The sequence below is a fragment of the Arthrobacter sp. GW460-12-1-14-TSB2 genome (genome assembly GCF_059423525.1).
The window spans coordinates 12,408-55,378 of the sequence record NZ_JBWKYC010000022.1 but is presented as its reverse complement, the minus strand read 5'-3'; the positions used below and the strand labels follow the sequence as shown (position 1 = coordinate 55,378).

General features: G+C 66.9%; 39 protein-coding genes and 1 pseudogene. 19 read left to right on the top strand and 21 right to left on the bottom strand.

Features of this window, described 5'->3' with window-relative positions; genetic code table 11:
• From AC07YR_RS20215 to AC07YR_RS20205, 3 genes are all read right to left on the bottom strand, one after another.
• The coding region (locus AC07YR_RS20215) for a lyase family protein (RefSeq protein ID WP_494735043.1) at positions 1 to 662 on the bottom strand (662 nt) is incomplete at its 3' end.
• Between the two features lie 46 nt (positions 663 to 708).
• Positions 709 to 1,752, bottom strand: coding sequence for an asparaginase (locus tag AC07YR_RS20210; RefSeq protein WP_494735042.1), 1,044 nt, complete (start codon positions 1,750 to 1,752; stop codon positions 709 to 711).
• Positions 1,753 to 1,806: 54 nt separating this feature from the next.
• Entirely contained in the window at positions 1,807 to 2,502 is a 696-nt protein-coding gene (locus tag AC07YR_RS20205; RefSeq protein ID WP_055800432.1) for a FadR/GntR family transcriptional regulator, read from the bottom strand.
• 167 nt (positions 2,503 to 2,669) lie between these two features.
• On the opposite strand from AC07YR_RS20205, the gene AC07YR_RS20200 reads away from it, so the two are divergent.
• The gene (locus AC07YR_RS20200; RefSeq protein ID WP_055800437.1) at positions 2,670 to 2,930 is read left to right on the top strand and encodes a type II toxin-antitoxin system Y4mF family antitoxin; all 261 of its coding nucleotides are present in this window, start codon (positions 2,670 to 2,672) and stop codon (positions 2,928 to 2,930) included.
• Positions 2,927 to 4,156 (top strand): type II toxin-antitoxin system HipA family toxin, encoded by a 1,230-nt coding sequence (locus AC07YR_RS20195; RefSeq protein ID WP_436059095.1) that lies wholly within the window; start codon positions 2,927 to 2,929, stop codon positions 4,154 to 4,156. Before AC07YR_RS20200 ends, AC07YR_RS20195 begins: the two co-directional genes overlap by 4 nt.
• Positions 4,157 to 4,164: 8 nt before the next feature.
• Here the strand turns inward: AC07YR_RS20195 and AC07YR_RS20190 are convergent, their stop codons facing one another.
• Both AC07YR_RS20190 and AC07YR_RS20185 read right to left on the bottom strand, forming a co-directional pair.
• On the bottom strand, positions 4,165 to 4,782 hold the full coding sequence (locus AC07YR_RS20190) for a uracil-DNA glycosylase family protein (protein ID WP_028272415.1): 618 nt from the start codon (positions 4,780 to 4,782) through the stop codon (positions 4,165 to 4,167).
• Positions 4,783 to 5,219: 437 nt separating this feature from the next.
• Positions 5,220 to 6,125 (bottom strand): SRPBCC family protein, encoded by a 906-nt coding sequence (locus AC07YR_RS20185; protein ID WP_494735041.1) that lies wholly within the window; start codon positions 6,123 to 6,125, stop codon positions 5,220 to 5,222.
• A gap of 162 nt (positions 6,126 to 6,287) precedes the next feature.
• Here AC07YR_RS20185 and AC07YR_RS20180 point away from each other — a divergent pair, with 162 nt between their 5' ends.
• Positions 6,288 to 6,794 carry a hypothetical protein gene (locus tag AC07YR_RS20180; protein ID WP_494735040.1) on the top strand — a complete coding sequence of 169 codons (507 nt, stop codon included), beginning with the start codon at positions 6,288 to 6,290 and terminating at the stop codon, positions 6,792 to 6,794.
• A gap of 164 nt (positions 6,795 to 6,958) precedes the next feature.
• Here the strand turns inward: AC07YR_RS20180 and AC07YR_RS20175 are convergent, their stop codons facing one another.
• Both AC07YR_RS20175 and AC07YR_RS20170 read right to left on the bottom strand, forming a co-directional pair.
• Positions 6,959 to 8,521 (bottom strand): amidohydrolase, encoded by a 1,563-nt coding sequence (locus tag AC07YR_RS20175; RefSeq protein WP_494735039.1) that lies wholly within the window; start codon positions 8,519 to 8,521, stop codon positions 6,959 to 6,961.
• Between the two features lie 12 nt (positions 8,522 to 8,533).
• Positions 8,534 to 9,172: an SRPBCC family protein gene (locus AC07YR_RS20170; protein WP_494735038.1), complete on the bottom strand. Its 639-nt coding sequence runs from the start codon at positions 9,170 to 9,172 to the stop codon at positions 8,534 to 8,536.
• Positions 9,173 to 9,477: 305 nt separating this feature from the next.
• Here AC07YR_RS20170 and AC07YR_RS20165 point away from each other — a divergent pair, with 305 nt between their 5' ends.
• From AC07YR_RS20165 to AC07YR_RS20145, 5 genes are all read left to right on the top strand, one after another.
• On the top strand, positions 9,478 to 9,879 hold the full coding sequence (locus AC07YR_RS20165) for a hypothetical protein (protein WP_156037192.1): 402 nt from the start codon (positions 9,478 to 9,480) through the stop codon (positions 9,877 to 9,879).
• Positions 9,876 to 10,931 carry a zinc-dependent alcohol dehydrogenase family protein gene (locus AC07YR_RS20160; protein ID WP_436059089.1) on the top strand — a complete coding sequence of 352 codons (1,056 nt, stop codon included), beginning with the start codon at positions 9,876 to 9,878 and terminating at the stop codon, positions 10,929 to 10,931. Before AC07YR_RS20165 ends, AC07YR_RS20160 begins: the two co-directional genes overlap by 4 nt.
• Positions 10,928 to 11,371 carry a flavodoxin family protein gene (locus AC07YR_RS20155; protein WP_436059088.1) on the top strand — a complete coding sequence of 148 codons (444 nt, stop codon included), beginning with the start codon at positions 10,928 to 10,930 and terminating at the stop codon, positions 11,369 to 11,371. Before AC07YR_RS20160 ends, AC07YR_RS20155 begins: the two co-directional genes overlap by 4 nt.
• Positions 11,372 to 11,415: 44 nt before the next feature.
• Positions 11,416 to 13,098 (top strand): DUF4389 domain-containing protein, encoded by a 1,683-nt coding sequence (locus AC07YR_RS20150; protein ID WP_494735037.1) that lies wholly within the window; start codon positions 11,416 to 11,418, stop codon positions 13,096 to 13,098.
• Positions 13,099 to 13,283: 185 nt separating this feature from the next.
• A complete protein-coding gene (locus AC07YR_RS20145) occupies positions 13,284 to 14,066 on the top strand; it encodes an SDR family NAD(P)-dependent oxidoreductase (protein ID WP_494735036.1) in 783 nt (260 codons plus the stop codon).
• A gap of 119 nt (positions 14,067 to 14,185) precedes the next feature.
• On the opposite strand, the gene AC07YR_RS20140 is transcribed toward AC07YR_RS20145, so the two are convergent.
• The 4 genes from AC07YR_RS20140 to AC07YR_RS20125 all read right to left on the bottom strand — a co-directional run bounded on the left by AC07YR_RS20140 (position 14,186) and on the right by AC07YR_RS20125 (position 18,238).
• The gene (locus AC07YR_RS20140) at positions 14,186 to 14,845 is read right to left on the bottom strand and encodes a GntR family transcriptional regulator (protein WP_028272403.1); all 660 of its coding nucleotides are present in this window, start codon (positions 14,843 to 14,845) and stop codon (positions 14,186 to 14,188) included.
• Positions 14,846 to 14,991: 146 nt separating this feature from the next.
• Entirely contained in the window at positions 14,992 to 15,999 is a 1,008-nt protein-coding gene (locus AC07YR_RS20135) for a transketolase family protein (protein ID WP_494735035.1), read from the bottom strand.
• Complete coding sequence (locus tag AC07YR_RS20130) at positions 15,996 to 16,877, bottom strand: transketolase (protein WP_494735034.1); 882 nt, start codon at positions 16,875 to 16,877, stop codon at positions 15,996 to 15,998. The genes AC07YR_RS20135 and AC07YR_RS20130 overlap by 4 nt, the downstream gene beginning before the upstream one ends.
• 23 nt (positions 16,878 to 16,900) lie before the next feature.
• Positions 16,901 to 18,238 carry an MFS transporter gene (locus tag AC07YR_RS20125; RefSeq protein ID WP_055800494.1) on the bottom strand — a complete coding sequence of 446 codons (1,338 nt, stop codon included), beginning with the start codon at positions 18,236 to 18,238 and terminating at the stop codon, positions 16,901 to 16,903.
• Positions 18,239 to 18,424: 186 nt separating this feature from the next.
• Between AC07YR_RS20125 and AC07YR_RS20120 the strand changes: the two genes are divergently transcribed.
• From AC07YR_RS20120 to AC07YR_RS20105, 4 genes are all read left to right on the top strand, one after another.
• The gene (locus AC07YR_RS20120) at positions 18,425 to 19,249 is read left to right on the top strand and encodes a sugar phosphate isomerase/epimerase family protein (protein WP_494735033.1); all 825 of its coding nucleotides are present in this window, start codon (positions 18,425 to 18,427) and stop codon (positions 19,247 to 19,249) included.
• A 100-nt stretch (positions 19,250 to 19,349) separates the two neighbouring features.
• Positions 19,350 to 20,126 carry an SDR family NAD(P)-dependent oxidoreductase gene (locus AC07YR_RS20115; protein WP_494735032.1) on the top strand — a complete coding sequence of 259 codons (777 nt, stop codon included), beginning with the start codon at positions 19,350 to 19,352 and terminating at the stop codon, positions 20,124 to 20,126.
• Between the two features lie 31 nt (positions 20,127 to 20,157).
• Entirely contained in the window at positions 20,158 to 21,954 is a 1,797-nt protein-coding gene (locus AC07YR_RS20110; protein WP_494735031.1) for a dihydroxyacetone kinase family protein, read from the top strand.
• Entirely contained in the window at positions 21,951 to 22,457 is a 507-nt protein-coding gene (locus AC07YR_RS20105; RefSeq protein ID WP_494735030.1) for a ribose-5-phosphate isomerase, read from the top strand. The genes AC07YR_RS20110 and AC07YR_RS20105 overlap by 4 nt, the downstream gene beginning before the upstream one ends.
• A gap of 30 nt (positions 22,458 to 22,487) precedes the next feature.
• Here the strand turns inward: AC07YR_RS20105 and AC07YR_RS20100 are convergent, their stop codons facing one another.
• The 5 genes from AC07YR_RS20100 to AC07YR_RS20080 all read right to left on the bottom strand — a co-directional run bounded on the left by AC07YR_RS20100 (position 22,488) and on the right by AC07YR_RS20080 (position 27,547).
• Positions 22,488 to 23,597, bottom strand: a complete 1,110-nt coding sequence (locus AC07YR_RS20100; RefSeq protein WP_494735029.1) for a sulfite oxidase — start codon at positions 23,595 to 23,597, stop codon at positions 22,488 to 22,490.
• A 115-nt stretch (positions 23,598 to 23,712) separates the two neighbouring features.
• A complete protein-coding gene (locus AC07YR_RS20095) occupies positions 23,713 to 24,615 on the bottom strand; it encodes an SDR family oxidoreductase (RefSeq protein WP_494735028.1) in 903 nt (300 codons plus the stop codon).
• A 2-nt stretch (positions 24,616 to 24,617) separates the two neighbouring features.
• Entirely contained in the window at positions 24,618 to 25,622 is a 1,005-nt protein-coding gene (locus AC07YR_RS20090) for an aldo/keto reductase family protein (RefSeq protein WP_494735027.1), read from the bottom strand.
• Positions 25,623 to 25,683: 61 nt separating this feature from the next.
• Positions 25,684 to 26,757, bottom strand: coding sequence for an aldo/keto reductase (locus AC07YR_RS20085; RefSeq protein ID WP_494735026.1), 1,074 nt, complete (start codon positions 26,755 to 26,757; stop codon positions 25,684 to 25,686).
• Positions 26,758 to 26,908: 151 nt separating this feature from the next.
• The gene (locus tag AC07YR_RS20080; protein ID WP_494735025.1) at positions 26,909 to 27,547 is read right to left on the bottom strand and encodes a hypothetical protein; all 639 of its coding nucleotides are present in this window, start codon (positions 27,545 to 27,547) and stop codon (positions 26,909 to 26,911) included.
• A gap of 228 nt (positions 27,548 to 27,775) precedes the next feature.
• Here AC07YR_RS20080 and AC07YR_RS20075 point away from each other — a divergent pair, with 228 nt between their 5' ends.
• A complete protein-coding gene (locus tag AC07YR_RS20075; RefSeq protein ID WP_494735024.1) occupies positions 27,776 to 28,177 on the top strand; it encodes a YchJ family protein in 402 nt (133 codons plus the stop codon).
• On the opposite strand, the gene AC07YR_RS20070 is transcribed toward AC07YR_RS20075, so the two are convergent.
• From AC07YR_RS20070 to AC07YR_RS20060, 3 genes are all read right to left on the bottom strand, one after another.
• Positions 28,174 to 29,040 (bottom strand): TIGR04086 family membrane protein, encoded by an 867-nt coding sequence (locus tag AC07YR_RS20070; RefSeq protein ID WP_494735023.1) that lies wholly within the window; start codon positions 29,038 to 29,040, stop codon positions 28,174 to 28,176. The two genes, AC07YR_RS20075 and AC07YR_RS20070, sit on opposite strands and share 4 nt — an antisense overlap.
• Positions 29,041 to 29,197: 157 nt before the next feature.
• A complete protein-coding gene (locus tag AC07YR_RS20065; RefSeq protein ID WP_494735022.1) occupies positions 29,198 to 31,183 on the bottom strand; it encodes an acyl-CoA dehydrogenase family protein in 1,986 nt (661 codons plus the stop codon).
• 64 nt (positions 31,184 to 31,247) lie between these two features.
• A complete protein-coding gene (locus tag AC07YR_RS20060; protein WP_055800530.1) occupies positions 31,248 to 31,550 on the bottom strand; it encodes a hypothetical protein in 303 nt (100 codons plus the stop codon).
• A gap of 346 nt (positions 31,551 to 31,896) precedes the next feature.
• Between AC07YR_RS20060 and AC07YR_RS20055 the strand changes: the two genes are divergently transcribed.
• Genes AC07YR_RS20055 through AC07YR_RS20045 form a run of 3 tightly spaced genes read left to right on the top strand, consistent with a single transcriptional unit; the run spans position 31,897 to position 37,642 of the window.
• The gene (locus tag AC07YR_RS20055; RefSeq protein WP_436059070.1) at positions 31,897 to 33,345 is read left to right on the top strand and encodes a DUF3375 family protein; all 1,449 of its coding nucleotides are present in this window, start codon (positions 31,897 to 31,899) and stop codon (positions 33,343 to 33,345) included.
• 2 nt (positions 33,346 to 33,347) lie between these two features.
• Positions 33,348 to 34,172 (top strand): DUF4194 domain-containing protein, encoded by an 825-nt coding sequence (locus AC07YR_RS20050; RefSeq protein ID WP_494735021.1) that lies wholly within the window; start codon positions 33,348 to 33,350, stop codon positions 34,170 to 34,172.
• Positions 34,169 to 37,642 carry an ATP-binding protein gene (locus tag AC07YR_RS20045; protein WP_494735020.1) on the top strand — a complete coding sequence of 1,158 codons (3,474 nt, stop codon included), beginning with the start codon at positions 34,169 to 34,171 and terminating at the stop codon, positions 37,640 to 37,642. Before AC07YR_RS20050 ends, AC07YR_RS20045 begins: the two co-directional genes overlap by 4 nt.
• 75 nt (positions 37,643 to 37,717) lie before the next feature.
• Here the strand turns inward: AC07YR_RS20045 and AC07YR_RS20040 are convergent, their stop codons facing one another.
• Both AC07YR_RS20040 and AC07YR_RS20035 read right to left on the bottom strand, forming a co-directional pair.
• Entirely contained in the window at positions 37,718 to 38,263 is a 546-nt protein-coding gene (locus tag AC07YR_RS20040; RefSeq protein WP_494735019.1) for a TetR/AcrR family transcriptional regulator, read from the bottom strand.
• On the bottom strand, positions 38,260 to 40,212 hold the full coding sequence (locus tag AC07YR_RS20035; protein WP_494735018.1) for an MFS transporter: 1,953 nt from the start codon (positions 40,210 to 40,212) through the stop codon (positions 38,260 to 38,262). Before AC07YR_RS20035 ends, AC07YR_RS20040 begins: the two co-directional genes overlap by 4 nt.
• A gap of 253 nt (positions 40,213 to 40,465) precedes the next feature.
• Here AC07YR_RS20035 and AC07YR_RS20030 point away from each other — a divergent pair, with 253 nt between their 5' ends.
• The 3 genes and pseudogenes from AC07YR_RS20030 to AC07YR_RS20020 form a co-directional block, all read left to right on the top strand.
• Entirely contained in the window at positions 40,466 to 41,587 is a 1,122-nt protein-coding gene (locus AC07YR_RS20030) for an iron-siderophore ABC transporter substrate-binding protein (protein ID WP_494735017.1), read from the top strand.
• A 9-nt stretch (positions 41,588 to 41,596) separates the two neighbouring features.
• On the top strand, positions 41,597 to 42,733 hold the full coding sequence (locus AC07YR_RS20025) for a FecCD family ABC transporter permease (protein ID WP_494735016.1): 1,137 nt from the start codon (positions 41,597 to 41,599) through the stop codon (positions 42,731 to 42,733).
• Positions 42,730 to 42,971 (top strand): annotated as a pseudogene (locus AC07YR_RS20020) (hypothetical protein); the annotation flags it as partial. The gene AC07YR_RS20025 and the pseudogene AC07YR_RS20020, both read left to right, overlap by 4 nt.

The following is a 42,971-nucleotide window of genomic DNA, read 5'->3' as shown; positions in this document are numbered from 1 at the left end:
CGCAGCCGGTCTTCGCCGATGGTGACGGCGTAGGTGCCGAATTCCTGGCCGAGGGTCATGGGCACGGCGTCCTGGAGCTGGGTGCGTCCCATTTTCACCACGGTGCGGAACTCGGCGGCCTTGGCGGCGAACGCGTCTTCGAGTTCGGCCAGGGCGGCGAGGAGTTCGCGGGCGGCGAAGATGGTGCCCAGCTTCACGGCCGTGGGGTAGACGTCGTTGGTGGACTGGCTGAGGTTGACGTGGTCGTTCGGGTGCAGCCGGGCGTAGTCGCCCTTGGGGTGTCCGAGGATTTCCAGGGCCCGGTTGGCGATGACCTCGTTGGCGTTCATGTTCGAGGACGTCCCGGCGCCGCCCTGGATGACGTCCACCACGAACTGGTCGCTGAGTTTGCCGTTCATGACGTCGGTGCAGGCCGCCTCGATGGCGGTGGCGCGTCCGCCGTCGAGCAGGCCCAGTTCGCGGTTGGTCCGGGCGGCGGCCAGCTTGACGGCGGCCAGGCCCCGGACCAGGTACATGTTGGAGGAGAGCGGCTGGCCCGTGATGGGGAAGTTCTCCACGGCCCGGAGCGTGTGGACACCCCAGTACGCGGCGGCGGGGACATCACGGTCACCCAGGAGGTCGTGTTCGGAACGGAAATCGGCGGGGGATGCGGTGTCGGTCATGGATATCCTCGGGACGTAGCTGGGGAGACGGGTTGGTGGGGGGCGGCTAGGTTGCCGGGACGAAGTCGGTGGCCGTCAGCTGCCCGACGGGGCGGCCGCCGCCCAGGACCACACCGGTGGCGATGCCCGCGAGCGGTGAGGTGTCGACGTCGAGCGCTTCCAGTGCGCGGACGGTGACCGGCATGCGGGCGCGGTCCCCGCCGTCGGAAATCTTGACTGCCACGGCGCGGCCGTCCGGCAGTCCCACGAGCTGCACGCCTTCGAAGCCGTCCTTCGCCACCGCTCCCGGGAGCAGGCGCATCAGTTCGGTGACGTCGCGGCCCTCGCCGGCCACCATTTCGGGGTGCTGCATCATGGCGCGGCCGACGGCGGCTTCCGGACTTCCGGGGTCAGTCACCACAGCTGCGGCAAGGCGGCCGAACGCGCGGGCCATGCCGCGGAGGGTCAGGGCGAACAACGGCGTGCCGCAGCCGTCGGTGCTGGTGCGCTCAGGCTCTTCGCCGGTGAGGTCCCGGACGGTAGCGGCCACCAGTAGCTGCAGGGGATGCTCAGGATCGAGGTAGCCGCTGACCGGCCAGCCGTTGATGATGCAGGTTGCGGCCATGGCGGCGTGTTTGCCGGAGCAGTTCTGCGTGATTTGCGTGGCTGTCCCGCCGCGGCGCAGCCATTCTTCGCGTTCGTCCGGGCCGTAGGGAAGGTCGGTGCTGTTTTCCAGGGCGTCGGCCGTCAGTCCGTGCATTTTGAGGATGCGGAGGGCTCCGTCGCGGTGCATTGCCGCCCCGGAATGGCTGGCGGCGGTGAGGGCAAGGAGATCCGCGGGGAGGTCAAGGCCGGCGGAGACCATGGCCACGGCCTGCAGCGGCTTGAGCGATGACCGCGGGTAGAACGGAGCCAGGGGGTCGCCCGCGGAGAACAGCGTGCGGAGGCCGCCGTCGTCGGATTCGTCCGGGGCGGTGGAGATCACTGAGCCGTAGTGGACGCTTTCCACGAGCCCGTCGCGGGTCTGCACGGCCAGCGGGGCGTGCCGCGGCAGGGCTGTTACGTCCGGGTTCGGAGCTTGGGCATGGACGGGCAAGGCAGGGGAAAGCATGGAGTCCTTGGGTTACGTGTGGGGCGTCGGTTGTTGGTTGCGAGTGGCTTGCGGCTATTGGCCGAGGATGGAGTCGAGGGCGGCGCCTACGGCCTGCAGGTGCTCCTGCATAGCGGCGCTGGCTTCGGCGGAATTACCGGATTCGATGGCGGCCAGGATCCGCTGGTGCTCCTGGTCGGAGGCGTGCTGGCGGTCGGCCACCATATTGAGGGTTTCGGACTGGTGCGCCAGGGCGCCGCGGATGTCGGCGACCACGTTTTCGAACACCTGGTTGTGGCTGGCGCGGGCAATGGCTGCGTGGAAGCCGGAGTCGAGGGCCACCCAGGCTTCGGGGTCGTCCTCCGCAACCATAGCGGCCACGATCTCCCGCAGCCCTTCCAGTTCCTCGGCGGTCCGGCGTTGGGCGGCCAGGCCGGCCGCCGGAACCTCGATGTGCGGGCGCGCCTCGGTGAGGTCCAGCGCGGAGTACTGGCCGAGCACCAGGTCTTTGGCAACCCGGCTGGCCACAACAAAGGTGCCGCGGCCGGTTTTGGTGGTAGTGAGGCCGAGGGCGTTGCAGGAACGCAACGCCTCGCGGACTACGGAGCGGCTCACCCCGTACTGCTGGGCGAGCGTGGCTTCGGAGCTGAGCTTGGCGCCGACCTCGAGTTTGCCGGACTCGATGTCCGTGCGGAGGACGTTGAAGACGGCCTCTGCCGCGCTGAGGCGGGCGAGAGGCTGTCCTGCTGTCCGGCTGTCTGACAGGTTCACGCTTTAAATATGGCACGGGTCACATGGGGTGTCAATACTGACTCCATGTCGGCTCCATGCCCTCGGTACGTTCGTTCCGATTTTCCCTTTACGTTGGCGCGTTGGCGCTCTTAGACTGGTAATCCAGCTAGAAACGGTACGTTCGTGCCTGTCGAGAGGGGTCCGGGATGGCCGAGGCGTTCACCGACAGGCTCGCAGCCGAGGTCCGGGCACGACGGACAACCCTGCGGCTGACCCAGCACGACCTTGCCCAGCTAGCAGGGGTGTCGGAGCGGTTTGTCCGTTTCGTTGAACAGGGAAAGCGCAGCGTGCAGCTGGATTCACTCCTGGCGCTGCTTGAGACGCTCGGGCTGGAGCTGCAGCTGAGCACCCGGACGCGGGCGGCGGCGCGCGCCATCGACGGGCAGCTGCCGGAGGCCCGGCCGTGAGGCACCGTGTGGCGGATGTCTACAAGGCCGGAGTGCTGGCAGCCCGGCTGGAACGGCACGACGGCGGCACCAGGTTCAGCTACCTGCCGGCCTACCTCGCGGCGGGGGGTCCCGCCGTCGCCAGTTCCCTGCCGCTGAGCACTGAACCGGTGCTGTCCGCGGCGGGGGCTGCGCCGCCGTACTTCACGGGTCTCCTGCCGGAGGGCAGGCGGCTGAATGCCCTGCGGCGATCGGTGAAAACGAGCGTTGACGACGAACTGTCCCTCCTCATCGCGGCCGGCGCCAACCCGGTTGGGGATGTGCAGATTGTCGGCCACGGCGAGCCGCTGGACCCGGATGAGCACGCCGTCGAGCTGAACCCGAAGGCGCCGGTCGATTTCGACGCGTTGCTGGGCGATTCCGGCCTGATCGACCCCGTGGCACTTGCCGGCGTGCAGGACAAGCTGTCGGCGGGGATGATCTCCATGCCCGTTGCCAGCGCGGGCCGGCGTTACATCCTCAAGCTCAATGCACCCGAGTTCCCGCATGTGGTGGAAAACGAGCTGGTGATGTTCCGCTACGCGGCCAAGCTGCGGATTCCGCTGAGCAGGGTGCGGCTGATACGGGACGTCGAGGCCCGGCCGGGGCTCCTGGTGGAGCGGTTTGACCGGATCCCGTTGGCTGGCGGCGCGCATGGCGCGGTGCAGCGGCTCGCCGTCGAGGATGGTGCGCAGGTGCTGGGGCTGTACCCGGCGGACAAGTACAACGTGGCGTACGGGCGGGTGTGCCACGCCCTGGCCGAATACTGCGCAGCGCCCCTGCCTGCGTTGCGGAATCTGGCCATCCAGGCTGCCTTTGCGTGGTTGAGCGGGAATGGCGACCTGCATGCGAAGAACGTGTCGATGGTGCAGCAGCCGTCGGGGGAGTGGTCCATCGCCCCGGTCTACGACATCCCCTCCACAGTGGTTTACGGGGACAAAACGCTCGCCCTCACGCTGGACGGCAAGCGGACAGGGATATCGCGGAAGCATTTTCTCGGCTGGGCCACCGGCCTGGGGCTGGCCGAGCGCGCCGCTGTCCAGGTGCTGGAGCTGGGGTTGAAGGCGTCGGGTCCGTTGGTGGCGGACCTGGAGCGCGGCGCTGCTTTTGCCGGAACGAACGACGACGGCGGCTCGCCGTTCTCGGCGATCGTCACCAGGTCATGGCTTAAGGAGCTCAAGCACCGGCGGAGGCTGCTCGAAGGGTAGGGGAGCGGCTAGAGGTGCTGGATCCCCGCGCGCTGCATCGCGTCCTTGTAGATCTCCACGCTCTTGCTCAGCAGCTCTTCCTGCTTGTTCGCCGAGACCGCGAAGGCCCGGCCCCCGAGAGCGCTGGCCTTGTAGATCTTGATGCCGGAGTTCTTCAGGGACTGGTGGTAGGTCTTTTCGAAGAGGGTGAGGAAGGTCTGGGCATCCGTGCCGTGGGCGATGATGGCCGAGACACGCTTGTTGATCTTCAGGAACTGGCGGAAGGGTCGCAGGCCGTCCGTCTTTTCCTGGACGTTGAGGGCGGACGGCAAATCGGGGTCGCGCACCCACGGGTAGGCGTTCCACGGCATGACGTAGCGGGGATCGAGTTCCACGATTTCGTAGATTGACGTGGCCCGCCGGGCTGCTTCGTCGTCGTTGAAATGCGACACGAAGCCCGATTCGGTGCCCTTGCCGGGGCTGACATGGAGACTGACGATCCTGCATTCGTCCTCGTCATGGACGGGGTCGATGTACGGGACTATTGAGCCCGGCTTCTTTTCCATCAGTTCGTCGCAAAGCTGGGTTACAGCAGCGATGTTCGGTTCCTGCAGCAGGGCCTTTTTTTCGTCCCAGTCAATCGTCACGATTTCTCCCTCAGCACACGGCGTCCAGAATCAGGCGTCTGGTTCCACTCTACGCTTTTGGCCGGGGTTGATGTTCTGCGGATTTCCAAAATCACAAGTTACGGCGCCTCATCCAGGCTCCGTGGCAAGAGGCTCCCGGCCTATTTTCAGGCGGACCGCGCGGGCGTACGCTTAAAGCGCCTGCAGGTAACCGTTCAGATAACGCGGGCCGTTCGGGACATGTGAATGTCCGGGCCGTCTCTTAGCGAGATCGCGAAGGTACCTGCAGGTCATTCGTGTTTAAGGCGTGGTGTGGGTCCGGGCGCCTTGCTTCTTCAGCACGCTCCTGAGTGCTTCAGAATGGCGCCGCGACCTCAGCGGGGCGCAGGCAAGGGGCGTCGCCTCCCGTGCTTGACGGGGGGGCGACGCCCCTGGTGCTCGCCCCCAGCGAGGCGGCCCTAGTGCTGGCCGAGGCTCCCCGCCGCGGGAGGGAGGCCGCCGTCGCGGTTTTCCTCGTCCCGCCGCTCGGCGGCGCTTCTCGTGTCGCTGTCGGCGGTTTCGTCCGAATCGCCTTCGAAGTCCACCAGCCCGTTGGTCTGGTCGAACGGCTTGGCGATCCGCTCGTCACTCAACGCGGAGCCGGAATCGCCGGACACCGTGCCGCCCTCATCCAGCGGCTGCACGTATCCGGAAGCATCGGTGGCCGGAACGGCCGACACCGGGGTCTCGGAAACGGGAGCCGTGGTACGTGTGGACTCCGTGTCCTTGTCGCGCATGCTCGCGGCCACGCCTGCTGCCGCTGCCGCTGCAACGCCCACTCCCGCCGCGACCTTTCCGGACACACCGGCCCTGCCGGAATCGCCGCGTGAAGCCGCGGCAGCCTCGACTCCGGGCGTTCCGGGAGAGGCGCCCTCGTTGACGGTCCCGCGCCAGGCGCCGCTTGCATAGCCTTCGTCCTCGATGAAGTCCTTGAACCTCTTCAGGTCCGCTTCCACCTGACGGTCGACGACATGAAGTTTGTCGCCGATGGTCTCCACGATGCCTTCCGGTTCGTATTCGAGCGAAAGCTGCACCGAAGTCTGGCCGCCACCCACGTCTTCGAAGGTTACTGTTCCCGCATTGGTTGCGCCTTCGGTCGCGGCCCAGGCAACCTTGCGGTCGGGGACCTGCTCCAGGATTTTCGCCTCCCACTTCCGGCGGATACCTGCGATTTCGGCCACCCATTCAAGACGATCGTCGCTGAGTTGGGCCACGCTCTTCACGCCACCCATGAAGTGCGGAAATTCCTCGAACTGGGTCCACTGGTTGTACGCCGTGCTTGTCGGGACGTTGACCAGAATGCGCTTCTCGACCTTCGTGCTCATGGTGTCTCCTTTGACTAGAAAGGGTTGAAGAATGCCTGACGAGGGGCGATGATTTCGCCAACTAATCAGCATGCTTACTATAACTTTGATGCTGGCATCCGGCTAGAGTTTCTTTGGCGGGCCCCGCCGTTCCACGAGTTCACGAGCCAAGGACCCCCACTCATGCAGGTCAACAAGAGGGCGCTCCGGGAAGACGGTTTCGCCGGCTTCAGGACCTTCGCGGACGTCGACATCAACCGCATCCCGCAGGCGCCCGGGATCTTCGCCGTCCTCCAGCCTGACGGATTCCAGGCTCAGTTCCTTGCCAAGAGCACCGCCGGGGTGTTCAAGAAAAAGGACCCCTCGCTCTCCGCCGAAAAGCTCGCTGCCGAATGGGTGGACGGCGCGGAGGTCCTCTACGTCGGAAAGGCCGGGCCCGGAAGCAAGGGCAACCGCGGCCTGCGCCGGCAGATCCAGGAATTCCTGGACTTTGGCATTGGTAAGCCTCCCGGACACTGGGACGGACGGCTCATCTGGCAACTCGCAAACACCAAGTCCCTGCTCATAGCCTGGAAAGAGTTGCCCGCCGGTGGGCTGAACCAGGCGGAGGCCGCGTATCACGCCGCCTTCCGTGAGGAATTCGGCCGCCTGCCGTTCGCCAATCTGGTCCAGGCCCGGGTGAAGGGATAAGCGTCAGGCCCCCGTAAGGGCCGTAAGTGTCCGTTCGCGCTCTTGGCGCACGACGGCGGGCGGTGAGTAAGGGCCGTAAGTGTCCGTTCGCGCTCTTGTCAGGATCCGGACGCAACCATCCCGCCGTCGTCGCCCGTCCGGTCGTCATGTGTCAAGCCGCCGTCCTACGTCAAGCCGCCGTCGTGTGTCAAGCCGCCGCCGTGCGTGAACCGGCCGGCAACGAGCGTTGCCGCTACCGGCATCGAGGAGAACACTTCGTCCGGGACGCCGAGCGGGTCGTCGTCCAGCACCGCGATGTCCGCAGGGTCGCCCACCCTGATCCGGTTGCGGCCGCGGGCAGACGCCGCCAGGGATTCCTCCCGCGTGATTGCCTGTTCCGGGTGCCACGGTGCCCGTCCGTCCCGGCTGGACCGGGTGGTCGCGGCCGACATCGCAACCCACGGATCCAGCGGCGCCACCGGAGCGTCCGAACCCAGCGCCAGGGTGGCCCCGGCGGCCAGCAGCGACCGCAGCGGAAAGGCCCGGTCGGTGCGGTCGCCCCAGTTGGCGTCGGCGGCATCGCGATCATCGAGGGCATGCGCCGGCTGGACGCTCGCGGTCAGGCCCAGCCGGCCAAAACGCGCGAAGTCATCCTGCCGCACAAACTGGGCATGTTCAATGCGTCCCCGGATTCCGGCAGCCTCGAAGGCGTTCAGCGCCACTTGGTTCGCGGCGTCACCGATCGCGTGGACCGCTGGAACGAAGCCGGCCTCCCTGGCCCGGACCAGCAGCCCCAGGAGTTCCGGTTCGCTGACGGTCAGCAGGCCCCGTCCGCCGTGCGGGTAGGGATCCACGCAGTAGGCGGTCCGCGTATTGAGGGAGCCGTCGATGAGGACCTTGAGCGGGCCCACGCGGAGCAGGCCGTTCCCGCCGGGAATGTCCTGCCCTGTCCGCATGGCCTCGAGCCGCGCGCGGTCCAGATGCTCGGGATAGACGCCAGCCTCCACCCGAAGGGACCCGAAGCCGCCATTGATACGCCGGAGCCACACGTCGCGGTTCCAGGTCATCTCGAAGTCCACGATCCCCACCACTCCGCGGGCGGCGGCCTTCCGGGCAGCATCGGCCACCCACGCGTCAACCACCGCATCCGGCAGCCGGCCCAGTTCACGGGTCAGGGCAAAGGCCGCGTCCTCCCGCAGCAGGCCGCCGGCGTCTACCTCCACGCCGTAGCGCCGTGCGGCGGCACTGTTCAGCCAGACGCAGTGGAGGTCATGGCTGATCAGCGCTGCAGGCACTCCCTGAGTCACGGCATCGAGCATCGCCAGGCTGGGAACGTCCGCCCAGACGGCGTCGCGGAAGCCGACGCCCACCAGCGTGGGTCCGGTGCCGCCGTCGTTCTCATCCTTGCGGCGATTGCCGCCCAGGCGGTCTTCCAAACTTGAACGGACGACGTCGACGGCGTTCCGCGCCGACGCGGCGTGCGACAGGTCGATCCGGTTGGCGGCCATGGCCCACTGGGTCATGTGCACATGCTCGTCCCACAGGCCCGGGATGACGCTCCGGCCACCGCAGTCAACGATCCGGGTACCAGTCATGCCGGCACCAGCGGGGCTCGCGTCGTCCGGCCGCTGCTCTGCGGCCGTAATCCGGGTAACAACCCCTTGGCTGATGTGAATGTCCGTACTTTCGGTCTCTCCGGGTTGCCGGACGGAGGCTAGGACGAGTTCAGGTGCGGCGGAGACAGGCATGCGGACAGGGTACTAGGAGTTCGCCTCAGCACGGCTCCTGATCCCGTGCAGCATCCGCCGGGACATGATGAAACTGACTACCTCCACCGCTTCGACCAGGCACCGGGCCCACCACTGCCGGTAGGCGTACCGCTCCCGCACAAGCAGTCGGGTGGTGCCGTCGGGCTGCGGCTGCAGGATAAATGCCCAGCTGAAATCGAACGGGCCGGTGGGTGAACCGGGCGGAACTCGCAGCACGAGCGATTTGCCGGGGTCCACCAGCCCTACTTCCAGGTCCGCGGAAGCTGCTGGTGCGAGGTGAAAGCGATCGCCGACTTTGATGTCCTGCCACTCCGGGTGGATGCGGTCAGCGCTGTGGATGTCCAGGCCGGCGAGGTTTTCCAGGAAGTCGTAGCTGTAGAATCCCCCGCGTCCCTGACCCATCTGCGCCAGCCAGGGCCACACGTCGTTGGCTGGAGCCTTGAAGGTGATCGCGCGCGTTGACTGCAGATCGGCGCCGGACAGGAAATCGTCGCCCGGCAGCCCGCCGTCGGCTTCGGCGGCGGTGGCACCCCACCGCAAGTGGAAGCGCCGGAACAGGAAGCCCGATGCCACCAGCCAGGCGAGCACTGCGGGCCTGGAAATACGCTTCACGTTTTGCGGCTTGGTCATCCGGTCATTCTCCAGTCGGCCGGTTCACCTGTCACGGGCCATAAGCCCCGTCTGGGTCATTACGCCCCGTTTACTCCGGGCGGCTCACGCCGGCCTGCCCCCGCGCCGTCCTTATAAGGGACTTTCGTCCCTTACCGTTGCTGGGCGGAGCGTCCATCCTTGATGTGGAGCGTCTCACGTCTGCGTTACTCGCGCACGCACCTTGGGGAGGGGAAATGCTTCGCCGATCAGCAACCGGTCTCGCTAAAAAATTGGGGAAGGGATGGCGCAGCGCGCCTCCCGGACATAGCAGGAGACCCGGCTTCATGAATCAGCACGCACGAACTGTCCTGGGTACCCGGCCCGCCGTCCACTCCCGTCATGGAGCCCCATCCACCACGCATTACGAACATTCAGAGCACCGGCTGAAGATTGTGGTCCGCATTGAAGCGGACCTGGAGGCGGCCAGTCTTGAAGTCCGCGGCGTGGTGACAGGGGCCAGTCTTCGTGCGCTGTATGTGGTGGCGCGGCGAACAACGTCGCTGCTGCATGGCAAGGAGCTCACCATCGATCTTTCCCGTGCACGGGTTACCGACACGGTCCTCGAACAACTCCATGAATGTGCACGCCTGTCCCGGCTGGCCACGGGAGTGGACAGCTCGGTAGTGCCGTGCCGCGTGAAAATCGTGGATCCCGGCTTCATCCACAGAGTGAAGGAGTACGCATGAAAGCGCTCGTATACGGAGGCCCCGGTGAAAAGTCGTGGACCGACGTTCCGGATCCCACGATCCAGAACCCCAGCGACGTCATCGTCAAGGTGGACACCACCACCATCTGTGGAACGGACCTGCACATTCTCAAAGGGGACGTGCCGGCGGTGCAGAAAGGCCGGATCCTGGGCCACGAAGGCGTGGGAACCATCACCGAGGTGGGTCCTTCGGTCACGAGCCTGAAGGTGGGGGACCGGGTCATCATCTCCTGCATCAAGTCCTGCGGCCACTGTGCCAACTGCAAGACCGGCCTCTACTCGCACTGCATGGGCGAGGAAGGGGCGGCCGGTATCGGCTGGGTCTTCGGACACCTGATCGACGGTACGCAGGCCGAATACGTGCGCGTGCCGTACGCGGAGAACTCGCTGCACCTCCTCCCTGAAGGGGTCAGCGACGACCAGGCTGTGATGCTCTCCGACATCCTTCCCACAGGCTTTGAAATCGGCGTGCAGTACGGGCGGGTCAAGCCGGGGGACACCGTGGCTGTTGTGGGCGCGGGTCCGGTCGGGTTGGCAGCTATCGCCACCGCCGGGCTGTACGGCGCGGCAACCATCATCGCAATCGACCTTGACGCCAACCGGCTGGAAAAGTCCCGCGAGTTCGGCGCCACCAACGTCGTCCTCTCCGGCGACGCCGACTGGAAGGAACAGGTGTTGGCGTTCACGGACGGGCAGGGCGTGGACGTGGCCATTGAAGCGGTGGGCATCCCGGCGACCTTCACCATGTGCACGGACATCGTCCGTCCCGGCGGCAACGTGGCCAACGTGGGCGTTCACGGCAAGTCCGTGGAACTGCATGTGGAGAACCTCTGGATCCAGAACATCAACATCAGCATGGGCCTGGTCAACGCCAACACCACGCCGATGCTCCTGAAGCTGGTGGCCCAGAAGAAGGTGCCGGCGGAGAAATTCGCCACCCACCACTTCACGTTCGACCAGTTCATGGACGCCTACGACACTTTCGCCCGCGCCGCGGAAACCAAGGCACTCAAAGTGGTGATCACGGCGTGAAAGCCCTGGTGGTCTACGACTCCGCCTACGGAAACACCAGGCAGGTGGCCGAAGCCATCGTGGCCGCCCTCGGGCCTCTGCAGGCCCAGGCTGTTTCCGTGACGGACTTCCAGGCCACCGCGCTCGCAGAAGGCGACCTGTTCGTCGTCGGAAGTCCCATCAACGGCTGGCGGCCGACGCCGAAGATCACCGAGTTGCTGTCCGGCCTCGGCGACGGCCGGCTCGCGGGCGTCAAAGCGGCAGCCTTCGACACCCGTGTCCGGCTGTTTATCCACGGCGATGCGGCCAAGAAGATGACCGAATCGCTCAAAGCCGGTGGCGCGGAGATCATCTCCAAGCCGATGCCCTTTTACGTCAAAGGCAGCGAGGGCCCGCTCCGCAGCGGGGAACTCGACAAAGCGGCCGCATGGGCCGCGGACCTGCTCAAAAGAGTGGGTTGATAGCCGCCGGGGGGCCAGGCAAGAGGCAAGAAAGGACTGCGGCCATGAAACCAGGCCGGATAGTCATGCTGGTGCTCGGGACCCTCGCCGCCCTGATGGGGCTTGGGCTGCTGACCGGTGCCGGCTTCGTCGGATGGGTCAACTTCCAGCAGCGCGACAACGGATATTTGACCACGCCCACCGAGCGCTACGATGTGGCCACGCGGGCCATCACCTCGCCCGGCCTGGTCGTCCTGGTGGACGAGGAACTGCCGGACGTCCTGCCGGTGGACAGCGCCGGCCGCCTGCTGTTGCGGGGAACGGCGGCATCCGGCAAACAGATCTTTATCGGCATCGGACCCCAGGAAGACGTGGCCCGGTACCTCGACAACGTCCGGCATTCCGAGATCACCAAATTGGATTCCTACCCGTTCCGCGTCGAGTACCGTGAGGTCCCCGGCAACGCCGAACCCGCAGCCCCCGGGGCGCAGCCATTCTGGTCCACCTCGGCCCAGGGAACCGGGACCCAGCAGGTTGAGTGGGACCTCCGCAGCGGCCGCTGGTCAGTGGTGGTCATGAACGCCGACGGCGCCGCTCCTGTTTCCGTTGACCTGCAGGCCGGCGTTCGGTCCGATCTGTTGTGGCCGGTCTTCATCGGGCTGCTGATCGGCGGCATTGCGCTGCTGGCCGTGGGCGTGCCGCTCATTGTTGCCGGCGCCGCAGGACTCGGCAGGCACGGGCCGCCGCCGCATTACCCGGCCGCCGATCACATGGAACCGGCGGGCGTGCCCGGAGGCCCGGAATCCCGAGCTCCGGGGGCCGCAACGCCGTACCCAACAGGCCCATCCGCCGCAGCACCGTACCCCGCTGCGCCGTATCCCACGGCGGCTGCAGCGATCCCGCCCGCAGGAGGCCGCACCCCGCTGCCCACCGACCCGCAGCCCTCGGATACCTCCAGATACCCCGTGCGGCTGAACGGGTACCTCGACCCTGGGCTCTCCCGCGGAATGTGGCTGATCAAGTGGTTCCTGGCGATCCCGCACTACATCGTGCTGTTCTTCCTGTGGTTCGCATTCTTCGTGACCACCATCGTGGCCGGCTTCGCCATCCTGTTCACAGGCCGCTACCCGCGCTCGCTGTTCAACTTCAACGTGGGCGTCCTGCGGTGGAACTGGCGGGTGGCCTTCTACGCCTACGCAGCCATAGGAACGGACCGCTACCCGCCCTTCACGCTGGCGCGGACCGACTACCCGGCGGATTTCGACGTCGAGTACCCCGAGCATCTGTCCCGGGGCCTGGTGCTGATCAAATGGTGGCTGTTGGCCCTTCCGCAGCTCCTGATTGTCTCCGCATTCTCCGGCGCCGCAAGCACCTGGGGCAGCCGGCGCACGTGGGTGGATGGCCGATGGGTGGACGGCACCTGGGTTGATGGAACCTGGGTGGGATACCAGGGCGGCGGCGGGATCTCGCTGATCGGGCTGCTGGTGATCGTGGCAGGCTTTAGCCTGCTGTTCACGGGCCGCTTCGGCCGGAGGCTCTTTGACTTGCTGATCGGCCTGAACCGCTGGACGCACCGCGTTATTGCCTACGTGGCGTTGATGCGTGACGAATACCCGCCGTTCCGCCTCGACATGGGCCCGATGGATCCGGCCGAAGCTCCGCCGGCCGGCTATCTGCCGCCGCCGGTCCCCGCCTCGCCAACGGAGCCTCCGCCTACCGAGCCTCCGGGCGCACCCCGCCAACCCTAGGAGTGCGCCAGCCCTAGGGGCCGGTGGCCACCGCCACCAGGTTTCCGTCCGGGTCCTGCACCATGGTCCGAATCTGCTCCCGGGCAGCCGGGCTGTCAAGGCACCGGGAACGCGATGCCCTTGCCACCTGCGGCCCACAGGCAGATAGTGGGATGAATCGTCCACTTCCGGGCAGGAGGCCCGCAATGCCGCTGGAAAACGCTACCGGGCCAACCGGTCTCCTGCGGGGCCGGACCGCCCTCGTCTACGGCGCCGGCGGTCCCATCGGAGGCGCTGTCGCCCGGGCCTTCGCGGCGGAAGGTGCGGACGTCTTCCTGGCCGGCCGGACCGAATCCCGTCTCCTCAAAGTAGCCCGGGACATCCGTGAGGCGGGCGGCAGCGCGGACGTCGCCGTCGTCGACGCCCTGGACGAAAGCCAAGTGAACGCCTTCGTGGACCAGGCCGCAAAGAAGACCAGGCGCATCGACATTTCCTTCAACCTGATTTCCTACGGGGACGTCCAGCAGCCGCTGATGGAGATCTCCGCGGACGACTTCAGCCAGCCCATCACTGCAGCTACCCGGACGCACTTCCTCACCACCCGGGCCGCGGCGCGGCACATGGTCAGGCAGCGTTCCGGCGTCGTGTTGATGTTCGGCGGCTCCGGCCCGCAGACCCTGCACGGGCTGGGCGGGTTCAAGATCGCGCTGGACGCCATGGAGGGGCAGCGCCGGCAGTGGGCGCTGGAACTCGGCAAGAACGGCATCCGCGTGGTCACGATGGTGACGGGCGGGATCGTGGAAACCATTCCCTGGCAAGCGGAGGGCCGTGAAGAGATCGTGGAGGAAATCACCCGGACCGCGCACCTGAACCGGACGGCGACGCTGGAGGACGTGGGCAACGTGGCGGTGTTTATCGCCTCGGACCGGGCGGGTGCCATCACCGATGCCACCGTGAACATTTCCTGCGGCGCGATCGTGGACTACTGAGGCTTTGCCCCGCCGGCCCGTTCGCGGTCCGCCATCATGGACGCCAGGAAGATTCCCACGAACGGCCGGCTGCCCATCCGTTGCGCAGGACGTCAGCTGCCCGGGCGCAGCAACGGCGCCTAGGCCACCAGGTTGTCCGCGGCGGTGTCCATGTGTTCGCGGATGGTCTTGCGGGCCAGGGAGGCATCCCCGGTTTCAATGGCTGCCACGATGTCGTGATGCCGGTCCACGCTCATGTTCGAAACGCCCTTTTCCAGCCCGGCGAACATGATGGACATCCTGATGGAGCCTTCGAGTGATTCCCAGGAGTGGAGCAGTGTCTCGTTGCCGGTGAGACGGCACAGAGTGCGGTGAAATTCCAGGTCCGATTCGATCCGCTCCTCGAGAGTGCCCTTGGTGGCTGCATCCATCGCGCCGATGGCCGCGCGCAGCGAGCCGATGACGTGCTGGCGGTCCGGAAGTTCACACAGGGTGCGGGCAGCCAGTGATTCCAGCGCGGCACGCACGGAGTAGATGTCCCGGATCTCCTTGGCATCGAGGTGCCGGACGGACAGCCGTCCCCGCGGGCCTGCTGACAGCAGCCCCTCCTGTTCCAGCTGCCGCAGCGCTTCCCGGAGCGTGCCGCGGCTGATCTGGAGCATGTCCGAGAGTTCGGTTTCCACCAGGTGACGTCCGGGTTCCAGTTCACCGCTGGTGATGGCGGTGCGCAGGGCGGAAAGGGCCTGCTCGCGGAGGCTCCGCTTTTGCAGTCCCAGCAGGGGTGCTGTTGCTCCGGCCATCGTGGTCCGTCCTCAATGTCAGTGGTCGACTGTTTACAGTCCGTGTGTTAACTGTTGATGTTACGGCAGAAGCGCGGAACCGTCTCGTGTCCGGTCCGCGCTTCTGCCGTTCACGGGTTCTGCCGCTCGTGCGCCGGGTTGGGTCGCTAGCCCAGTTCGGCGAGGACCTTGGCCACGATCCGCTGGACGGACAGGCCGTAGCGTTCGTGCAGGGTGGGCAGGGCGCCCGCGTCGAGGAACTCGTCCGGCAATGCCACGGGAACCACGCGCTTGCCGAGTCCCGCGGTGACGACGGCGGACGCAACCGTTTCAAACAGGCCTCCGATCACGCTGTGGTTTTCCAGCGTCACTGCGAGGCGGTCGGTATTGATTTCGGCGAGGACGGTCGCGGCGTCGAACGGCTTGATGGTGGGGGTATGGACGACGGCGACGTCCACGTTGTGTTCGGCCAGTGCCTTGGCGGCCTGCAGCGCCCGCATGGTCATGAGCCCGCTGGAGATGAAGACGACGTCGTTCCCGCCGCGCAGGACCTTCGCCTTGCCGAGTTCGAAGGTGTAGCCGTATTCGTCCAGCACCGTGGGCACGTTGCCGCGCAGCAGCCGCAGGTAGGTGGGGCCCTCGCTGGCGGCGAGCTGGGGGACGGCCTGTTCGATGTCGATCGAGTCGCAGGGGTCCACGATGGTCAGGTTGGGCATGCCGCGGAAGATCGCCATGTCCTCGGTAGCCTGGTGGCTGGGACCGTACCCGGTGGTGAGGCCGGGCAGCCCGCCGACGATGTTCACGTTCAGGTTCGGTTCGGCGCTGTCCAGGCAGAGGAAGTCGTAGGCCCGTCGTGCAGCAAAGACGGAGTAGGTGGACGCGAACGGCACCAGGCCGGTCTCGGCCAGGCCTGCGGCCGCACCGAAGAGCAGCTGCTCGGCCATGCCCATCTGGAAGAAGCGCTCCGGGAAGGCCTGCGCGAAGATGTGCATGTCCGTGTATTTGCCCAGGTCCGCGGTGAGGCCCACGATCCTGTCGTTCTCCTGCGCGGCCTTCACCAGGGCGTGCCCGAACGGTGCGGAGGCTGTCTTCTGGCCGGGATCGGCGAAGGACGCGATCATGGCTGAGGTCTTCAGCTTGGGGGCGGTGCCTTTTGTTGCTGTGGAGGTGCTCATGCTGAAGCGGTCCCTTCGTATCCTGCGGTGAGTTGTTCGCGGCATTGCTGCCATTCGTGTTCCTCGATGCGCATGAAGTGTGCCTTCTCGCGCTCTTCCAGCAGCGGCACTCCGCGGCCCACTTTCGTGTCGCACAGGATCACGGAAGGACGTCCGACGGCGGCGGCCTGGACGGCTGCGTTGTCGAAGGCTTTCAGGAGTTCGGCCATGTTGTTGCCGTCCACCCGCTGGGTGTACCAGCCGAAGGATTCCCACTTTTCGGTCACCGGTTCGGTGCGGAGCACGGTGTCCGTTTTGCCGTCAGCCTGCAGGGCGTTGATGTCCACCATGGCGGTGAGGTTGCCCAGCTGGTGGTGGTGCGCGCCCATGGCGGCCTCCCAGGTGGAGCCCTCGTCCAGTTCGCCGTCGGAGAGGAAGTTGTACACCCTCGCCGTGGAGCCCTGGTACCTCAGTCCCAGTGCCATGCCGACGGCGATGGTGAGGCCGTGGCCCAGGGAACCGCCGGAGATTTCCATGCCCGGGGTGTAGGTGGACATTCCGGACATCGGCAGCCGGGAGTCGTCGGAGCCGTACGTCTCGAGTTCTTCCACCGGAACAATCCCGGCCTCGGCCAGGGCGGCGTAGTGGCCGATCGCGTAGTGCCCGGTGGAGAGCAGGAACCTGTCGCGGCCTTCCCATTCGGGGTCGGCGGCCCGGAAGCGGAGCTGGTCCGCGTAGACGGCGGCCAGCATGTCCGCGGCGCCGAGGGCCTGGCCGACGTAGCCCTGACCCTGGACCTCGCCCATGTTCAGGGCGTGGTGGCGGATCCGGTAGGCCGCGGCTGAAACATTGTGGACGCGTTCTGTGGTGGTGGCCATGGTTTCCTGTGTGGCGGTCATGCGGGCTTCTTCCGTGGCGGTCATCAGGCGTTCACTGCCTGGGGGGTGCTTTTGGTGGCCTCATCTGCCAGCTGCCGTTCGCGCTTGCCCCAGGTTTCCCGGGTCACGAGGGCGGCCCAGAGACCGATGGCGGCGTAGAAGCTGAAGAGAAGGGCGGGGCCCATCCAGCCAAGGGCAACGAACAGCAGGGTGGTGACGAAAGGCGTGAATCCGGAGACCATGGCGGAGATCTGGTAGGCCAGTGAGGCTCCGGAGGAGCGCGTCTTGGCCTGGAACAGTTCGGGGAACCACGGACCCTGGGCGCCGGCCAGGGAGTTCTGGCAGACCGCGTAGGAAATGACGATGGTGGCGATGATGAAGATGAACATTCCGGTGTTGACCAGCAGGAACATGGGGATGCCGAACAGGAGTGCGAAGGCAGTGGACCAGATGTACAGGGGCCGGCGGCCGATCCTGTCAGTGAGCCGTGCCCAGGCCATGGTGGCAAAGATGCCAATGGCGGAGGCGATGCAGAGGGCAACGAGCGTCTGGGTCTTATCCGCCAGGTGCTGGGTGTGCAGGTAGGAAATCATGTAGGTGATGGATACGGCGTAGCCGGCGGTTTCGGCGATGCGGAGGCCGATGCCGCGGACGATGCTGCGCCAGTCCGTCTTGATGACCTCGATGATCGGCGACTTGACGATGGAGCCGCTCTCCTTGACCTCGTCGAAGACGGGGGATTCCGGGACCTTGGAGCGGATGATCAGGCCGACGGCGACGAGCACGATGCTGGCAAGGAACGGAACGCGCCAGGCGAGTTCGCCGCCCAGGTTCACGCTGACCAGGAAGACGAGGTTGGCCAGGAGCAGGCCCACGGGGAAGCCGGCCTGCACGATGCCCGTGTACTTGCCCTTGGATTTCCAGGGTGCGTGTTCGTAGCTCATCAGGATGGCGCCGCCCCATTCAGCGCCGAAGGCGAGGCCCTGGACAATGCGGACAAAGACCAGCAGTGCGGGCGCCAGCAGGCCGACCTGCTCGTAGGTGGGCAGGAGGCCGATGAGGAACGTGGCCACGCCCATGAGGATCAGGGACGCCACCAGGACGGGCTTGCGGCCCACCTTGTCGCCGAGGTGGCCGCCGATGACGCCGCCGATGGGGCGGGCTGCGAAGCCGACGCCCAGAGTGGCGAAGGCTGCCAGCGTTCCGGTGACCGGGTCGCCGGTGGGGAAGAATGCCGTCCCGAAGTACAGCGCGGCGGCGGTGCCGAAGCCGATGAAGTCATAAGTCTCGATGACGGCGCCGACGCCGGATCCGATGGCGACGCGCTTCGCGTCCTTGGTGCCATGCACATGGCCGCGCATTTTCAGAGCTTCGTTGCTCATTGCTGAATCCCTTTCGAAGAGCGGGGAACGCTTCCGCACCGCCGCTGTCGACTGTTAACAAATGATATGCCAGTGTGACCCCGGTCATGCTTCAATGTCAACAGTCAATGTTGGAGGTTGACTGTTGACAATGAAACGGCCTACAGTGATACACATCACCCCCGCTCATCCAGAGGATCAACGACGATGTTCAATTCCCGCCTCGGCTGCTCGTCCATCAGCTTCCGCCATCAGGACCTGCGCACCGCCCTGCGGACCATCAGCTCCTTGGGCTTCGACGAAATCGACCTTGGTGCGCTTCCCGGCGTGTGCGACCACGTCCCGTATGAACTGGACGGGGACGCCGTCGAGGCAGTTACCGCTGACGTTCTGGCCTCAGGGCTGCGGGTCCGCTCGGTCAACGGGGATATCGGGGACCTCAATGCAGTGCTCGACGCCCTCCAGCAGGCTGCGCGCGAACGGCACCTGGAAGCCCTGCTCACGCTCACGGCCAACACCGGTGCCAAGGCGCTAGTCCTTCCGTGCGGCGCCCTGGGCCACGACCCCGTCCGGAGCGTGGACGAAGATCTGGACACGATCGCCGCCTCGCTCATCCATGCCGGGCAGCGCGCCGCCGAATTCGGCGTCGAACTCTGGACCGAATCCCTGCACTTCCTGAGGTTCTGCTGGAACCTGGAGCGCGCGGAACTGCTGGCGCAGCGGCTGGCAGGTTCCGGCGTCGGAATTGTCATGGACTTCAGCCACATCGTTGCGGCCGGCGAGGACCCGCTCGAATACCTTGACCGGCACGACGGCCGAATTGCCCACGTCCACCTCCGCGATGCCGTGCCGGGAAACATCAACCTCAGCATCGGCAACGGCCAGGCGGACTTCGCCGCCGGGCTGCGCGCGCTTGCCGGCCGCGGCTATGCCGGCCACTTTTCGCTCGAACTGGAAACCCGGGATGTCACGCACGACGAACGCCCCGCCGCCGCTGCCAAAGCGGCCAGCTTCATCACCGACCTCATCTGACCCGTCGATTGCTCCGTAACGGCCCTTTTGACCGCTCAAAACGGCGCTTATGGAGCAACCGATCCCATCACCAGGCACAACACACCAACTAAGGAGCATCATGACTACCACCATCCAGCGCACCGCCGTCCTCACCGGGGCCACCTCGGACCGCGGCATCGGCATCACCACCGCACGCCGCTACGCCAGCCAGGGCTGGGGAGTGGTGATCCTGGACCTCGACGGCGAGAAGTCCGCCAAGGTCGCCGCCGACATCGGCAACGAATTCAACGTCCCGGCATACGGCCACGAGATTGACGTCGCCAATGAGGGCTCCGTCAACGCCGCCTACGCCGCCGTCAAGGCAGAAGTGAGCGCCGGCAATCTTCCCCCGGTTGGCGCCCTGGCCAACATCGCCGGCATCACTTCCCCGGTGCCGTTCCTTGAAACCACCCTGGACCTCTGGCACAAAGTCATGGACGTGAACGCCACCGGCACCTACCTCGTCACCAAGGCGTTCCTGCCGGACATGATCGAGGCCGGCTGGGGCCGGATCGTCAACATGTCCTCCGTTTCCGCGCAGCGCGGCGGCGGTGTTTTCGGCAAGGTCCCCTACTCCGCCGCCAAGGCCGCCATCCTCGGCTTCACCAAGGCCCTGGCCCGTGAAATCGGCGCCACCGGGGTGACCGTCAACGCCATCACCCCGGGCGCAGTGGACACCAACATCCGCGTGGGCAGCACCGAGGAACAGGAAGCCGCCATCAACGCCGGCATCCCGCTGGGCCGGAACGCCACCACCGAGGAAATCGCCGCCGTCATCACCTTCCTGTCCTCCGAGGAATCGGCCTACCTGACCGGAACCACCATCGACATCAACGGCGGAAGCCACATCCACTAGCAGCCGTCCCGCCAAAGGTAGAGAGCCCGCCATGACCAGAATTTTCAACGATCCCTCCGACTTTGCAGAGGAAGCCCTCGCCGGGTTCTGCGACGTCCACGCCGACCTGGTCCGCCAGGTAACCGGCGGGGCCGTGCGCCGGCGCCGCCCCGCCAAGCCCAAAGTGGCTGTCCTCGCGGGCGGCGGGTCGGGCCACTACCCGGCCTTCGCCGGTCTGATCGGCACCGGACTGGCCGACGGCGCCGTGGTGGGCAACATCTTCACCTCGCCTTCCGCGCAGCAGGCCTATGCCGTGGCCAAGGCCGCGGAGTCCGGCGCCGGAGTGGTGTTCACCTACGGCAATTACGCCGGGGATGTGCTGAATTTCGGCATGGCGAGCGAGCGGCTCGCTTCGGAGGGGATCCAGGTGGAAAATGTCCTGGTGACGGATGACGTTGCCAGCGCCCCGCCGTCGGAATCGGAGAAACGCCGCGGCATCGCGGGCGACTTCACCGTCTTCAAGATCATGGGTGCGGCGGCCGAAGCCGGCGCGGACCTGGCCGACGTCGTGCGCCTTGGCCGCAAAGCCAACAGCCTGACCCGCACCATCGGCAGCGCCTTCCACGGCTGCACCTTCCCGGGCGCCGAAACCCCGCTGTTCACCCTCAAGGACCGGCAGATGGGCCTGGGCCTGGGCATCCACGGCGAGCCCGGCCTGTTCGACACCGAGCTGCCGCCCGCCAAGGAGCTGGGCCAGGAATTCGTCTCCCGGTTGCTGGCCGAGACCCCGCACGGCGCTGGCGACCGCATCGCCGTCATCCTCAACGGCCTCGGTGCCACCAAGCATGAGGAACTCTTTGTCCTCTGGCTCACCATTGCCCCGCTGCTCCGCGCCGCGGGCTACACGCTGGTGATGCCGGAAGTGGGCGAGCTGGTCACCAGCCTGGACATGTCCGGCGTCTCCCTCACCATCACCTGGCTGGACGACGAACTTGAGCCGCTCTGGACCGCGCCAGCCGAAACACCGGCTTACCGCAGGGGTAACGCGGCCCTCCAGTCCGGTGATGCCTCGGCAGAGGAAGAGTCCGACGGCGCCGCCGCACCCGATGCTTTCGACGCAACCGAAGAGTCGCGCGGCTACGCGGCAAACTGCCTCGCAGCCCTCGCTGCCGCCCGGGACTCCCTGCACGGCGCCGAAGCGCGCCTCGGGGACATGGATGCCGTGGCCGGCGATGGAGACCACGGCCGCGGCATGGTCCGCGGCATCGACGCGGCCACGGCCGCGGCGGCGGATGCCGCTGCCCGCGGCGCCGGCGCGGGAGCCGTCCTGGCCGCCGCCGGGGATGCGTGGGCGGATAAAGCCGGCGGAACCTCCGGCGTGCTGTGGGGTGCCGGGCTGAGGTCCTTCGGCGAAACACTCGGCAACCAGCTGTCTCCCGGACCTTCGGAATTAGCCGCTGCCGTCAGTGCGTTCGCTGCCAGGATCACCGGCCTCGGCAAGGCGGAAATCGGGGACAAGACCATGGTGGACTCCCTGCTGCCCTTCGCAGAGACGTTCAGCCGGCTGCTGGCTGACGGCAGCCAGAATGGCGGGCAGCCTGCTGCAACGGCGTGGGCCGAAGCGGCCGCCGTGTCCACCGCGGCGGCGGAGGCCACCGCTTCGCTGCGTCCGCTCAAGGGCCGCGCCCGGCCGCTCGCCGAAAAGAGCATAGGCACCGCGGACCCCGGGGCCACGTCCCTGGCCATGATCTTCACCGTCATGGGCCCGCACCTTACCGGCCTCGCCGCGCCGGCTGCAGCCGAAACGGCAGGACCGGCAGCCCGCCAGCCCGCAGGAACACCGTCATGACACATCCCGCAACTGCAGGGGAAGGACAGGCCGTGGGCATACGACTCATCCTGGGCGCCGACGAAGCCGGCGTGGACTACAAGGACAGGATCGCGGCGGACCTGCGCAACGATCCCCGGGTCAGCGAAATCATCGATATCGGCGTCAACCGCAGCGATGCCCCCGAGCAGTTCACCACGCCGTACCCGTACGTGGGGATCGCGGCAGGGGAGATGATCAAGGAAGGCCGCGCGGACCGGGCCATCCTGTTCTGCGGGACCGGAATCGGCGTGGCCATCGCCGCGAACAAGGTGGACGGGATCAGGGCAGCCACGGCCCACGACTCGTTCTCGGTGGAGCGCTCGGTGCTCTCCAACGACTGCCAGGTGCTCACCATGGGCCAGCGTGTGGTGGGCCTGGAACTCGCCCGCAGGCTGGCCCGGGAATGGCTCGGCTACACCTTCGACCCCTCGTCCGCCTCGGCGTCCAAAGTGAAGGTGCTGACGGATTTCGAAGGCTGCTGACCCCGCTGTCCGGGGACCGGGCAGCGGCGGCTACTCGACGCTCACCTTGACGCGCTGCACCACGTTGTTCCCCATGCCCTGGTAGTTCCAGGCCTGCTCCAGCGGCTGAGTTAGCCCGGTGGCGTCGGTGGCCCGGCAGGCGAGCTCATGCTCGCCCCGGTCCGCCACCCACGGCAACGTCCATTCGCACCACGCAAACGGCCCGGCCGGGTGCCCGAGATGCGCGGGCACCCACTTCCCGTCGATCCCCACCTCCACGCGGACCACGGAGCCTTGGCCGGACCAGGCCCTGCCCTGGAGCATCACCGGTCCCGGGGACAGGACCCTGCTGCGGGTGTAGAAGTCCGGGATGCCCGGCGGAATCATCAGCGAACGGACCCTGATCCGCGAAACCGGAGTGCCGGCGTCGTCCGCGTCCTGCTGGTAGCGGTAGGACACCGCCTGCTGGAATCCCTCGAAGGGGTGGGTCACCACCTGAATGGACTCCAGCCACTTCACGCTGGCCATGCCGTACCAGCCCGGGACCACGAGCCGCAGCGGGTAGCCGTGCTGCGGCGGCAGCTCGCGGCCGTTCATCTCGTACGCCAGGACGACGTCGGGGCGCATCGCTTCCTTGATCGGCAGGCTTCGCGCATACTTCTGCCGGACTCCGCCCTGGATGCCGGCGTCGGCGCCGGTGAAGACGACTTCGACGGCGTCGTCGTCAACTCCGGCCTGGGCCAGCAGGAACGCGAGCGGAACCCCTGTCCACTCGGCGGTGCCCACGCCCTCGAGCCGCCACGGCTGGCTCATCGGCCGCGGATGCAGGAGCGAGCGTCCGTTACCGGCGCACTCCAGCGTGACCGGGATGCTGATGGCGGGGTCCCGGCGGAGGGCGCGCAGGCTGATCTCGACGGCGCGCTGCACGGCACCGCCGATCCGAAGGTGCCAGGCGTCCGCGTCGATGAACGGGATGTCGAAATGGGTCAGGACGTAGTGCAGGCCCGGCGGGGTGGTGTCTTCCCGCAGGGCCTCCAGCGGCATCGAATGGTTCCGGACCGCCAGCTGCAGTTCCTCTGCGGTGAGCGGGCCGTGCGTAGGTTCTCCTGCATGCGCCGTGGGCTTAACGGACTGACGGCGCCGGGAAATCTGCTTCGTCATGGCACTGTTCTTCTTCGGGTGGGGCCGCTTCTTCGGGTCGGGCGGATTCCGCGTGGCCGGCGGTGCCCGTGTTCACAGGTCTACGCCGCCGCCGCCGGTCCGTCAAGCAGGACTCCTAGAGGTGATGCGCCTCTTTGAGGAAGTCCGTGAGTCCCTGGGGTTCCCTGCCCGTGAGGCCGCGAACGTCCGACGTCGGGCCGGCCAGTTCGCCGTTGGCGATGGCCGTGTACGTGCTCACCCAGGCGTCGAGCTGCCAGGCCGGGGCGCCGTAGGATGCCCGGGAAGCATAGGCTTCCTCCACGGTTTCATTGAGGAAAGTGATGGTCCGTCCGGTGCCTGCAGTGAGGAGCTCCGCGGCCCGCTGCAGGGAAATGTCCTCGGGGCCGGTCAGGCTGTAGGTCTGGCCCACGTGTACCGCCGGATCACCCAGCACCGCGATGGCGCACCGGGCGACGTCCCCGCGGGTGACGGCCGCCATCACACCGCCGTCCGCCGGGCCACGGATGACACCGTCTTCGCCGGCGAGAAGGGGCAGGAAGTCGAGGTAGAAGTTGTCCCGCAGGAACGTGTAGTTCATCCCCGAGGCCTTGATCCGTTCCTCAGTGGCGTAGTGGTCCCGGCCCAGCGTGAACGTGCAGTCGGCGGAAGCCCCGAAAAAGGACGTGTAGACGATGTGCTCCACGCCGGCCCCGGCAGCAGCATCCACGAACGCGAAATGCGTCTGGAGCCTGTCCTCGGCCTCGGACGCGGACACCATAAAGAGGGTCTTCACTCCCGCAAGCGAGGACGTCGCCAGCTCCGGGTCCGCATACGTGGACACCACCGGAACCGCGCCCGGAAGGTCAGGCGCCCGGGCGGCGTCGCGCACCAGCAGCCGCTGCGGCAGCCCGGCGTCGGCGAGGATCCTGGCGACGAGTCCGCCGAGCTGGCCGGTGGAACCGGTGACGGCGAGGGCGGGCAGGGCTTCGGTCGTCGGCCTGGCCGTCCCCCGGTCCGCGCTGCTTTCCCCGGCAGCCACGGCTAGGCCTCCCGGGACGCAGGCGACTTGGTCTGGGCGGGGTCGCGTTCGGCCAGGGCTCCGATAACGTCATCGATCTTGTCCATGATGGCCTGGTCCAGCTTCACGCCGGCGGCCGCCACGTTGCCGGCAATCTGCTCCGGACGGGACGCGCCCATGATGGCGGAGGCAACGTTCTTGTTCTGCAGCACCCACGCGATGCTCAGCTGGGCCATGGTGAGCCCGGCTTCGGCTGCGATCGGCTTGAGGTGCTGGACGCCGGTGAGCACTTCGTCGGACATCCAGCGTTCGATCATCCTGGCGCCGCCCTTGGTGTCCGTGGCGCGGCTTCCCTCCGGGGCCGGCTTCCCCGGCCGGTACTTACCGCTCAGCACACCCTGGGCGATGGGGGACCAGACAATCTGGGAGAGGCCAAGCTCTTCGGACGTCGGGACCACTTCGGCTTCGATGACCCGCCACAGCATGGAGTACTGCGGCTGGTTGGAGATCAGCTGGAATCCCAGGTCCTTTGACAGGGCGTGCCCGTCCCGGATCTGGTCCGCCGTCCATTCGCTGACGCCGATGTACAGTGCCTTGCCCTGCCGGACAATGTCCGCAAACGCCTGCATGGTCTCTTCCAGCGGCGTCTCATAGTCGTAGCGGTGCGCCTGGTACAGGTCCACGTAGTCGGTCTGGAGGCGCGTCAGGGAACCGTTGATGGATTCCATGATGTGCTTTCGGGAGAGCCCCACATCGTTGTGGCCCTTGGGCCCCGTGGGGCCGAACACCTTGGTAAAGATCTCCAGGGACTCGCGGCGCTCGTCCTTCAACGCTTCGCCCAGCACTTTCTCCGCCGCCGTGTTGGCGTAGACGTCAGCGGTGTCGAAGGTACTGATTCCCGCGTCCAGCGCCGCCCGCACGCACTGGGTGGCCACTTCGTTCTCCACCTGGGAGCCGTGCGTGAGCCAGTTGCCGAAGGTGATTTCGGAGATCTTGAAGCCGCTGTTACCGAGGTATCTGAATTCCATGGTGTTTACCGTAGTCCACTTGGTTGCTCAGGGTAAGGGCTTTCCGCAACGGACCTGCGGTTTACCGCCGGCGCAGTTCCGCATATTCCAGGGAGGGGACCACGGCGCCGGCGTCGCGCTCCACGAAGTTGGTGCCGGGCGGCACCAGATCATCAATCGCGTCCAGCACGGCTTCGTCAAGTACCGTGTCAGCGGCTTTCAGGTACGCGCGCAGATGTTCCTCGCTCCGCGGGCCAACGATCACGCTGCTGACGGCAGGATGGTTCAGGGCGAATCCGACCGCGAGGTCCACCAGGGGCAGTTCCAGCTTGTCGGCCAGGCGGGCCAGGGAATCTGCGGCGAGCAGCTTGCGCTCGCTTGCGGGGCCGGAAATGTCGTACCGGCCGGGAAGGGAGTGGACCCGTGTGGGCGGTTTCCCGGCGTCCAGGACAAAACTCCCGGACAGCCAGCCGCCGGCCAGCGGACCGTAAGCCAGCACACCCAGGCCGTACTGCTGGGCGATCGGGAGGACATCGCGTTCGGTGCCGCGGACCAGCATCGAATAGGGGACCTGGTTGGCCACCGGCGGAATGAGGTGGTTGGTGGTGGCCAGCCACTGGGCCTCCACGAGCTGCGCCGGGGTGAACACGGAGGTTCCGTAGTAGAGGATCTTGCCCTGCCGGATGAGGTCGTTCAGCGCCGTGATGGTTTCCAGGACATCCGTGTTGTAGTCCGGACGGTGCGCCTGGTAGAGGTCGATCCGGTCCGTCTGGAGGCGGCGGAGGCTGCCCTCCACTGCCTGCATGATCCAGCGCCTTGAGTTGCCCGAGTGGGCGGGGTTGGCACTCATCTGGCCGTGGAATTTGGTGGCGATGAAGACGTCGTCCCGGCGGCCCTTGAGGGCGCGGCCCACTACTTGCTCGCTCTGGCCCTGCGAATAGACGTCCGCGGTGTCCACCGCGGTGATGCCGGCATCCAGCGCGGCGTTGATGATGCGGATGCTTTCTTCGGCGCCGGTGGGCGCATAGCCCTGGGCGGTGCCGCCGGCGCCAACAGGGTCCGCCGGTGCGCCCTCGCCGAAGTTCATGGTGCCCAAGGTGAGCGGGCTGATCAGGGTCCCGCTGCGCCCGAACACCCGTAACTGGTTGAGGCTCATTCCCGGTTTCCTCACGTCTGACTCCCACGGCTGATTGCTGTGGATCGTCACGAGGCTACACAAAATCGGCCCGGCGGAGGGCTCCGGCGAAGCACTTCTTAGTCTTGCGTCGTCCGGAGTAACGCAGCGGGCGTCAATGACGAATTGTGAATCAGCCGGCGCGGCGGTGCTCAGCCGGCAGGGTGCCCTTCAAGGCGCCCGGATGGCCGGCCAGGGAAACCAGGGAACCGGTGTCCAGCATGGCCATCGACCCCGGTCCCGGGGGTTTCTCGAAGGAGCGCGGTATGGGCCGGACGGTGGCGTGCTGGTCCGTGGCGGATTCCACCAGCGGCGCTACCTCCCTGACCTCTTCCACCGGGGCGTCCGGGCTGGGGAGATCGCGCACGGTGACCTTCACCTCGGGCGCAGCTGCGGCCTTGGCCCGGGCTGCGGCGCGGGCGTCTGCCCGGGCCACCGCGGCTGCCCAGTCTTCGGCCAGGGCGGGAGTCTCGCGGCGGCTGGTGCTGCCTGTGCGCGGCTGCTTTTCCGACGAGCTTCGCAGCTTCGGTTGTGGGCGAGGCGCCGGGGAAGGACGAGGCGAGCCGGCGGGACGAGTCACCGTGGCGGGACGGGTCACCGTGGCGGGACGCCGGCCGAACAAGGCCATGACTGTGACGGCGACCAGCCGGCCCAGCCCTGCAAGCAGCAGTGTGGCTACGAAAACCAGGAAGAGGCCGATGAACATGACGAACGCCACACCGAGCGTGCCAAAAAAGGTCAGGTTCAGGGCAATGGTGGTGGGATCTTCCATTTACCTCTCCTTACGGCCTGCAGCGCCTGTGTGCCGGCTGTAACCACCCGGCGATAAGCACCCCTTAACAATACGGACTTTTGCTGGGCAACACGCCCGCAGTGGGGTCCGCTCGGGGGTTGTGTCGAAGCTGTTATCGGATATGACAACGCAGTTTCCGGCAGGTCGCGGCATATAGTCGGAGACAGCCACCTGGCGCCCTCCAGCCATCCACGAAAAGGACCACCTGTGCCCCCTCCAGGAAACTGCCCGTGCCTGTCCGGTGAGCAGTACGCGGACTGCTGCGGCCGCTTCCACCGCGGCGACGCCGAGGCCCCGACGGCGGAGCAGCTGATGCGCTCCCGGTACAGCGCCTTTGTGGTCCAGGATGCCGCCTACTTGCTCCGCACCTGGCACCCGGATACCAGGCCGGCGGAACTCGAACTGGACCCGGACATGCAGTGGCGCCGGCTGGACATTGTTTCCACCCGCCGCGGCGGACCCCTGGATTCGGACGGGGTCGTCGAGTTCAAGGCCTATTTCAGGCACGACGGCGAGCGGGGGATCCACCACGAAACCAGCCAGTTCCTGCGTGTTGACCGGCGCTGGTATTACCTCAACGAGGTTGGGCTTAACGAGGCCAGGAGCTAGCGCTCCGCGTCAGCTTCAACGGGAGTGAACCCGGCCCGGTCCACCTTGCGGTGGAATCGCATGCCGGCCAGGCCGCCCACTACGGCGCCAATCAGTGCCACCACAGCCACCACGACGGCGGCGATAATCCCGGTGGTGGTCAGCTGGCCTTCGTTGACGGGGATCCGCGGGAAGCTGTTCAGATTGGCCAGGATGTTGAAGCGCTCGCCGGCGATCATGGCCAGCAACGCAACCAGCACTGCGAAGATCACGGCCCAGACCCAGACCATGAATCCCTGCTTGGCCCCGTTGAAGCGTGCCATCCGGCCGGCCACATAACCGCCGCAGTAGTAGGCCACGAACAGGATCACCAGCAGTACGATGATTCCTGCCAGTCCCACGGTCTGGTCAGTGGAGGCCTGGTTCACCGCTTCGTTGACGTCCGTGCTGGTAGCGAGCCCCACCGCTGTTCCGGCCGCTGCCACCAAAGCGGTCAGCAGGACGGCCGTTCCGGTCGCGGCCAGCCAGCCAAAGAAAGCCGAGCCAATCTTGATCCCGCCGAACTGTTCCTTCTCGCGGGCAATCACGGTCTCGCGGGTCGCAGCATTCGGGTCGGCAGCGAGAGGGTGCTCGCTCGCGGGCGGCACCGCATAGGCCCGGGTGTCGTCGTCGTAGTCCGTCCCGGCGTCGAAATTACGGCTGCCGCCGGGAGCGTCAGCGTGGCTGCGCCGGCCCTCAAGCCTGTCTTCCACCCGGCTGCTTTCCACCCGGCTGTTTTCTACGCGGCTGCCATCCGTGCGGTTGCCGGCGTCGATGCCGTCGGCGCCCTCGCCGCGGGCGGCGCGGCGGGACTGTCTGTCTTCGGGTCCTACTGTGCTGCTCATCAGGCGTTCTCGCTTCCATCGATTGGACCGTACCCATTGTTTGGGCCGGCCACCGCTATGCGGAGACGTGCATGGTGGTCCTACGTCCACCTAACCACGGCATGCCGGTGGTAGCAAGGGTGCTTAGCATCTCCGGCGGGTCGAAAATCGGCGGGAATCAGCGGTACTTGCGGTGCAGGTCCTCCTTCACGGATGCCCGCGGAGACGCATCGGCGATCCACGGTCCGGTGCCTTCGGACTGGTCCAGGACCCCGGCCTCCAGCCAGGTGTAGTCACCGGCGAGCACCTTTTCCGTCAGGTCGCGGTCGGCGTCGTCCGTGTTCCGCCACAGCTGGTCGAAGTACTCATCCACGCGGACCCGCGCCTGCTCGCAGTATGCCTCGGCGAGTTCGTAGGCGGTGGCGGCCCGCTCGGGGTTGGTGTGGAGCATCCCTTCGGCGCGCGAGCAGCATGCGGCCATGGCGAACAGCTCTGCGCCGATGTCCACGATCCGGCCCAGGAACGCCTGCTTGTGCTCGAGCTTGGCTTGCCACCGGCCCATCCCGTAGAACGTCTGCCGGGCGAGCCGCCGCGAGGACCGCTCCACAAACCGCAGTTGCTTGGCGAGCCTGCCGAACTCGGTGTAGGACCGCGGATCCATGCCGGCGCCCGCCACCAGTTTGGGCAGCCACTTCGCGTAGAACCCGGAAGCGCCGACGGCGGCCCTGGCCTTGTCGGACAGGCTGGCATCCGCGGAGGCAAGGTCCCCGGCTGCCGCGAGGTGGGCATCCACGGCCTCGCGGGCAATCAGGAGCTTCATGATTTCCGAGGAACCCTCGAAGATGCGGTTGATCCGGAGGTCACGGAGCTGCTGTTCCGCCGGCACGGCGCGCTCGCCGCGGGCTTCGAGCGAATCCGCCGTCTCAAAGCCGCGACCGCCGCGGATCTGCACCAGCTCGTCGGCTATCCGGCAGCTGATCTCCGTGGACCAGAGCTTGGCGAGGGCGGCCTCGATCCGGACGTCCTTCTGGCCGGCGTCGGCCATTTCGGCGGACAGTTCGAAGACTGCGTCCAGTGCGAAGGCACTCGCGGCGATGAAGGCGATTTTCTTGCCCACAGCTTCGTGCTTGCCCACCGGCCGTCCCCACTGGGTGCGTGCGTTGGACCACTCGCGGGCGATCTTCAGGCTCCACCGTCCGGACGCCACGCAGAGGGCCGGAATGGAAAGCCGGCCCGTATTGAGGGTGGTGAGGGCGATCTTCAGTCCCTGGCCTTCGCGGCCGAGCCGGTTTGCCGCGGGCACCCGGACCTGGTGGAAGCGGGTCACGCCGTTCTCGATGCCGCGCAGCCCCATGAAGGCGTTGCGGTTTTCCACCGTGATTCCGGGGGAGTCCATTTCCACCACGAAGGCGCTGATGCCGCCCTTGTGGACGTTTCCGTCGGAATCCGTGTGTTGCGGCACCAGCGCCATGACCACCACCAGTTCGGCGATCACGCCATTGGTGGTCCACAGTTTTACGCCGTCCAAGACGTAAGCGTCGCCGTCGTCCGTGGGAACGGCGGTGCTGCCCATCCGGGCGGGGTCGCTCCCGACGTCGGGCTCCGTGAGCAGGAACGCCGTGATGGCGCCCGCGGCGCAGCGGGGAAGGTATTCCTGTTTCTGATCCGCGGTGCCGAACACTTTGACGGGCTCGGGGACGCCGATGGACTGGTGGGCCGAGAGCAATGCCCCGAGGCTCGGATGCACTGAACCCAGCAGGGCCAGCGCCCGGCCGTAGTACACGAGGGACAGGCCCAAGCCGCCGTACTCGCGCGGGATCTTCATGCCGAACACGCCCAGCTCGGCCAGGCCGGCGAGGTACTGGTCCGGGATCCGGGCGTCCCGCTCGATCAGGCGGCCGGACATGGTCCGGCAGTAGGCGGTGAGGCGGGCCATGAATTCTTCGCCGCGTTCCACGTCCTCGGTCCTGGCCTCGGGCCAGGGGTGGATCAGTGAGAGGTCGAAGCTGCCCAGGTACAGGCCCTTGGCAAAGCTGGGCCGGTCCCAGGCTGTTTCCCGGGCGGCCTCCGTAATGGCCCGGGCATCGGCTTCGGTGGCCTCTGGCCCGATCTTGTCGGGGGCGACGGGAACGTCGGCGGCTGGACTGTCAGTGGCAGAGCTCACGGGGCATCTCCTCTAACCGGGTTGGCCGGCTCGAGCCCTGGGTCCGCCTCGGGTGGGGAACCCTTCAGCTATCCCTCAATGCTACCCGCGGGTAGGTTCCCGTGCTAGGGGAAGGCTGCCCTTGAAAGTCGCCGGGAAGCTCCACCGTGGAGGCGTGGTGCACCAGCCGGTCCCAGAGGTGGTTGATGCCGTGCACCAGTCCCAGCAGGGTGCCGGCAATGATGAACCACGCGAAGCGGCCCAACCCCACGAGCACCATGGCCAGGAAGCCGGCCGTCATCATGAATGCCACAATCAGCAGGCCAAACACGAGCGTTCCGATGAACACGAAAGTGCCTGTCTCTACTGCGCTGAGATCGAACTGCATGTTTCCCCCTGCATCATTGCCTGGCTGGATCAAGTAGCACGAGCGTAGGATGCGGACGGCGCCCCCAACCAGACCCGGACGGCCGTGGCGCAGGTGTTGATACGGGATCGAAATGCTACCGGTCCGTAGGTCACGGCGCGGTCACTGTAACCCCACCAGTAACACACGTAACAGCACTACCGGCTTCGCGGGAGGTGCCCCGGGGTCCGCGCGGATTCGCAGGGGGCCGGATACGGGGTGAAACGAGCGCCGGGCCGGCTCCCGGGCGCACTGCGTTAACCTTGTAGTTGGCAGTTTTCGGGTTTTCCGCTGCCCGACGAGTCCCGTGGCAGCTGAAGGAGGGTGTGTGTCCCGATCCGCACCGTCCTCCGCGGACGCGATCAATGCCCGGCTTCGGGACCTCGAACTCCTGACCAAAGGACCGGCATGGGCGCTCACCCGGTCCGCGCCGTGGGTCATCGCGGTCCTGCAGGCATCCTTTACCCGGACCCGTCCCCAGCTTCCGCTGGAAGAGTTCCATGCCGACGTCGATGCCTTCCTCGAGCAGCTCCGCCGCCAGGACCCGGGGTTGGGCGGGGTGGCCAACGGGAAGTCCTTCGGCGATGAATGGACCCGCAAGAATTTCCTGACCCGCCGCAACCAGTCCGGGCAGATCGTCTACGAAGTCACGGAGCCCGCGGCCCGCGTCCTCGCCTTCCTGGACAGCCTCTCCAGCGAACGCTCCACCCTGAACGGTTCCCGGCTGGGGACTCTGCTGGGCGACGTCGAGAAGCTCGCCAATGAGACGAACCCGGACCAGACCGCCCGGCTGGAGTCCCTCGAGGACGAGATCGAGGAGCGGCAGCAGCTCATCGAGGACATCAGCTCCGGCGACTTCGACGGACTGCTGGACGACGACGAGGCCGTGGAGGCCGCCGGAAACATCCTGGACCTCGCAGCCAGCCTGCCGGCGGACTACAAGAAGATGCGTGACCGGATCGAGGAACTGGTGGGCGAGCTCCGCAACCAGATCATCGAGGAATCCCTCAGCAAGGGCGCCACCATGGCGCAGGTGCTGGAGGCGGACAAGCGGCTCCGGCAGAGTCCCGAAGGAAGGACGTTCCGGTCCTTCACTGCGTTCCTGGAGGACCCGCAGCAGCAGTTGCGGTTCCGCTCCGCGATCGGAGAGGTGCTCAGCCGCCAGTTCGCGGACGACCTCAGCCACGAGGACCGCGAAACGCTGAAGAACCTGGTGGCCGAACTCCGCACCCAGCACAGCCAGATCCAGCGGATCTACGGCAAGCTCAGTGAAAGCCTCAACACCTACGTCCAGAGTGACGATTTCCGCCAATCCGTCCGGTTGCGGAAGGTGCTCCGCGAAGCCGAACAGGCAATCCGCTCGCTGCCGTACGAACGGGAACGTCCTGGGCTGGTGCCCGGACCGGTGCTCTTCAATGCCGGCTTCGAGTCCTTGTCCATGGTCAAGCTCTTTGACCCCGACGAGTTCGCAGCCCCGCCCAAGCTGGCCGATCCCATTGCCTTCAGCGACTCGGACCGCGTGCGCTCGCCGCGCACCGGGAAGGCCAAACCGGCGGCCATCCGCGCCGCGCTCGCCGGGGCCGCCACGCTGCCGGAGGCATGGGAGCAGCTTCCGCCGGAGGAACGCCACATCAACTCCATCCGCGCCCTGCTGTCCCACGCGCTGCACGACGGCGCAGGCTTCGACCGCGCCGGCTGGGACGCCATCGACTTCGAACAGATAGACGGCACCACCCGCAAGGCATTCCTGCCGGTGGTCACGCTCACAAAGGATTGACGATGACTGAAGAGATGACGACGACGGCAGCCCCGGTGGCCGAGCCCGTTGAGACCCCGGAAGCCCCCTCAGCGCCTGAACACACCTATGCAGATCCGTTTACGGTCACCCCGCGGGATACCTTCGTGGACGGCGCCGCACTGTTCCCGGGCGATACGGGCGTGCTGCCGATGAAGGTCCGCCAGGCTTTGGTGAAGCTGCTCAAGGGCCCGTACATCGACGGCGGCCGGGACGAGAAACTGTGGACAACGCTGCTGGACAACCAGCTGATCCTCCGCAGCCGCCTGTCCGAGCTTTTCCTGACGCTCCAGCTTGACCACGAACGGAAGGTGGCCGTGCTGCGCCCGGTGGATCCGGACGCCATCGGCGGCAGCACCCGTTCCAGCATCCTCCGCCAGCAGCGTGCGCTGAGCCGGGTGGAGACCATCGTGCTGCTGCGCCTGAGGCTCCTGCTGGACCGCCACGTCACGGCGCAGACGGATCCGACCATCACAAAAGAGGAAATCGCCGAGCTGGTGGCCCACTACCAGCCGTCCGGCCAGCAGGACGCGCTGCGGGACTCCGACGTCGTCAACCGCGCCATCACCAAGCTCCTGGCCCGCCAGCTCCTCATCACCACCGGCCTCGAGGACGTCTACACCATCTCCAACGCCCTCCCGCTGGCACTCCCCTTCGAAAACATCGGCGACATCCCGGCCCAGATCGAAGCGCTGGTAGCAGCCACGGCAGACCCCACCGGTACGGAAGCGCTGATAGAGCTCGACCGTGACAGTCCCGCCAGCCCGGATGATGACACTGAGGACGACGCTGAAGGGAGCACCAAGTGAGCATCGCAACCATGCTGCCGATGGGCGAGCTCACCAACCCGGGCCAGATGCGGCTCGCGCTCGTTCAGGTGGTCAACTGGGGCACGTTCCACGGCGCCCACACCATGCATGTGGACCGCAACGGCACGCTGCTGACGGGCAACTCCGGCGTCGGCAAGTCGACGCTGTTCGACGCAATGCTGCGCGTGTTCGATGCCCGGCCGCGTTCCAACGAGGCCGCGGCGCAGCGCTCCGGTGCCGTGGAGGACAAGAGGACCACGTTCACGTACATGCGCGGCAAGGTGGGCGACAAGGCCGTGGGCGAGGGCTCGGCCAGTGCCTTCCAGCGCCCCGGTGCCACGTGGTCCGCCGTCGCCCTGACGTTCGATAACGCAGCGGGCACGAAGGTGACGGTGTCGGCGCTGTTCGACCTGCCGAAAAACGGCACGGAGTCGAGCGTCGGGCGGTTCTACCTGATCGACAACAAGCCGCTGGACCTCGCCGCAATCGAGGGCATTGCGGAGAAGCGCTTCACCAAGGCCGCGCTGGACATGATCTTTCCGGACGCGCAGGTCTTCGACGTGCACAAGGCGTTCGCCGAGCGATTCCGCCGGCTGCTGGGCATCAACTCGGACCAGGCGTTGCCGCTGCTCCGCGTGATCCAGGCCGGCAAAGGGCTGGGCGGCAGCGTCAACACGTTCTTCCGCGACCAGGTGCTCGATGCGCCGGCCACCTTGGCCGCGGCGGACGACGTCGTCGAGGAATTCAGCAACCTGATGTCCATCCGGCAGCGGCTGGAGGATGTGCGGCAGCAGCGTGACCAGCTTGCTCCGGTGCCCGGCCTGAACAAGGAATACGCGCAGTCCCTGCTGGACGCGAACCGCCTGCGGGAGCTGGCCGGCGAAGAGTTCGATGCCTACAACCAGCAGCTGGCCGTCACGGTCCACGAGAAGACCCTGGTCCGGTACAAGGACCTCGCCCAGGCAAAAGCCAGGGAGCTGGCCGCGGAGCGTGCGGTCCGGGACGGCCTGGCCAAGGATCTGCGGCAGCTTGAAGCGGACTACAACAACCAGGGCGGCAACGCCATCTCCGCGATCGAGCAGTCGCTGGAAAACGCCCGGGTGGGGCTCAAGCTCCGCCAGCAGGTCGAGGAAGCCGCGCGCCAGGCCCTGGCCGAGGCCGGACTGGACCTTGAGTGGACGGCGGAGGGTTGGGAGCAGGCCCACACCCACGCGGCCGCCCGTTCGGCTGAACTGCAGGGCGACTCGGAGGCGCTGAAGGAGCTGCGCTTTGAGGCGTTCGACGGCCACGCCACGAAGAAACGTGAACTTGCGGCGGCCCAGCAGGAGCTCGTCTCGCTGAAGACGCGCAAGTCCCTGCTGCCGCCGTCGAGCATTGAAAACCGGACCGCGATCGCCGCGGCGACCGGCGTGCCCGAAGAGCAGATGCCGTTCGGCGGCGAGCTGATCGACCTCGCCGAGGGCGAGGAACGGTGGCGGCCGGCCGCCGAGCGCGCGCTGCGGAACCTGGCCACCACGCTGCTGGTTCCCGGTGAACACTTCGGGGCCGTCACCCGCTACCTCAACGACCACTCCGTCCGCGGCGCACTCCGCGCCATTGACGTGTCCAAGCCGTTGGCGGGAGGTGCGCTGGCCGTGGAGGACGTGGCCGACGGCGAGCTGCTGACCAAGCTGGACATCCTCACCACGGGGCCGGCGGCCGACGCCGGGCAGTGGATCCGTGAGCGGATCGCCGTCGACTTCGCGTACCCGTGCGTCGAGGACCCGGATGAACTGGCCAGGCTGGACAAGGGCCTGAGCCTTGGCGGCGTGGTCAAGCGCAACCGCCACACCGTGGAGAAGGACGACCGCTTCACCAGCAGGCAGGACTACGTCCTCGGCTTCGACAATGCCTCGAAACTGGAACTCGTGGCGACGCAGGTGGAGGATCTGCAGCAGGAACTCGCGAAGGCAGCCGAGCTCGCGCGAAGCCGCGAAGAGTCGCACCAGGGCATGACCCGCCAGCTGGACGCGCTGCGCCGGATCGCCGAGGACCACCGGCCCTGGGCGCAGGTTTCCGCCGCAGTGGCGGAGGACGAACTCGGCAAGATCGAGCAGCGCCTCAAGGATGCCCTCGCCGCGCAGGCTGACCTGGAGCCGCTGCGGGCCAACATCGAGGTGGCCCGGCAGAAGCACCAGGCCAGCACGGAAGCCGCAGCTGTCCTGCAGAGCGAATACAAGGCGCTGGACCGGCAGCTCACCGCCGGGGATTCGCTGCTGGAAGCCGCGCGCACGCGCCTGGGCCAGGCACCGCCGTCGGAGTCCACCGTGACGGCACTGGAACCGTACTTCTCCGCGTTCGGCGACGTCGCCGAGATGCATGAGCTGGACAACCTGGCCAACGAGGTCCGGACCCGGCTCCTTGCCGAGCTGCACACCGCCGAGTCCCGCGGCCAGGCGACCTCGGAGCGGCTCACCCGCATTTTCGAGGGCTTTGTGCGTGAATGGGGCACGGCGATTTCCGCGGACCACGGCACGTCCATCGGCGCCGCCGGGGAGTTCGAGGCCCGCTACCACGCCATTGTCAGCGACGGCCTGCCCGCGCAGGAAGCCGAGTTCCGTCAGTTCTTCAACCAGCGCACGCACGAATCGTTCAGCACGCTGCTGCACCTGCTGGATGAGGAACGCCGCTCGATCACCAGCCGTATCCTGCCGCTGAACGGCATCCTGTCCGAGGTCAATTTCCATGAGGGCAGCTTCCTGGAACTCGACATCAAGCAGACGCTTCCGCCCACCGCGAAGCAGTTCAAGGACGCCATCCAGAACGCGCTGAAAATTCGGCACACGCGTCCCTCGCGCGTTGCGGGGGCGGCGGCTGCGGCTTCCGGAGTTGAAACGGACGACGACGCCGAGCTCACCAACCGATACAAGTCGCTGGAAACGCTCGTGAAGCGTTTGGGTTCGCAGACCCCGGAGGACCGGCGCTGGCGGGCCGAGGTGCTGGATGTGCGCGGGCACCTGTTCATCCAGTGCAAGGAACACCGCGAAGTGGTTGACCCCGCCTCGGGCAAGAAGCGCGGCAAGCGGACCGATGTGTTTATGCACGCGGACACGGGCTCCATGTCCGGCGGCGAGCGGCAGCGGTTCACGGCGTTCATCATGGCCGCGGCCCTCAGCTACCAGTTGGGCATCGCCGAGCAGGGCTTCACCACCTACGGCACTGTGATGATGGACGAGGCCTTCGTCCTGGCCTCGGAGGAATTCGCCGGGGCCGGCATCAAAGCGCTGCACGAATTCGGCTTCCAGCTCCTGCTGGCGGCGCCGGAAAACGTGATCGATCTGTCCCGGCACCTCGGCTCCGTGACGGAAATCCTGCGGGACAAGCGCACCAACCGCTCCGGCGTGCTCACGTCTCCGGTGATCGGGCCGCGGGCCGGTGCCGAGGGCCAGTGGAGGTCCGAGGCGAACCCGGTGGACATCGTCCTGCGCTAACCCCGCCCGGCCTGACCCGGCACCTCAACCCGGCCCGCCCGTCGGGGGGAAAGCGGCGGGTGGCGGTGCGGTCCGTTACGGGCAGGCGTCGATCTGGGCCTGGACGATCGCCCCGTAGTGGGCCACCAGCTCATCGAAGTCCCAGCCGTCGAACATGCCAAGCGTGCGCACTGCCTCGCCGAAGCCGGTCATCAGCGCCACCACCGTGGAAGCGTAGCGGCGGTCCGGCGTCGTGTCTTTCATAATCCCGGCCATGGCTGCGAGGTACCGTTCGCGTGTTTCCAGCCGCGCGGCGTCGGGCGTGGGGGAGTCCTGGATGGTGAACGGGAGCATGGCCCACGGTTCCTTCAGCCCGCGCTCCCGGCGCATGAGGACCCGGAACACCAGCGTGGCGCCCAGCTCGGCGGCCGGGACGTCGAGATCGGACAGCAGCGACTCGTCGGGCTTGGCGGCGGCAAACAGTTTTTCCTTGGAACCGTGCAGCTTCATCACCAGCGCTGCCGAAACGCCGGCGTCGGAGGCGATGTCGCGGACGGTCACGCCCCGGTAGCCGCGTTCGCCGAACAGCCTCCCCGCAGAGTCCAGGATGGCGTCGCGGCTGGAAATCCCGGCGGTGCTCACGCGTCCACCAGCTGGCCGGCCGGAGCGTCGATCGTCAGGTCCGCCGTCACGGAGCGGTTGTCCACGGCCAGTTTCCGGGCCATGGCCTGGTGGGTCGCAGGGTGCAGCAAGGTCACGATGTAGCGGCCGGCCAGGGGCAGCGGCAGGGAATACCGGCCCTCGGAATCGGTCCGGGTTGTTGCCACATGTTCGCCGGAGGCCTGCAGGAGGGTCACCACCGCATCCGGAAGGACGGCACCTCCAACGGTCGCGGTTCCGGCCAGCTCCAGGCGGTCCTCGAGGTGGAAATTCTGCTGGAGCGTGCGGCCGTCAAAATCGAACACCTCAGCCATCGGAGCCCAGCCTGCGGCGTTGGCCACCATCAGGTACGTGCCCGCTCCGGGCAGCGCCACAGAGTAGTTGCCGTCACTGTCCACCCGGCTCCAGTCCACCGGTTCACCGCTGGTCTGGAGGACGGTGACGACGGCGGGAGCGACGGGGCGGCGGTCAGCCGTCAGGACGCGTCCCTGCACCACAAGCTCGTTGGCGGCCTGTGCGGGAAGCGCTGCCGTGGCGGCGGCCGCGGCCCGGGGAATGAACACCGCGGCCACCATGGAGGCCGTGGAGGCAAGGGCCGCCATCCAGAAGACGTCCTTGAATGCCTCGAACGACGGCAGCCGGGCGGACCCCACGGTGAGGGTCACGGAGGTGAGGACGGCGGCAACGGCAGCACTCGACGTCGACGTTCCGATGGACCGCACCAGGCTGTTGAGGCCGTTGGCCGAGGCTGTCTCGGTGATGGGGACGGCGCCCATGATCAGGGTGGGCATCGCCGCGTAGGCGATCGCCGTGCCGATGCTGACCACCGTGGAGCCGATGATCACCGAGGCGATGGAGTCCCAGAAGAAGACGCGGCCCACGTAGCCCACCACCATGACCGCGGCGCCCGCGATCAGCGCGGACTTCCCGCCGAATCGGCGGATGATGCCGCCGGAAACGGGAGCGAAAACCACCATGGCCAGGCCGGACGGAACCATGCAGAGGCCGGCCGTGATCACGCTCAGCTGGAAACCGTAGCCGGTGGAGGTGGGCAGCTGGAGCTGCTGGGTGGTCAGGAGCATGTTGGCGAACATGGCGAAACCCACCAGCAGGGAAGCCAGGTTGGTCAGGAGGACGGGCCGCCTGCCGGAGGTGCGGAGGTCCACCATCGGCTGGCTGACCTTCAGTTCGTACGGGAGCCAGGCGGCCAGGAGAACAGCCGCGGCAAGGAACAGCAGCAGTACCGGCTCGGAGCCCCAGCCCCACGACCCGCCCTTGGAGATGGCCAGCAGCAGTGCCGCAAGCGCCGCGGACAGAATCCCCGCGCCAAGGTAATCGAACCGTCCCGGCGTGCGCACTTTCGATTCGGGGACCGCCAGGACGACGGCGGTGAGCAGCAGGCTGCCGGCTGCGGCGGAGACCCAGAAGATGGATTCCCAGCCCAGGCTTTCGTAGAGCAGCCCGGCGAGCGGGAGGCCCAGGGCGCTGCCGATGCCCAGCGTGGCGCTCATCAGGGCGACCGCGGACCCCATCTTTTCCTTGGGCAGTTCGTCGCGCATGATGCTGATGCCCACGGGGATCAAGGCCGAGGAGAACCCCTGCAGTGCCCGGCCGACGATGAGCCAGAGGAAGCTTCCGCCAACCGCGGCCACGATGGAGCCGGCAACCATGATGGCCAGGCAGATCACCATCATCTTCCGTTTCCCGTACATGTCCGCACTCCGGGAAACGATGGGGGTGGCCACCGCGCTGGACAGGAGTGTGGCGGTGACGAGCCAGGAGGCGTCGTCGGCGGTCACTCCGAGGATGCCCGGGAAGTCCGGAAGGAGCGGCACCACGAGGGTCTGCATCAGCGCCACCACGGTTCCGCTCAGCGCGAGGACGGCCGTGATGGCGCCGGGGGACAGGGATTTACTGCGTGTTTGGGGCATGAGGAGGCGGAACCTTCGGGGCGTGAGGCGGCCACAAGGGGGTGAACGCGCGTTTACTCTCATACCAGTGAACCACCGTTCACCCCTCCGCATCAAGAAAATTCGGGGTGCGACGGCTCACATTGGCCGCGTCTTGCCCGCATGATCTCCTCGCCCCCAATCATTGAGACAATTACGTTACGCAAAGCTTCCTTAATTCATAGAAGGATAGGCTAGCCTTACTTAGGTTCGCATCATTGACCTAAGGAGTTCCGTGACTTCCCCCCTCTTCTCCGGCCTCGGCGCCGGCCGCAGCGGCCTGGCCGCCGGCCCGTCCCGCCGCGTGCTGCTCAAGACCGCCGGCAAGGCAACCGCCGTTCTGGCTGCGGCCGCGCTCTCGCTCACCGCCTGCTCCACCGGTCCGGCGGCATCCGGTACCGGTACTGCAGCGGCCAGCCAGTCCGCCAGTTCGCAGTTCCCCGTCACTATCAAGCACGTCTTCGGTGAGACAACCATCGAGTCGCAGCCGCAGCGGGTCGTCACGGTTTCCTGGGTCAATGACGACGTCGCACTCGCCCTCGGCGTTGTGCCGGTGGGCGTCCCCAAGAACGAATGGGGCGGCAATGACAAGGGCTCCACGCCGTGGAAGGACGCCAAGCTCGAGGAGCTGGGGGCGGGCTTCGGCACCGGGAAGGCTCCGGTCCAGTTCTCCGAGGCCGACGGCATCAACTTCACCGAGATTGCCAAGCTCAACCCGGACGTCATCCTGGGCGCCTACTCCGGCCTGACGGAAGAGGACTACAAGAAGCTCAGCGAAATCGCGCCGGTCGTCGCCCACCCCGAGATCGCCTATGGGACCTCCTGGCAGGATTCCACCAGCATCATCGGCAAGGCCCTGGGCAAGGAGTCGGAGGCCACCAAACTGGTGTCGGACACCGAAGCCACCATCAAGGACAAGGTCTCCAAGTACCCGCAGATTGAAGGCAAGAGCTTCATCTACGGCAACCTGGAGCCCGCCAAGAGCGACGGCGTCAATGTCTACACGGCCAAAGACAACCGGCCGCGGTTCCTGTCGGAGATCGGCATGAAGCTGGCCCCGGTTGTGGAGGAGAACTCGAAGGGATCCAAGGAGTTCTTCATCCTGTGGTCCGCTGAGAAGGCCAACGAGCTCGAATCGGACATCTTCGTGACCTGGGTTCCTGACTCCGCCACCACTGATTCCATCAAGGCCGACCCCCTGCTGGGCCAGATCCCGGCCGTCAAGAGCGGCGCCCTGGTTGCCGACTCGGACAACACGCTCACGCTGTCCATCTCGGCGTCATCGCCCCTGAGCCTGCCGTGGTCGCTCGACACGTTCCTGCCGCAACTGGCCAGCGCAGCGGACAAAGTGAAGTAAGCACCCACCATGACACCAAGTACGACGACGGCGGGACAGCGCGATGACCTAAGCTCACCTTCCAGCCGCCCCGCCCAGCGCGAACGGACACTTGAGGCCCCGCAAGCAGCCGAAGCTGCAGCCGGAAAAGGGCCGCAAGTGCCCGTTCGGGCTGCAGGTCGGCAGGCCGCCTGGCTGCTGGCCGCCGTCGTCGTACTTGTTCTTGTCGCGGCAGTATCGCTGGCCGTCGGCGCCCGCGGCCTTCCCCTCGAAACCGTGTGGCAGGCATTCACGCAATTCGATCCCGGCAACGGCGACCACGCGGTGGTGCACGCGCGCATCCCGCGCACTGTCCTGGGCCTGCTGGCCGGAGGTGCGCTCGGCCTGGCCGGCGCCGCGATGCAGGGCGTGGCCCGCAATCCGCTGGCCGATCCCGGCATCATGGGGGTCAACGCCGGCGCCGCCTTGGCCGTGGTCACCGGCATCTACGTTTTCGGAATCTCCTCGCTGACCGGCTACATCTGGTTCGCGTTCATCGGCGCCGCGGCAGCTGCCGCCGTCGTCTACCTGGTCGCTTCACTGGGCCGGGACGGTGCGACGCCGGTTAAGCTCGCCCTCGCGGGCGCCGCCCTGAGCGCCGGCCTGTACTCGCTGATGAACGTCATCCTGGTCTCGAGCCAGGACACCCTGGACCGGTTCCGGTTCTGGCAGGTGGGCGGAATCGCCGGCCGGGACTGGTCCGTGGTGCTGCCCGGCGTGCCGTTCCTTATTCTCGGCGCAGGCATCGTGCTGGCTACCGGCCGCGTCCTCAACAGCCTCGCCCTGGGCGACGACATCGCCCGCGGCCTCGGCCAGCGGGTGGGCCTGGTCCGCGGCGTAACTGCCCTGGGCATTGTGCTGCTCTGCGGAGGCGCCACCGCCCTCGCCGGGCCCATCGGGTTCGTGGGACTCGTCATTCCGCACGCCGTCCGCTTCCTCACCGGCCCTGACTACCGCTGGATCCTGCCCTTTTCCCTTGTTCTTGCCCCGGTGCTCGTACTCTCCGCCGACATCCTGGGCCGCGTGGTCCTGCTGCCCGGCGAAGTCCCGGCGGGCATCATGACGGCCCTCGTGGGCGCCCCCGTCTTTGTGTGGCTCGTCCGCCGCGGGAAGGGGGCGGGACTGTGAGCAAATCGGACCTCGCCCACGTGGGGCGCGAACTGGGAGACAACGCCCCCAGTTCCGAGCGGAGTGTTGGGCCCGGTGCTGAGCGCGAACGGGCAGATAATGCCCTCAAAACCGCGAAAACAGGGCGTTATCTGTCCGTTCGCGCTACCGCGCTGAACCGGACCGCGCTGAACCGGACCGCGCTGAACCGGACCGCGCTGAACCGGACCGCGCTGAACCGGACCGCGCTGAACCGGAC

What these genes read in the sequence shown, in the direction of transcription:
- AC07YR_RS20210 (WP_494735042.1), bottom strand. Translation starts at nt 1,752, where the DNA reads ATGCTTTCCCCTGCCTTGCCCGTCCATGCCCAAGCTCCGAACCCGGAC.
- AC07YR_RS20200 (WP_055800437.1), top strand. Translation starts at nt 2,670, where the DNA reads ATGGCCGAGGCGTTCACCGACAGGCTCGCAGCCGAGGTCCGGGCACGA.
- AC07YR_RS20185 (WP_494735041.1), bottom strand. Translation starts at nt 6,125, where the DNA reads ATGAGCACGAAGGTCGAGAAGCGCATTCTGGTCAACGTCCCGACAAGC.
- AC07YR_RS20180 (WP_494735040.1), top strand. Translation starts at nt 6,288, where the DNA reads ATGCAGGTCAACAAGAGGGCGCTCCGGGAAGACGGTTTCGCCGGCTTC.
- AC07YR_RS20175 (WP_494735039.1), bottom strand. Translation starts at nt 8,521, where the DNA reads ATGCCTGTCTCCGCCGCACCTGAACTCGTCCTAGCCTCCGTCCGGCAA.
- AC07YR_RS20170 (WP_494735038.1), bottom strand. Translation starts at nt 9,172, where the DNA reads ATGACCAAGCCGCAAAACGTGAAGCGTATTTCCAGGCCCGCAGTGCTC.
- AC07YR_RS20165 (WP_156037192.1), top strand. Translation starts at nt 9,478, where the DNA reads ATGAATCAGCACGCACGAACTGTCCTGGGTACCCGGCCCGCCGTCCAC.
- AC07YR_RS20160 (WP_436059089.1), top strand. Translation starts at nt 9,876, where the DNA reads ATGAAAGCGCTCGTATACGGAGGCCCCGGTGAAAAGTCGTGGACCGAC.
- AC07YR_RS20150 (WP_494735037.1), top strand. Translation starts at nt 11,416, where the DNA reads ATGAAACCAGGCCGGATAGTCATGCTGGTGCTCGGGACCCTCGCCGCC.
- AC07YR_RS20145 (WP_494735036.1), top strand. Translation starts at nt 13,284, where the DNA reads ATGCCGCTGGAAAACGCTACCGGGCCAACCGGTCTCCTGCGGGGCCGG.
- AC07YR_RS20140 (WP_028272403.1), bottom strand. Translation starts at nt 14,845, where the DNA reads ATGGCCGGAGCAACAGCACCCCTGCTGGGACTGCAAAAGCGGAGCCTC.
- AC07YR_RS20135 (WP_494735035.1), bottom strand. Translation starts at nt 15,999, where the DNA reads ATGAGCACCTCCACAGCAACAAAAGGCACCGCCCCCAAGCTGAAGACC.
- AC07YR_RS20130 (WP_494735034.1), bottom strand. Translation starts at nt 16,877, where the DNA reads ATGACCGCCACACAGGAAACCATGGCCACCACCACAGAACGCGTCCAC.
- AC07YR_RS20125 (WP_055800494.1), bottom strand. Translation starts at nt 18,238, where the DNA reads ATGAGCAACGAAGCTCTGAAAATGCGCGGCCATGTGCATGGCACCAAG.
- AC07YR_RS20120 (WP_494735033.1), top strand. Translation starts at nt 18,425, where the DNA reads ATGTTCAATTCCCGCCTCGGCTGCTCGTCCATCAGCTTCCGCCATCAG.
- AC07YR_RS20115 (WP_494735032.1), top strand. Translation starts at nt 19,350, where the DNA reads ATGACTACCACCATCCAGCGCACCGCCGTCCTCACCGGGGCCACCTCG.
- AC07YR_RS20110 (WP_494735031.1), top strand. Translation starts at nt 20,158, where the DNA reads ATGACCAGAATTTTCAACGATCCCTCCGACTTTGCAGAGGAAGCCCTC.
- AC07YR_RS20105 (WP_494735030.1), top strand. Translation starts at nt 21,951, where the DNA reads ATGACACATCCCGCAACTGCAGGGGAAGGACAGGCCGTGGGCATACGA.
- AC07YR_RS20100 (WP_494735029.1), bottom strand. Translation starts at nt 23,597, where the DNA reads ATGACGAAGCAGATTTCCCGGCGCCGTCAGTCCGTTAAGCCCACGGCG.
- AC07YR_RS20090 (WP_494735027.1), bottom strand. Translation starts at nt 25,622, where the DNA reads ATGGAATTCAGATACCTCGGTAACAGCGGCTTCAAGATCTCCGAAATC.
- AC07YR_RS20085 (WP_494735026.1), bottom strand. Translation starts at nt 26,757, where the DNA reads ATGAGCCTCAACCAGTTACGGGTGTTCGGGCGCAGCGGGACCCTGATC.
- AC07YR_RS20080 (WP_494735025.1), bottom strand. Translation starts at nt 27,547, where the DNA reads ATGGAAGATCCCACCACCATTGCCCTGAACCTGACCTTTTTTGGCACG.
- AC07YR_RS20070 (WP_494735023.1), bottom strand. Translation starts at nt 29,040, where the DNA reads ATGAGCAGCACAGTAGGACCCGAAGACAGACAGTCCCGCCGCGCCGCC.
- AC07YR_RS20060 (WP_055800530.1), bottom strand. Translation starts at nt 31,550, where the DNA reads ATGCAGTTCGATCTCAGCGCAGTAGAGACAGGCACTTTCGTGTTCATC.
- AC07YR_RS20050 (WP_494735021.1), top strand. Translation starts at nt 33,348, where the DNA reads ATGACTGAAGAGATGACGACGACGGCAGCCCCGGTGGCCGAGCCCGTT.
- AC07YR_RS20035 (WP_494735018.1), bottom strand. Translation starts at nt 40,212, where the DNA reads ATGCCCCAAACACGCAGTAAATCCCTGTCCCCCGGCGCCATCACGGCC.
- AC07YR_RS20025 (WP_494735016.1), top strand. Translation starts at nt 41,597, where the DNA reads ATGACACCAAGTACGACGACGGCGGGACAGCGCGATGACCTAAGCTCA.